At 71.6% G+C, this 56259-nt stretch carries 57 protein-coding genes and 2 pseudogenes (1 of these 59 only partly in view); 26 read left to right on the top strand and 33 right to left on the bottom strand.

The features are described 5' to 3' along the window. The 8 genes from V6U86_RS19200 to V6U86_RS19165 form a co-directional block, all read right to left on the bottom strand. Nucleotides 1–1302, bottom strand: partial view of an ABC transporter permease gene (locus tag V6U86_RS19200; RefSeq protein WP_334505185.1) — the beginning only. 1884 nt of this gene lie to the left of the window's left edge; 1302 of the gene's 3186 nt are visible here — the first part of the coding sequence; its start codon is at nucleotides 1300–1302; the stop codon falls past the left edge of the window. Nucleotides 1303–1418: 116 nt separating this feature from the next. Then, nucleotides 1419–1583 carry a hypothetical protein gene (locus tag V6U86_RS19195; protein WP_334505184.1) on the bottom strand — a complete coding sequence of 55 codons (165 nt, stop codon included), beginning with the start codon at nucleotides 1581–1583 and terminating at the stop codon, nucleotides 1419–1421. Beyond that, nucleotides 1580–1795, bottom strand: coding sequence for a helix-turn-helix domain-containing protein (locus V6U86_RS19190; protein ID WP_124773113.1), 216 nt, complete (start codon nucleotides 1793–1795; stop codon nucleotides 1580–1582). Before V6U86_RS19190 ends, V6U86_RS19195 begins: the two co-directional genes overlap by 4 nt. Beyond that, nucleotides 1795–2274: a DUF2975 domain-containing protein gene (locus V6U86_RS19185; protein ID WP_334505182.1), complete on the bottom strand. Its 480-nt coding sequence runs from the start codon at nucleotides 2272–2274 to the stop codon at nucleotides 1795–1797. The genes V6U86_RS19190 and V6U86_RS19185 overlap by 1 nt, the downstream gene beginning before the upstream one ends. Nucleotides 2275–2305: 31 nt before the next feature. Continuing rightward, nucleotides 2306–2950, bottom strand: a complete 645-nt coding sequence (locus tag V6U86_RS19180; RefSeq protein WP_334505181.1) for a YdeI/OmpD-associated family protein — start codon at nucleotides 2948–2950, stop codon at nucleotides 2306–2308. Continuing rightward, on the bottom strand, nucleotides 2947–3576 hold the full coding sequence (locus V6U86_RS19175) for a hypothetical protein (protein WP_334505180.1): 630 nt from the start codon (nucleotides 3574–3576) through the stop codon (nucleotides 2947–2949). The genes V6U86_RS19180 and V6U86_RS19175 overlap by 4 nt, the downstream gene beginning before the upstream one ends. Nucleotides 3577–3821: 245 nt before the next feature. Then, nucleotides 3822–5072, bottom strand: a complete 1251-nt coding sequence (locus V6U86_RS19170) for an HNH endonuclease signature motif containing protein (protein ID WP_334505179.1) — start codon at nucleotides 5070–5072, stop codon at nucleotides 3822–3824. Between the two features lie 112 nt (nucleotides 5073–5184). Further along, nucleotides 5185–5373: a hypothetical protein gene (locus V6U86_RS19165; RefSeq protein ID WP_124773118.1), complete on the bottom strand. Its 189-nt coding sequence runs from the start codon at nucleotides 5371–5373 to the stop codon at nucleotides 5185–5187. 88 nt (nucleotides 5374–5461) lie between these two features. Between V6U86_RS19165 and V6U86_RS19160 the strand changes: the two are divergent. After that, nucleotides 5462–5769, top strand: a pseudogene (locus V6U86_RS19160) (hypothetical protein). A gap of 14 nt (nucleotides 5770–5783) precedes the next feature. Here V6U86_RS19160 and ligD read toward each other — a convergent pair. Beyond that, the gene (gene ligD / locus V6U86_RS19155) at nucleotides 5784–6815 is read right to left on the bottom strand and encodes a non-homologous end-joining DNA ligase (RefSeq protein WP_334505178.1); all 1032 of its coding nucleotides are present in this window, start codon (nucleotides 6813–6815) and stop codon (nucleotides 5784–5786) included. Between the two features lie 47 nt (nucleotides 6816–6862). On the opposite strand from ligD, the gene msrB reads away from it, so the two are divergent. After that, nucleotides 6863–7267, top strand: a complete 405-nt coding sequence (msrB, locus tag V6U86_RS19150) for a peptide-methionine (R)-S-oxide reductase MsrB (protein ID WP_088990835.1) — start codon at nucleotides 6863–6865, stop codon at nucleotides 7265–7267. Between the two features lie 6 nt (nucleotides 7268–7273). Here msrB and V6U86_RS19145 read toward each other — a convergent pair whose 3' ends face one another. Then, nucleotides 7274–7885, bottom strand: coding sequence for a DUF305 domain-containing protein (locus V6U86_RS19145; protein WP_442934970.1), 612 nt, complete (start codon nucleotides 7883–7885; stop codon nucleotides 7274–7276). Between the two features lie 63 nt (nucleotides 7886–7948). Next, a complete protein-coding gene (locus V6U86_RS19140; protein WP_334505177.1) occupies nucleotides 7949–8692 on the bottom strand; it encodes a lytic polysaccharide monooxygenase in 744 nt (247 codons plus the stop codon). A 278-nt stretch (nucleotides 8693–8970) separates the two neighbouring features. Here V6U86_RS19140 and V6U86_RS19135 point away from each other — a divergent pair, with 278 nt between their 5' ends. The 4 genes from V6U86_RS19135 (at nucleotide 8971) to V6U86_RS19120 (ending at nucleotide 11518) form a co-directional block, all read left to right on the top strand. Then, entirely contained in the window at nucleotides 8971–9231 is a 261-nt protein-coding gene (locus tag V6U86_RS19135; protein WP_030336232.1) for a hypothetical protein, read from the top strand. A gap of 32 nt (nucleotides 9232–9263) precedes the next feature. Beyond that, complete coding sequence (locus V6U86_RS19130; RefSeq protein WP_334505174.1) at nucleotides 9264–9719, top strand: GNAT family N-acetyltransferase; 456 nt, start codon at nucleotides 9264–9266, stop codon at nucleotides 9717–9719. Nucleotides 9720–9837: 118 nt separating this feature from the next. Next, entirely contained in the window at nucleotides 9838–10938 is a 1101-nt protein-coding gene (locus V6U86_RS19125) for a lytic polysaccharide monooxygenase auxiliary activity family 9 protein (RefSeq protein WP_334505173.1), read from the top strand. Nucleotides 10939–11029: 91 nt separating this feature from the next. Continuing rightward, nucleotides 11030–11518, top strand: coding sequence for a GNAT family N-acetyltransferase (locus V6U86_RS19120; protein WP_334505171.1), 489 nt, complete (start codon nucleotides 11030–11032; stop codon nucleotides 11516–11518). A 141-nt stretch (nucleotides 11519–11659) separates the two neighbouring features. On the opposite strand, the gene hemQ is transcribed toward V6U86_RS19120, so the two are convergent. The 3 genes from hemQ to hemE are packed head-to-tail and all read right to left on the bottom strand — an operon-like array spanning nucleotide 11660 to nucleotide 14872. Then, complete coding sequence (hemQ, locus tag V6U86_RS19115) at nucleotides 11660–12361, bottom strand: hydrogen peroxide-dependent heme synthase (protein WP_334505169.1); 702 nt, start codon at nucleotides 12359–12361, stop codon at nucleotides 11660–11662. Then, nucleotides 12358–13770, bottom strand: a complete 1413-nt coding sequence (gene hemG / locus V6U86_RS19110) for a protoporphyrinogen oxidase (RefSeq protein ID WP_334505167.1) — start codon at nucleotides 13768–13770, stop codon at nucleotides 12358–12360. Before hemG ends, hemQ begins: the two co-directional genes overlap by 4 nt. A 4-nt stretch (nucleotides 13771–13774) precedes the next feature. Further along, nucleotides 13775–14872 (bottom strand): uroporphyrinogen decarboxylase, encoded by a 1098-nt coding sequence (gene hemE / locus V6U86_RS19105; protein WP_334505166.1) that lies wholly within the window; start codon nucleotides 14870–14872, stop codon nucleotides 13775–13777. A 150-nt stretch (nucleotides 14873–15022) separates the two neighbouring features. Here hemE and V6U86_RS19100 point away from each other — a divergent pair, with 150 nt between their 5' ends. The 8 genes from V6U86_RS19100 to V6U86_RS19065 all read left to right on the top strand — a co-directional run bounded on the left by V6U86_RS19100 (nucleotide 15023) and on the right by V6U86_RS19065 (nucleotide 23069). Next, entirely contained in the window at nucleotides 15023–15595 is a 573-nt protein-coding gene (locus V6U86_RS19100) for a DUF3000 domain-containing protein (RefSeq protein WP_334505165.1), read from the top strand. A 95-nt stretch (nucleotides 15596–15690) separates the two neighbouring features. After that, entirely contained in the window at nucleotides 15691–17013 is a 1323-nt protein-coding gene (locus V6U86_RS19095) for a ribonuclease D (RefSeq protein WP_334505164.1), read from the top strand. Nucleotides 17014–17205: 192 nt separating this feature from the next. After that, entirely contained in the window at nucleotides 17206–18402 is a 1197-nt protein-coding gene (locus V6U86_RS19090) for a thiolase family protein (protein WP_184182935.1), read from the top strand. Next, entirely contained in the window at nucleotides 18399–20468 is a 2070-nt protein-coding gene (locus V6U86_RS19085) for a 3-hydroxyacyl-CoA dehydrogenase NAD-binding domain-containing protein (protein ID WP_334505163.1), read from the top strand. The genes V6U86_RS19090 and V6U86_RS19085 overlap by 4 nt, the downstream gene beginning before the upstream one ends. Before the next feature lie 166 nt (nucleotides 20469–20634). After that, nucleotides 20635–21627 carry a hypothetical protein gene (locus tag V6U86_RS19080; RefSeq protein ID WP_334505162.1) on the top strand — a complete coding sequence of 331 codons (993 nt, stop codon included), beginning with the start codon at nucleotides 20635–20637 and terminating at the stop codon, nucleotides 21625–21627. Between the two features lie 4 nt (nucleotides 21628–21631). Continuing rightward, nucleotides 21632–21970, top strand: a complete 339-nt coding sequence (locus V6U86_RS19075) for an ArsR/SmtB family transcription factor (RefSeq protein ID WP_334505160.1) — start codon at nucleotides 21632–21634, stop codon at nucleotides 21968–21970. Then, nucleotides 21967–22443: an SRPBCC domain-containing protein gene (locus V6U86_RS19070; RefSeq protein WP_334505158.1), complete on the top strand. Its 477-nt coding sequence runs from the start codon at nucleotides 21967–21969 to the stop codon at nucleotides 22441–22443. Before V6U86_RS19075 ends, V6U86_RS19070 begins: the two co-directional genes overlap by 4 nt. Continuing rightward, the gene (locus tag V6U86_RS19065) at nucleotides 22440–23069 is read left to right on the top strand and encodes a dihydrofolate reductase family protein (protein ID WP_334505157.1); all 630 of its coding nucleotides are present in this window, start codon (nucleotides 22440–22442) and stop codon (nucleotides 23067–23069) included. Before V6U86_RS19070 ends, V6U86_RS19065 begins: the two co-directional genes overlap by 4 nt. Before the next feature lie 62 nt (nucleotides 23070–23131). Here the strand turns inward: V6U86_RS19065 and V6U86_RS19060 are convergent. Both V6U86_RS19060 and V6U86_RS19055 read right to left on the bottom strand, forming a co-directional pair. Further along, nucleotides 23132–23314, bottom strand: a pseudogene (locus V6U86_RS19060) (VOC family protein); the annotation flags it as partial. Nucleotides 23315–23540: 226 nt separating this feature from the next. Then, the gene (locus V6U86_RS19055; RefSeq protein ID WP_334505155.1) at nucleotides 23541–24017 is read right to left on the bottom strand and encodes a hypothetical protein; all 477 of its coding nucleotides are present in this window, start codon (nucleotides 24015–24017) and stop codon (nucleotides 23541–23543) included. Between the two features lie 103 nt (nucleotides 24018–24120). On the opposite strand from V6U86_RS19055, the gene V6U86_RS19050 reads away from it, so the two are divergent. Then, nucleotides 24121–24741, top strand: a complete 621-nt coding sequence (locus V6U86_RS19050; protein WP_334505154.1) for a TetR/AcrR family transcriptional regulator — start codon at nucleotides 24121–24123, stop codon at nucleotides 24739–24741. Nucleotides 24742–24888: 147 nt separating this feature from the next. On the opposite strand, the gene V6U86_RS19045 is transcribed toward V6U86_RS19050, so the two are convergent. The 3 genes from V6U86_RS19045 to V6U86_RS19035 all read right to left on the bottom strand — a co-directional run bounded on the left by V6U86_RS19045 (nucleotide 24889) and on the right by V6U86_RS19035 (nucleotide 27367). Next, nucleotides 24889–25299, bottom strand: a complete 411-nt coding sequence (locus V6U86_RS19045) for a VOC family protein (RefSeq protein ID WP_334505152.1) — start codon at nucleotides 25297–25299, stop codon at nucleotides 24889–24891. Between the two features lie 239 nt (nucleotides 25300–25538). Continuing rightward, nucleotides 25539–26702 carry a sensor histidine kinase gene (locus V6U86_RS19040; protein WP_334505151.1) on the bottom strand — a complete coding sequence of 388 codons (1164 nt, stop codon included), beginning with the start codon at nucleotides 26700–26702 and terminating at the stop codon, nucleotides 25539–25541. Beyond that, entirely contained in the window at nucleotides 26699–27367 is a 669-nt protein-coding gene (locus tag V6U86_RS19035) for a response regulator transcription factor (protein WP_334505150.1), read from the bottom strand. Before V6U86_RS19035 ends, V6U86_RS19040 begins: the two co-directional genes overlap by 4 nt. Before the next feature lie 142 nt (nucleotides 27368–27509). Between V6U86_RS19035 and V6U86_RS19030 the strand changes: the two genes are divergently transcribed. Further along, a complete protein-coding gene (locus tag V6U86_RS19030; RefSeq protein ID WP_334505149.1) occupies nucleotides 27510–28661 on the top strand; it encodes a peptidase C39 family protein in 1152 nt (383 codons plus the stop codon). Here the strand turns inward: V6U86_RS19030 and V6U86_RS19025 are convergent, their stop codons facing one another. Together V6U86_RS19025 and V6U86_RS19020 are read right to left on the bottom strand one after the other, a co-directional pair. Further along, entirely contained in the window at nucleotides 28662–29942 is a 1281-nt protein-coding gene (locus V6U86_RS19025) for an outer membrane protein assembly factor BamB family protein (protein ID WP_334505148.1), read from the bottom strand. After that, complete coding sequence (locus tag V6U86_RS19020; RefSeq protein ID WP_334505147.1) at nucleotides 29939–31219, bottom strand: outer membrane protein assembly factor BamB family protein; 1281 nt, start codon at nucleotides 31217–31219, stop codon at nucleotides 29939–29941. Before V6U86_RS19020 ends, V6U86_RS19025 begins: the two co-directional genes overlap by 4 nt. A gap of 127 nt (nucleotides 31220–31346) precedes the next feature. Between V6U86_RS19020 and V6U86_RS19015 the strand changes: the two genes are divergently transcribed. Beyond that, nucleotides 31347–33233, top strand: coding sequence for a hypothetical protein (locus tag V6U86_RS19015; RefSeq protein WP_334505319.1), 1887 nt, complete (start codon nucleotides 31347–31349; stop codon nucleotides 33231–33233). Here V6U86_RS19015 and V6U86_RS19010 read toward each other — a convergent pair. Both V6U86_RS19010 and V6U86_RS19005 read right to left on the bottom strand, forming a co-directional pair. Continuing rightward, nucleotides 33230–35020: a hypothetical protein gene (locus V6U86_RS19010; RefSeq protein ID WP_334505146.1), complete on the bottom strand. Its 1791-nt coding sequence runs from the start codon at nucleotides 35018–35020 to the stop codon at nucleotides 33230–33232. The genes V6U86_RS19015 and V6U86_RS19010 overlap by 4 nt on opposite strands. Next, nucleotides 35020–36792 (bottom strand): hypothetical protein, encoded by a 1773-nt coding sequence (locus V6U86_RS19005; RefSeq protein WP_334505318.1) that lies wholly within the window; start codon nucleotides 36790–36792, stop codon nucleotides 35020–35022. The genes V6U86_RS19010 and V6U86_RS19005 overlap by 1 nt, the downstream gene beginning before the upstream one ends. 449 nt (nucleotides 36793–37241) lie before the next feature. Here V6U86_RS19005 and V6U86_RS19000 point away from each other — a divergent pair, with 449 nt between their 5' ends. Then, complete coding sequence (locus V6U86_RS19000) at nucleotides 37242–38435, top strand: hypothetical protein (protein WP_442934969.1); 1194 nt, start codon at nucleotides 37242–37244, stop codon at nucleotides 38433–38435. 225 nt (nucleotides 38436–38660) lie between these two features. Here the strand turns inward: V6U86_RS19000 and dxs are convergent, their stop codons facing one another. Beyond that, on the bottom strand, nucleotides 38661–40607 hold the full coding sequence (gene dxs, locus V6U86_RS18995; protein ID WP_334505145.1) for a 1-deoxy-D-xylulose-5-phosphate synthase: 1947 nt from the start codon (nucleotides 40605–40607) through the stop codon (nucleotides 38661–38663). Nucleotides 40608–40833: 226 nt separating this feature from the next. Here dxs and V6U86_RS18990 point away from each other — a divergent pair, with 226 nt between their 5' ends. Beyond that, nucleotides 40834–41304 (top strand): MarR family winged helix-turn-helix transcriptional regulator, encoded by a 471-nt coding sequence (locus V6U86_RS18990; protein ID WP_334505144.1) that lies wholly within the window; start codon nucleotides 40834–40836, stop codon nucleotides 41302–41304. A 239-nt stretch (nucleotides 41305–41543) separates the two neighbouring features. Then, on the top strand, nucleotides 41544–42293 hold the full coding sequence (locus tag V6U86_RS18985; RefSeq protein ID WP_334505143.1) for an SDR family NAD(P)-dependent oxidoreductase: 750 nt from the start codon (nucleotides 41544–41546) through the stop codon (nucleotides 42291–42293). Between the two features lie 41 nt (nucleotides 42294–42334). Here V6U86_RS18985 and V6U86_RS18980 read toward each other — a convergent pair whose 3' ends face one another. Both V6U86_RS18980 and V6U86_RS18975 read right to left on the bottom strand, forming a co-directional pair. Further along, on the bottom strand, nucleotides 42335–43549 hold the full coding sequence (locus V6U86_RS18980) for a class I SAM-dependent RNA methyltransferase (RefSeq protein ID WP_334505316.1): 1215 nt from the start codon (nucleotides 43547–43549) through the stop codon (nucleotides 42335–42337). A gap of 67 nt (nucleotides 43550–43616) precedes the next feature. Further along, a complete protein-coding gene (locus tag V6U86_RS18975) occupies nucleotides 43617–45704 on the bottom strand; it encodes an APC family permease (protein ID WP_334505142.1) in 2088 nt (695 codons plus the stop codon). Nucleotides 45705–45867: 163 nt separating this feature from the next. Here V6U86_RS18975 and V6U86_RS18970 point away from each other — a divergent pair, with 163 nt between their 5' ends. Further along, a complete protein-coding gene (locus tag V6U86_RS18970; RefSeq protein WP_334505141.1) occupies nucleotides 45868–46533 on the top strand; it encodes a potassium channel family protein in 666 nt (221 codons plus the stop codon). A 3-nt stretch (nucleotides 46534–46536) separates the two neighbouring features. After that, nucleotides 46537–47226 carry a potassium channel family protein gene (locus tag V6U86_RS18965; protein WP_334505140.1) on the top strand — a complete coding sequence of 230 codons (690 nt, stop codon included), beginning with the start codon at nucleotides 46537–46539 and terminating at the stop codon, nucleotides 47224–47226. Between the two features lie 43 nt (nucleotides 47227–47269). Here the strand turns inward: V6U86_RS18965 and V6U86_RS18960 are convergent, their stop codons facing one another. The 4 genes from V6U86_RS18960 to dut form a co-directional block, all read right to left on the bottom strand. After that, complete coding sequence (locus V6U86_RS18960) at nucleotides 47270–47953, bottom strand: DUF3159 domain-containing protein (RefSeq protein ID WP_334505139.1); 684 nt, start codon at nucleotides 47951–47953, stop codon at nucleotides 47270–47272. Between the two features lie 25 nt (nucleotides 47954–47978). Then, entirely contained in the window at nucleotides 47979–48359 is a 381-nt protein-coding gene (locus V6U86_RS18955; protein WP_124771947.1) for an OB-fold nucleic acid binding domain-containing protein, read from the bottom strand. Nucleotides 48360–48473: 114 nt separating this feature from the next. Next, nucleotides 48474–49133 (bottom strand): DUF3710 domain-containing protein, encoded by a 660-nt coding sequence (locus tag V6U86_RS18950; protein WP_334505137.1) that lies wholly within the window; start codon nucleotides 49131–49133, stop codon nucleotides 48474–48476. A 25-nt stretch (nucleotides 49134–49158) separates the two neighbouring features. Next, nucleotides 49159–49695, bottom strand: coding sequence for a dUTP diphosphatase (gene dut, locus V6U86_RS18945; RefSeq protein WP_334505136.1), 537 nt, complete (start codon nucleotides 49693–49695; stop codon nucleotides 49159–49161). 84 nt (nucleotides 49696–49779) lie between these two features. On the opposite strand from dut, the gene V6U86_RS18940 reads away from it, so the two are divergent. Further along, the gene (locus V6U86_RS18940) at nucleotides 49780–50313 is read left to right on the top strand and encodes a DUF3093 domain-containing protein (RefSeq protein WP_442934968.1); all 534 of its coding nucleotides are present in this window, start codon (nucleotides 49780–49782) and stop codon (nucleotides 50311–50313) included. An 82-nt stretch (nucleotides 50314–50395) separates the two neighbouring features. Here V6U86_RS18940 and V6U86_RS18935 read toward each other — a convergent pair whose 3' ends face one another. After that, on the bottom strand, nucleotides 50396–51220 hold the full coding sequence (locus V6U86_RS18935) for a hypothetical protein (protein WP_334505133.1): 825 nt from the start codon (nucleotides 51218–51220) through the stop codon (nucleotides 50396–50398). Between the two features lie 115 nt (nucleotides 51221–51335). Then, nucleotides 51336–51632, bottom strand: coding sequence for a DUF4193 domain-containing protein (locus V6U86_RS18930; protein WP_007075406.1), 297 nt, complete (start codon nucleotides 51630–51632; stop codon nucleotides 51336–51338). A 433-nt stretch (nucleotides 51633–52065) separates the two neighbouring features. Between V6U86_RS18930 and V6U86_RS18925 the strand changes: the two genes are divergently transcribed. Further along, nucleotides 52066–52581 (top strand): LytR C-terminal domain-containing protein, encoded by a 516-nt coding sequence (locus V6U86_RS18925; protein ID WP_334505315.1) that lies wholly within the window; start codon nucleotides 52066–52068, stop codon nucleotides 52579–52581. Between the two features lie 64 nt (nucleotides 52582–52645). On the opposite strand, the gene V6U86_RS18920 is transcribed toward V6U86_RS18925, so the two are convergent. Beyond that, nucleotides 52646–53464: an inositol monophosphatase family protein gene (locus tag V6U86_RS18920; protein ID WP_334505132.1), complete on the bottom strand. Its 819-nt coding sequence runs from the start codon at nucleotides 53462–53464 to the stop codon at nucleotides 52646–52648. Nucleotides 53465–54128: 664 nt separating this feature from the next. Here V6U86_RS18920 and V6U86_RS18915 point away from each other — a divergent pair. Beyond that, nucleotides 54129–55730, top strand: coding sequence for an RNA polymerase sigma factor (locus V6U86_RS18915; protein ID WP_334505131.1), 1602 nt, complete (start codon nucleotides 54129–54131; stop codon nucleotides 55728–55730). Nucleotides 55731–55975: 245 nt separating this feature from the next. Next, nucleotides 55976–56209 carry a DUF7455 domain-containing protein gene (locus V6U86_RS18910; protein ID WP_030337431.1) on the top strand — a complete coding sequence of 78 codons (234 nt, stop codon included), beginning with the start codon at nucleotides 55976–55978 and terminating at the stop codon, nucleotides 56207–56209. Nucleotides 56210–56259: the final 50 nt, after the last annotated feature.

The raw sequence follows: 56259 nt of genomic DNA, 5'->3' as shown, positions 1-56259 counted from the left end.
GGCGCGTTGGACGCTCGCCGACCGGTTCGGTCGGGATCGGGCCGCCATGTCGGCGACGTACGTGCCGGCGCCGCGCAGCGTCGGAAGGACCATGGCGACGAGGCAGCCGGCCGCGGTGGCCGCTGCCGCCGCCCAGATCAGGGTGGTGTTGCCGCCGGCGGTGGAGAGGTCACTCGACCCGCCGGGTCGGACGTACCGCAGAGCCTCGCCGGCGATCAGCGGACCGAGCACGGCGGCCGGGGCGACCACCAGGGTCGCCTCCCGGGCGGCCAGGCCGGCGAGCTGCCGACGGGCGGCGCCGCGGGCGCGCAGGAGCGCGGTCTGTGGGCGGCGGTCCTCATGCAGCAGCGCGGCGACCAGCACCAACGCGTACCCGCCGAGCACCAGGATGAGCAGCAGCGGGGTGGCCAGCGACGAGCGACCCACCAGGTCGGCGCGGGCGATCCGGTCCAGCAGCTGCGGCATCTTCGTCACCGCCTGCGCGGAGCTGCCCAGTTGGGCGGCTTCGGGCACGGCCAGGGACGCCTCGGCGAGGGCTTTCCGAACGGCGGGCAGGTCGGCGGTGTCGACGCTACCGAGGTCGGGTTGGGCCAGCCAGGACGCCGACACCGAGCCCGGGAAGGTGGCCGCGAAGTCCGCCGGGTCGAGCGTGAACGGCCCGTAGGAGGTGCCGGAGCCGGCACTGCCCGCACCCACGCCGGGGGCCAGCAGCCAGTACGCGTCCGTCGGGTCGCGGGGCCGCCAGGTGCCGACGAGCACCAACTCTCCCCGTCGTTCGGTGGCCCGGTCACGCACCGGAACGCGCTCGCCGACGGTCAGGCCCAGGGCGCCGGCGACCCGCTCGGGCAGGCTCACCTGGACCGGGTTCGCCCCGGGGTGGGGCCAGGCTCCGCTGGTCAGCTCCGCGTGGCCGGCGAGGTCGTCGAGGGTGGCGAGGTTCGCGAAGACCGGTTCGTCTTCCGTGTGCGGGATCTGCCCGAGGTCGCCGGTCAGCTCCCGCCCGGTGCCGTAACGGGCGGCGGTGACACTGACCGGCACGCCACCGAGCCCGGTGGCGAACTCGGCTCGGACCGCCTTGTCCCGGGTTGCGAACTCGGCCGCGTCCCGCCCTCCCGAGCCGCTGACCAGAAGGCCGCGCTCCTCGGCGGGTGAGGCGGCGACCAGAGCCCGCTGCCCGGCGTCCACCGCCCGGCGGTTGTAGTCGGACAGCCCAGTGACCAACGCGACGGCGACGAGGGCAGCCATCACCGCCGCCATCAGCAACCCGCGCGCCTCGCGGGCCCGCCTCCACACCAGCTTCATCCGACGCCTCCCCTGGCCCTGGCGGGCCGACGACCATCAAGACAGGCCAGCCACCGGGAAAGGTTCGCGCCCGTTACATGATCGTTATTGCGAGAAAGTCGGCCGAAGCCGGGCGGCTAGGTGCCGCGTCGAAGGTTGCGGAGGCCGAACACCACCGCGCCGATCACCAGCAGGACGCCGATGAGCTGCAAACCTGGCGAGTCGTCGGCCTCGCCGAGCACGACGCCGGCGATGCCGAGCGCGACCCCGAGGATGGTGAGAACGATCAGGACGTACCTCATGGGGTTTCCTCCTCGATCCACTCCAGCAGGTCGCCGGGCTGACAGTCGAGCACCCGGCACATCGCTTCGAGGGTGCTGAAGCGGACCGCCTTGGCGCGGCCGTTCTTCAACACCGCCACGTTGGCTGGGGTGAGCCCGACCCGCTCGGCGAACTCACCGACGCTCATCTTGCGTTTGGCCAACTCCACGTCGATGCGGACGACGATGGGCATCAGATCACCGCTTCCATGTCGGTCCGCAGCGTGGTGGCCTGCCGCAACAGCGCCCGCATCACCACCATGAGGAGCCCCAGCACCGTGACGCCCACGGTCAGGAGGAACAGCAGGAGGGGCGCTCCCGGGTCGTCGGCGTTGAAGCCGACCCAGAGGAAGACGCCCACCAGCACCACCCAGGCGGCGGCGATGGCCCAGACGATGGCGTCCACCCACTTGAGGGACGCCTCGGTGAAGATGCGGTCGCTCTTGACCAGGCTGAGCAACTGCCACGTCGCGACGATCACCACCTGGACGCAGAGCACCCAGAACACCGTCACGGCGGTCGCCGGCCAGCGCAGGTGGGCGTCCTCCGGCGATTGCTGGGCCATGTACGCGAACTGGCCGGGCAGCGAGAGGGTCTGGAACACGACCAGCACCCCGAACAGCACCACGAGAAAGACTCTGAGAGCGGCAACCGCTCGATGCTCTGTAACCATGCATCGAGTTTCGCTCGTTACCTATCGAAAGTCAATCGGTTCCCCCGCTGCCGCTCGTGTGCGTGACGGCGTCGTCCGCCGGCAACGGCCTGGCCTTCTGCGGGTAGAAAGTCTCGTGCCGGGCCAGCATGGCGACGAAGTCGACGATCTTGCGCGCACGGGTCTCCGCCCGCTTGACCGCGTTGAGGCGATGGATGAGCGAGAACCGGTTGCTCTTGGTGAGCACGTCGAACATGGCCTGCGCGGCGGGTTCGGCGGCGATGGCGGCGAGCAGGTCGGCGGGCACCTCGGCCTCCGACGGCGGGGCGTAGGCCGCGGCCCACCGCCCGTCCGTCTTCGCCGCCTCCACCGCGGCCCGACCCGGTGGCAGCATCCGCCCCTGCTCCTCCAGCCGGGCCACGTTCGCCACGTTGCGTTGTGACCACGAGCTGCGGGACCGGCGCGGGGTGAACCGGATCCACGAGGACTCCTCGTCCCGTTTGCGGGCCTGCCCGTCGATCCAGCCAAAACACAGGGCCTCATCGACCGCCTGCTGCCAGGTCAACGTCGTGACCGTGCCGCCCTTTCTGGTCAGGGCGAGCCAGACACCGGGCGACGAGGCGTGATTGGCCGACAGCCACGCGCGCAGGGCGTCGGCGTCCGCGACGACCAACTCGTTCAGTTCGGCGCTCGTCATGCGGGCAAGCTATCCCCCGGGTCCGACAGCCGGTGACCGCCGTGAGACTTGACCAACGCGTCTGCAACGACGTCGGCGTCGGCGTCGGCCACGTCCGCTGGGTACTCCGGCAGCAGGTCGTCCCAGACGACCATCCACGACCCGAACAACTGGGCCTGCCCCTCGGGCCGCGCGAAGAACCAGATGTGCAGGTGGGCCCCGCCATCTCCGAAGCGGTAGACGTGGGCCCGCGAGATGTGCGGCAGCGCCTGCACGTGGCGAGCGATCCGAGTGCTCAACAGCCCAAGTTCGGCAGCCAGCTCGTCCGGCAGGTCGGCCAGGTCGTAGTGCTCGCGCGGCAACAGCATGAGCACCAACGGCACACCCACACCCTTGATCCGGATCAGCCGCCACCGCTCGTTGAACCAGATCCCTTCGTCCCGCTTGCGGCAGGCGTCGCAGTCCGACGGGTCCTCGCCGTGCCGCGCCGGCTCCGGCAGCACCGGCGGCCGCAGCGGCGCCACCCGAAGCCCGTCCGGCTCGAACGGACTGATCTCCCAGCCGGTCATGCGCGCCAGGGGAAGGCGGCGATCGCCGTCGGCGGCGGCGAGCGCGTTGTCGTAGAACTCGTCCGGTCGCAATGCCATGCGGCAGAGACTAGTACGACAAGATCCACATTGGTACGCACTGGGCACGACGGCAGGTCGTCGCCGAGCGGCAGACCGCCGAAGGTCCGCCCCAAACTCCCAGCCGCTTTGCCGCCTCGTGGATGCCGATCGGTCGGGTCCGTCAGTTGCAGGCGATCGGCCCGCGTTCGTCGGTCGTAACCGAGCGACCCACGTCCGTCGGTGGTAGCCGAGCGGCCTACGTCCGTCGGTGACAGCCGATCGGCCTACGTCCGTCGGTGGTAGTGGTTGCGGCGCGGGAGCTGGTCGGGGTCGAGCGAGGCCGGCGGCACGAACTCCGGATGGCCGTCGTCGCCGAGCCGGACCACCCACTCGGTGTGGTGGATGTGGCGGTGGTGGTGGCCGCAGAGCAGCACGGCGTTGTCGAGGCTGGTCGGGCCCCCGTCGGCCCAGTGCCGGATGTGGTGGGCGGCGCACCAGCGCGGCGGCCGGTCGCAGCCCGGGAAGGCGCAGCCGCCGTCGCGCAGCACCAGCGCCCGACGCAGTGAGCCGGCGACGAGTCGGCGTTGTCGGCCCACGTCGAGCACCTGCCCGGCGCCGCCGAGCACCGCGGGCAGGATGGCCGCGTCGCAGGCGAGGCGGCGCACGGTGTCGGGGGTGAGCCGCAGGCCGACGTCGAGGGTGCCGGAACCCAACTGCCGCGCCAGCCCGTCGTAGTCGACGGTGACGACGAGCTGGGCGGGGTCGCCGCCGGTCTCGGGTAGCTCGCTGGTGCGCAGCGCCAGCCGACACACGTCCGCGAGGGCATCGTGGCGGCGCTGCCCTGCACAGCGGGTGTCGTCCGGCCCGGAGGGCGTGCTCAGCGGGTCGACGACGGCACGCAACAGTGCCGCCGTCTCCGCGTCGAGGGTGCCGCTGAGCCGTAGCCGCCCGCCAACCTGCTCGGAGATGGTGACGTGCCGGTCGCGGGTGGCCCGGGCGGCCTCGGCGGCCAGGGCCGCCGCAGCGGCGGCGTCGGCGAGATCGGGGGCGACGTGGTCGAGGATGCGGGTGCCGAGCTTGCGCAGCAGTGCGGGGTCGAACTGCCCGGCCCAATCGACCAACACACCGACCGCCTTGTCGGCCACCTCGACGCCCGCCGAGGCCGACACCGTGGCGGCTGTGTCGGCGATGACGCGGGCCTGCTCCAGGCCGACCGCCCCGCTCGCCAGGGCTTCGCGCACGGCGGACGGGGCCACGTCGAGCGAGGCGGCGAGCCCGACCAGCCGGCGGGCGGCGGAAACATCGAGTCGCAGGCGGTGGCGCAACCACACCGCCGTCGAGGAGGCACCCTGCGCGAGCGCGGTGCCCCGACCATCCAACTCGCGGATCGCGGCCAACTGCACGGCCGCCAGCCGCTGCTGCAACCGGTGCGTGGCATCGAGGACCGCGATCAGATCGTGCTCGGAGAGGGCCCAGACCGGGGCGTCGGCGCAGGTCGCCACCGCACTGTCCGCCTGCGCCAACTCATCGATCACAGGCAAATTCTAGAACAGATGTACGACAGGAATCTGCCGCCGCGTGGCGGTCCCCGCCGAATCAGTCGCCACCCAGCACCTCCAGCGGAGAGCGATCCGCTGGAAGACTTCGTCAGCCCTCGGCCAACTCCGGCCGGTGCTCCCGAATCCAGGCCACCACGTCCGACCTCCGCCAGACCTTGCCCATCGCCAGCACGGCGACCGGCTCCGGGAAGTTCCGTTGATTGGCGATCACGGACGCGCGCTGCCGGGACACGTTCCCCAGCATCTCCCGAATCTCCGACACGCCGACGAGGTCCACACATTGACGATGACAGCGGCGCAGTCGCCGGACTGCGACAACTACGGAGAGCGTTGACACAGACAACGGGTCGGGCCATGATTGACGGATGACTACACCGAAGGCCTCCCCCAGCGGCGACCATCAGCCGCTGAGCGGCCTGCATCCGGTGCATCAGCACCTGCCGCGCCGGCCGCTCTGGCTCTGCCGGGTGTACGCCGCCACCTGGCCGTGCGGATTCGCACGGATGTTGCTGCGGGTGGAGTACGGGACCGACCGGGTGGCGCTATCGATCTACCTGGCGAGTCAACTGTTCGACGCGACTGCCGACCTGCTCAAACTGAACCCCGACCCGCCGCCCGACCGGCCGAACTGTTCGACAGGTTCCTGGCGTGGACCGCTCGGCCGCAGCTATGACCCCGGCAGGTCGGTCAGGGACTGTCCGGGGTGCGCCTGGCGCGGCTGGGCTGCACGCGCTTGGGCTCGCCGGGCATCTTCGGGTGGTCCGGCGGGTACGGCAGGTCGCCCTGACCGGCGGCGGCGTCGCGCTCGGCCCATTCCAGCAGCGGGGTGATGTCCCACGGTGTGTCGTCGATGCCGGCGTGCGGATCACCGCGTTCGGCGAGCCGGGCCGGGACGGTGCGCAGGTCGAAGTCGTCCGGGTCGACGTCGGGTAGCTCGTCCCAGGTGACCGGGGTCGAGACGGTGGCCCGCGCGTTGGCCCGCAGCGAGTACGCGCAGGCGATCGTGCGGTCGCGGGCCATCTGGTTGAAGTCGACGAAGACCCGGGTGCCGCGCTCCTCCTTCCACCAGGCGGTGGTCACCAGGTCGGGGTGGCGACGTTCCACCTCCCGGGCGAGCGCGATGGTGGCCCGGCGCACCTCGGTGAACGTCCAGCGGGGCTGGATGCGCAAATAGACGTGCACGCCGCGACCGCCGGAGGTCTTCGGCCAACCGGTGACACCCAGCTCGTCGAGGAGCGCACGGACCTCGCCGGCGGCCCGCGCCGCGTCGGCGAAGTCGGTGCCGGGCTGCGGGTCGAGGTCGAGGCGCAGCTCGTCGGGTCGGTCGGCGTCGGCGGCCCGCACCGGCCACGGGTGGAAGACGATGGTGCCCATCTGCGCCGCCCAGGCCACGTGCGCCAGGTCGACCGGGCACAGCTCCGCCGCGCTCCGACCACTCGGGAAGGTGATCTCCGCAGTCGTGACCCAGGGCGGCACCCCCCGGGTGGGCACCCGCTTCTGGAAGAACGCCTCGCCCCCGATGCCCTCGGGGAAGCGTTGCAGTGTGGTGGGCCGCTCCCGCAGGGCGCGCATGATGCCGTCGCCGACCGCGAGGTAGTAGTGGAAGACGTCCGCCTTGGTGAACCCCCGCTCGGGGAAGATCACCCGATCCGGACTGCTCAGCCGTACGCTGTGCCCGGCCACCTCGACCTCGGTGACCGCCGCCCTGGTGCCCGCCATCTCGCGACCATATGCCACACCCCCGACGTTCGACGTACCGTTGACGGGTGAGTCTTGACGACAACGAGCTGCCCCGCACCGAGGACGAGTGGCGGGTCCGACTGACCCCCGAGGAGTTCCACGTCCTGCGAGAGGCCGGCACCGAACGCCCCTGGACCGGCGAGTACGTGGACACGAAGACCCAGGGTGTCTACCACTGTCGGGCCTGCGGTCTGGAGCTGTTCTCCAGCGACACCAAGTTCGACTCGCACTGCGGCTGGCCGAGCTTCGACGACGCCATCCCGGGCCGGGTCAAGGAGATCGAGGACCGCAGCCTCGGCATGGCGCGTACGGAGATCCGGTGCGCCCGCTGCGACAGTCACCTCGGGCACGTCTTCCACGGCGAGGGCTTCACCCCGAAGGACACCCGGCACTGCGTCAACTCCATCTCGGTCCGCCTCGAACCTCGCTGACGGCGCTCAGGGCGTACCCCTGAGCAGCTCGACCTCGGCGGTGCGGGACTGCTCGATGCGTTGGGCCAGGTCGCGGACCCGGTCGTTGCGGCCGACGCCGACGTGGGATCGGGCCAGGTCGGCGGCCGATCGCTGATGGTCGGCGAGCACCTCGCGCAACACGCGGTCGACGTCCGGGGCCGGCGCGGTCCGCAGCCGGTCGAGCGCGGCGTCGTCGCCGTGCCCGTCGTGGTGGTGTGCGGCCGCGCTGGCGCCCGGCCCGGTTGTGGGCAACCAGCTCCGCATCGCGGCCAGCTCGTCGGCCTCGGTCGCCTCGACGGCGGCGGCCAGGGTGCGCAGCGCCTCGTCGCGCACCCGGCCCCGGGCCAACCGGACGATCTGCAGGGTGCGTTCGCTGTGCCCGACCATCGTGTTCAGGAAAACCACGTCGATCCCGCTCATCTCACCCAGGTCGGCCGCGGGTTGGGAGACCGTCGACCCGGCGCCGGGTTCGGCGACCGTCGACCCGGCCGGGGGCGCGGGCGCCGGTTGCGGCCCGGCCGGGTCGGGTGACGCGGCGCAGCCGCCGGCGAGCAGCAGGACCGCGAGCACTGACACCAGCGGGGTACGACGGGGCATGCCTGTTGCTCCCTTCACGCGAGGGTGGCGACACGGGTGCGGCCCGTGGCCGCACCCGTGCGGTCAGACCTGAAGCCAGAGCGCCGGTACGTTCGGCGGCTCCCAGCCCGGGATCGCGGTGTGCGCCTGCCGGCAGCGGTACGTCGCTCCGCCGTAGGTGACCTGGTCGCCGACCTGGTACGACCGGCCCGCCGCCCAGGTGCCGCCCGCGGGTGGGTTGGTCGGGGTGGGTGTCGGGGTGGGCCGTGGCGTGGGCGTCGGGGTCGGCGTCGGGGTGGGGGTCGGGTTCGACCCGCCGCCGCCGATCTGCACGTCGATGCAGGAGTAGAAGGCGTTCGCCGTGTCGGAGATGTTCCACACCGCGAGGATCTTCTGGCGGCCGGTGAAGCCCCCGAGATTGATGTTGTGCGACACCGTGGCGCCCGGCTGCTGGCCGTTGCCGTTGACCACGCCGACCCGGGTGTTGCCGATCCAGTACTCCCAGTTGCTGGTGGCGTGCCGGGCGGTGTTGACCCAGGTGAAGGTCAGCGAGCTGCCCACCGAGGTGGCGGGCCAGCCCCGACTGTCGTCGTTGAGGACGGCGAACTGGGCGATTCCGGCGTTGCAGCTGCGCAGGCCCTTGGGCCCTTCGACGCTCTGCGGCTCGTACTTGATCTGGCCGCAGTCGGGCACCCGGCCCTGCGCGCAGAGCGCCTGCCGGCTCGGTGGGGCGGAGACGTAGCCGTGCGCCTGCGCGGGGGCGGCGACGGTGAGGGTGGCGGCGACAGCGCCCGCCGCCACCAGCGGGACGGTGATTCTTCGACGCATCGGGCAGCTCCTTCTCCAGGTGCGGTGAGGTGCCCTCAACGTAATTTAAACATTGTTAACAGTAAAGACTCTCATCAATAAATCCATCGATGATGACAGTTTTCTTCTCAGACCCGCAGCAGGCCGCCTCCGGTGTCGCCGCGCAGTCCCTCGGACGCGGAGGGGCAACACGCCGACACCGACACGCCGCCGGCCGGGGTGCGGCATCGACGTTCCGCCCCACGCCGACGCAGCCCGGAGGATTCTGTAGGCACTTGTCCACTTAACGGAGGTTTTCGGTGGCAACCTGCGAGGTCTGCGGCAACGACTACTGGATGGCGTTCGAGGTGCACACAGTCAGCGGCGACGTGCACACCTTCGACTCGTTCGAATGCGCGATCCACCGGATGGCGCCGATCTGCGAGCACTGCCAAGTCAAGATCGTCGGGCACGGCGTCGAAGTCAACGGCCGCTTCTTCTGCTGCGCGCACTGCGCCCGCGCCGTCGAGGGCGCGGTGGGCGCTGAGGTCCGCGACGCCGTCGGCGCCCGCCCGGCCTGACCACGCCCAGACAACCGACCTACCATCGGCGGATGCCCCAGCAGACCACCGAGATCCGGACGGCCTCGTTCGCCGACCTGAACACCCGCACCTTCCACGACCTGCTCAAACTGCGCATCGACGTGTTCGTGGTGGAGCAGAACTGCCCGTACCCGGAACTCGACGGGCGCGACGTCGAACCGGGCACCCGGCACCTCTGGCTCACCGACGGCGGAGCCCCGCTGGCGTACCTGCGGATTCTGGCCGACCCGGACGGCACCGCCCGGATCGGTCGGGTGGTGGTGGCCCCGACGGCGCGCGGCGGCGGACACGCCGGCCGGCTGATGGGCGCGGCGCTGGAGGTGGTGGGCAACCGGCAGTGCGTGCTGGACGCCCAGTCGCACCTGGTCGCGTTCTACGCCCGGCACGGCTTCGCGGTGAGCGGTCCCGAGTACGTCGAGGACGGCATCCCGCACACGCCAATGCGGCGCGAACCCATTGACGGGTGACGATCAAACTGGCATCGTGCCGGGTAGAGCCATCGCGGGAGCCAGCGATCAGGCACGGGAGTGGGCAACTCCCGGCGATCCGGGTGTCGACGTCCGACCTCATCCCCCCGGGGGCTCCATGTCCACTCTCACTCGATCACGACGCGTGCTCTGGCTGTTCGCCATCGTGGCGACCACCACGCTCCTGTTGACGACCGCACTGACCACCGTGCTGACCAAGCCCGCCTCGGCGCACGGTTCGGTCGTCGACCCGGCCTCGCGTAACTACAGCTGCTGGCAACGCTGGGGCGGCGACTTCCAGAACCCCCGGATGGCCACCGAGGACCCGATGTGCTGGCAGGCCTGGCAGGCCGACCCGGCCGCCATGTGGAACTGGAACGGCCTGTTCCGCGAGGGCGTGGGGGGCAACCACCAGGCCGCCGTCCCGGACGGCCAGCTGTGCAGCGGCGGACGCACCCAGAGCCCCCGTTACAACTCGCTGGACACCGTCGGCGCCTGGAAGACCACAGCGGTGTCGAACAACTTCCGGCTGCGCTTCTTCGACCAGGCCAGTCACGGCGCGGACTACATCCGGGTGTACGTGACCAAGCAGGGCTTCAACTCCGCCACCCAACCGCTGGGCTGGGGCAACCTGGAGCTGGCCGGCCAGATCGGCAACACCCCGGCCTCACAGTGGGACCAGGACACCGGCGGTGTCTCGATCCAGATCCCGGTGAGCGCGCCCGGACGCACCGGACGGCACATCGTCTACACCGTGTGGCAGGCCAGCCACTTTGACCAGTCGTACTACCTGTGCAGCGACGTCGACTTCGGGGGCGGGTCGACCACCCCGCCGCCCACCACTCCCCCGCCGACGACCCCGCCGCCCACCACGCCGCCGCCCACCACGCCCCCGCCGACCACCCCGCCGCCGGCCGGCGCCTGCACGGCGACGTACCAGGTGACCGGTCAGTGGTCCGGTGGCTTCCAGGCCGACGTGAAGGTGACCGCCGGCGGTTCAGCCATCCAGGGCTGGTCGGTGAGCTGGAACTACGGCAACGGCCAGCAGGTCACCTCGTCGTGGAACACGACGGTCAGCACCAACGGCACGCAGGTCACCGCACGTAACGTCGCCCACAACGGCAGCCTTGCCGCCGGAGCGAGCACCACGTTCGGGTTCCTCGGCTCGTGGAACGGCAGCAACCCGGTTCCGCTGGTCTCCTGTACGACGACCAGCTGACCCCCGGCCGGCGCCGCACCCGGGCGGGGGTGCGGTGCCGGACGGCGGGAACCAGGTGGTGCCCGGCCGTCCGACCGGGCACCATCTCCCCATGATCGAGATTCGGGTGCTCACCGCCGACGACTGGCCGATCTGGCGTGAGCTGCGGCTGGCCGCGCTGGCCGAGGCGCCCGAGGCGTTCGGCTCCCGGCTCGCCGACTGGCAGGGCGGCGGCGACCGCGAGCAACGCTGGCGCGACCGGCTGGGCATCCCCGGCTCGCACAACCTGGTGGCCGTGCTGGACGGGCGGCCGGTCGGGATGTCCAGCGGCGTGCCCACGGCGGACCCGCTGACCATGGAGCTGATTTCGATGTGGGTGCACCCCGAGGCACGCGGCCGGAAGGTCGGCCACCTTCTCGTAAACACCGTGGCGCGCTGGGCCTACGAGAGCGGCGCCGACTGGTTACGGCTCACCGTCATGCCACACAACGCGCCGGCGAAGGCGCTCTACCACCAAACCGGCTTCGCCCAGACCGACGAACTGGGCGACCTCCTGCCCGACGGCGTACACCGCGAACAGGTCATGCTCCGCCCCCTCTGACCCACCCCACACCCCTCACGCGATCTTGCACTTGCTGTCCCGACAAAAGGAACATAAGCCTCAAACGAGCGACAGGAAGTGCAAGATCGCGGGGGCGGGGCGGGGTGGGGCGGGGCGGGGTGGGGCGGGGCAGGGCGGGGGTCAGACGAGGCAGTTGACGATCTCGGCGACCGAGCGGCGGCGGCCGGTGTAGAAAGGGACCTCTTCGCGGACGTGCCGGCGGGCGCCGGAGGCGCGCAGGTCCCGCATCAGGTCGACGATCCGGTGCAGTTCGTCGGCCTCGAAGGCCAGCATCCACTCGTAGTCACCGAGCGCGAACGAGGCGACCGTGTTGGCCCGCACGTCCGGGAAGCCGCGGGCCAGCTTCCCGTGCTCGGCGAGCATCTCGCGCCGCTCGGCGTCGGGCAGCAGGTACCACTCGTAGGACCGGACGAACGGGTAGACGCAGATGTAGGAGCGGGCCTCCTCGCCGGCGAGGAACGCCGGGATGTGGCTCTTGTTGAACTCCGCCGGCCGGTGCAGCGCCATCTGCGACCACACCGGGGTCAACGCCCGCCCCAGCGTGGTGCGGCGGAACCGCAGGTACGCGTCCTGGAGCGCGTCGCTGGACGCGGAGTGCCACCAGATCATCACGTCCGCGTCGGCGCGCAGCCCCGAGACGTCGTACACGCCCCGGACCACGACGTCCTTGCCGGCCAGCTCGTCGAAGAGGGACACCACCTCGCCGGTGACGTTGTCCCGCAGCGAAGGCAGCGGGGAGCTGGCCCGGAACACCGACCACATGGTGTAGCGGATGCTGTCGTTCAGCTCCCGCAACCGGGCCGCGTTGGTCTGCTCGGTCATCTCGCCGATCCTCCCAGTGCAGTGATGATCTCTTCGGCCGCCGTCTCGCCGGAGCGGACGCAGACCGGGATGCCGACGCCGTCGTAACCGGCACCGGCGAGGACCAGGGTAGGGTGCGCGGCCCGCAACGCCGTCCGCGCGGCGGCGAGCCGGTCGGCGTGCCCCGGCGCGTACTGCGGCAGAGCCCCGCCCCACCGCTGCACGTGCCCGTCGACCGGGGCGGGCAGTGGGGTGCCGAGCACCGCCGAGAGCTCTCGGTGCACGGTGGCCGCCAGGTCCGCGTCGGGGCGCTGCAGGTGCGCCTCCTCGCCGTACCGGCCCACCGAGGCGCGCACCAGGGCCAACCCGTCCGGGCGGCGCAGGTGCCCCCACTTGGTGGTGAAGAAGGTGGCTGCCTTGATGAGCAGGCCCTCGGTGCTGGGCACCAGGAAGCCCGACAGCTCGGGCAGTTGCGGCTGCGGCACCGCCAGGGTGATCAACGCGACGCTCGCGTAGTCCAACTCCCCGACGCTCGCCGCGGCCGCCGGGGCCGGGCCCGCGAGCAGCCGGGCCGCCGGTCGCGCCGGCACCGCCAGCACCACGGCGTCCACGTCCACCAGCTCAGGATCACGCGTGGGGCCGACAGTGAGCCGCCAACCGGTGTCGGTCGCTGTCAGTTCACGGACGGCGGCGTCCCGCCGGATCGTCGCTTCGCTGGCCGTCACCGCCGCCTCGATGAGGGTGCCGAGCCCACCGACCAGAGTGCCGAAGACCGGGGCGCCGGGCGCGCGCGGCGCGGCGGCCTGGGCGGCGCGGACCGCGCCGACCAGGGTGTGTTCCACCCGGGCCGTGCGGGCCAGCGCCGGCATCGTCGTTACCAGGGAGAGATCGTCGGCGCGGCCCGCGTACACGCCGCCGAGCATCGGGTCGACCAGCCGCTCGACCACCTCGTCGCCGAAGCGGGACCGGACCAGCGCACCCACTGACACGTCCGCGTCGGGCCCGATCAGCGGCCGGCCACCGTCGGTGTCGGCGTCCACGGCCGGGCGGGCGACCGTGGCCACCCGATCCAGATCCCCGGGTACGCCCACCAGGGTGCCGCCCGGGATGGGGCGCAGCCCTCCGTCGATCACCAGCGCGGCCTGCCCCACCGTGGGGTGCACGATCCGATCGGCCAGCCCGAGCCGGCGGGCCAACGCCACCGCCGCGCTCTCGGCGCCGGTCGGGTCGCGCATCAGGAACGATTCAGCGCCGAACTCCACCGGCTGACCAGCCAGCTCCCCGGTGCGCAGCTTGCCGCCCAGCGCGCCGGACTGCTCGTACACCGTGATCTCGGTGCCGGCCGGTGCGCGGTCGCGCAAGCGGACCGCGGCGGCCAGCCCGGCGATCCCGCCGCCGACCACCGCCACCCGCCAGGGCTGCCGCGTCACCTTTTCAGCCCTGGTCGGCCCGGCGGCTGGACAGCTCGTGCACCAGCGCGACGACCCTGGTCAGCACGTCCGGGTCGGTCTCCGGCAGCACCCCATGGCCGAGGTTGAACACGTGCCCGGGGGCCGCCCGGCCCTGCTTGAGAATTCGGCGCACCTCGGCCTCGACGACCGGCCACGGCGCGAGCAGCACGCACGGGTCCAGGTTGCCCTGCACCGCCTTGTCCGCGCCGATCCGGCCGGTTGCCACGTCCAGAGGCGTACGCCAGTCGACGCCGACCACGTCCGCCCCGGCCTCACCCATCGCGCCGAGCAGCTCGGCGGTGCCCACCCCGAAGTGGATCCGGGGCACCCCGGCGTCGGCCAGGCCGCTCAGCACGGCGGTCGAGTGCGGCAACACGAAACGGCGGTAGTCGGCCTCGGAGAGCGCGCCGGCCCACGAGTCGAACAGCTGCACGGCGGACACCCCGGCCTCGATCTGCACCCGCAGGAACGCCAGCGTCACCTCGGCCAGCCGGGCGCAGAGCGCGTGCCACAGCTCGGGATCGCCGTACATCAGGGCCTTGGTCTTCGCGTGGGTGCGCGACGGCCCACCCTCGACCAGGTAGCTGGCCAGCGTGAACGGCGCGCCGGCGAAACCGATCAGCGGGGTGTCGCCCAGCTCGACCACCAACTGCCGGACGGCCTCGTCCACGTACGAGACGTCGTCCCGGCTGATCCGGCGGATCCGCTCCACGTCGGCGGCGGTGCGGATCGGCTCGGCGACGACCGGGCCGGTGCCCGGCACGATGTCCAGGTCGACCCCGGCCGCAGCGACGGGCACCACGATGTCGCTGAACAGGATGGCGGCGTCCACTCCGTGCCGGCGTACCGGCTGGAGGGTGATCTCGGTGACCAACTCCGGGCGGCGGCAGGATTCCAGCATCGGCACGCTCGCCCGGATCTCCCGGTACTCCGGCAGGGAGCGGCCGGCCTGGCGCATGAACCAGACCGGGGTGTGCGGGACGGGCCGACGTCGACAGGCCCGAATGAAGGGCGAGTCGGCCGGTCCGCCGGGGCGGGGATCTCCGTCTCGGGCGACAGTGCCCGTGGTGTCCGTGGTCATCGCCGCAATCGTGCCACGCCCGCCACCCCCAACCAGGTGGGGGTGAGAGGAAGGGCACCGTTCCTTACCCCCGAGTCGACGCAGGGGCCCCCTCGCTGAGCGTCGGCGCGCCGTCGAAGCGGGGGGCGGGCGTCGGCATAGGCTGCCAGCATGGCCCCCCCGATCGCGCTCCCGGAGACGTTCGCCCGCGCGGTCGCCGGGCTGCGGTCGGCCGCCCCCCGGCCGGAGATCACCCTGGAGGAGGTCGGCGCCCCCCAGCGGCTGGCACCGTACTCGTTCGCGCTCTCCGCGACCGTGCTGCGCGACGACGACGAGGTGGCGACCGGCCGGCTGATCCTGCTGCACAACCCGGTCGGGCACGAGGCGTGGCAGGGCACCCTGCGGCTGGTCACCTACGTGACCGCCGAGCTGGAGGTCGACCTGGCCGCCGATCCGCTGCTGCCCGGGGTCGGCTGGACGTGGCTGACCGACGCGTTGGACGCCCAGGACGCCCACCACCGGGCGATCGGCGGGACGGTGACGCAGACCATGTCGACCCGGTTCGGCGATCTCGCCGGGCCGCCGACCATCGGCGACATCGAGATCCGCGCGTCCTGGACGCCGATCGACGACGACCTGACCCCACATCTGCTCGGCTGGTGCGCGCTGCTCTCCTCCACCGCCGGCCTCCCGCCACCCGGCGTCACCGCCCTCGCCGACCGTCGCCCCGCCGGCGCAGCCTGATGTTCGGCGCTCGGGAGGAAACTTTGCGGACACCTGATCGACACACGCCGGACCGGCTGCACACGCCGGATCTCCGCGCGCACTAGGGTTGGCAGGTGACCGACGAACCACCCCTGCGCCGTCGGCCCACCGAGGAACTTCCGGGCAACGCACCCCAGCACCCGCCGTCGGCCCAGCCGCAGCCGGCGGGCGAGGGAGCCGACCCGGCCGACGGTGGGCCTGTTCCGCTGATCGCCCCGCGTGACGGCACCCCCGACCCGGTGGCCGCTCCGGCCGAGCTCGCCGAGGTCGTGGCCCGCTTCGCGGCGGGCACCGGCCCGGTCGCCCTGGACGCCGAGCGGGCTTCCGGCTACCGCTACAGCCAACGCGCGTACCTGGTGCAACTGCGCCGGGCCGGTGCGGGCACGGCGTTGATCGACCCGCTGCCGCTGCCCGACCTCAGCGCGCTGGACGCGGTGATCGGCGAGGCCGAGTGGGTCCTCCACGCGGCCAGCCAGGATCTGCCCTGCCTGGCCGAGGTGGGGCTGCGCCCGCGCCGACTGTTCGACACCGAGCTGGCGGCCCGGTTGGCCGGCTTCGAGCGCGTCGGGCTGGCCGCGCTCACCGAGCAGCTACTCGGGTTCACCCTGGAGAAGCACCACTCGGCGGCCGACTGGTCGAGCCGACCGCTGCCCGAGTCCTGGTTGACGTATGCCGCCCTCGACGTGGAGCTGCTCACCGACCTGCGGGACGCGCTCGACGCCGAGTTGACCCGGCAGGGCAAGTCGGCCTGGGCCGCGGAGGAGTTCGCCGCGCTGGTCCGCACCGGGGCACGCCCGCCGCGGGTCCGCGCGGAGCCGTGGCGGCGCACCTCGGGCATCCACCGGCTGCGGGGGGCGCGGGCCCAGGCCCGGGTCCGCTCGATGTGGTACGCCCGGGACCAGATCGCTTCCCGGCGGGACGCCGCTCCCGGTCGGGTGTTGCCCGACTCGGCGATCATCGCCGCGGCCGAGCTGGACCCGAAGGACGAGAAGACGCTGCTGACCCTGCCCGGTTTCGGTGGCCGGTCGGTCCGTCGGCTGGCCCGCACCTGGCTCGCCGCGCTCGACGACGCCCGGCAGCTGCCGGACGATTCCCTGCCGGTCTCGCCGGCCGTGGAGGGCCCGCCCCCGCCGCACCGGTGGGCCGAACGGGACCCGGTGGCGGCCGGTCGACTGGCCCGCTCCCGGGAGGTCGTGATCCGCATCGCGGGTGAGCACAACCTTCCGCCGGAAAACCTGATCACTCCGGATTCGATCCGCCGGCTGGCCTGGACCCCGCCGGAGGAGATCACCGAGGAGTCGGTCGCGGAGACCCTGCGCGGCCTCAACGCCCGCGAGTGGCAGATCGGCCTCCTCACCCCCGACCTGACCGAAGCCCTAACCCCACCAACCCCCTAACCACACCCACCCACCCCACACCCACCCCCGGTTGATCATGAAGTTATTGCCAGCGCGACCGGCGTGTCCCGGCAATAACTTCATGATCGACGGAGTGAGGGTGTGGGGTGGGCCACAGTCAGGGGTGGGGGACGGGGTTGGTTACTGACGAGTAGCATTCGGGGGAACGTGCCCCTCGGCTAGGAGGCTCAAGTGCCCCGTGAAGTTCGCGACGTCGTCTTCGTCGACGGCGTCCGTACCCCGTTCGGCAAGGCGGGTGGCATGTACGCCAACACCCGCGCCGACGACCTGGTGATCCGCTGCATCCGGGAACTGCTGCGTCGCAACCCGCAGCTGCCCCCGGAGCGGGTCGAGGAGGTCGCCATCGCGGCCACCACCCAGATCGGCGACCAGGGCCTCACCATCGGCCGCACCGCCGCCCTGCTGGCCGGGCTGCCCAAGACCGTCCCCGGCTTCGCCATCGACCGGATGTGCGCGGGGGCGATGACCGCGGTCACCACCGTGGCCAGCGGCATCGCCATGGGCGCGTACGACATCGCCATCGCCGGTGGTGTCGAGCACATGGGCCACCACCCGATGGGTGAGGGCGTCGACCCCAACCCGCGCATCATCGCGGAGAAGCTTGTCGACCCGTCCGCCCTGGTGATGGGCGCCACCGCGGAGAACCTGCACGACCTCGTCCCGCACATCACCAAGGCACGCACCGACGCGTTCGCGCTCGCCTCGCAGCAGAAGACCGCCAAGGCGTACGCAAACGGCAAGCTCCAGGACGACCTGGTGCCGATGTCGATCCGCGACGCGGAGGGCGGCTGGGGCCTGGCCACTGTGGACGAAGCCCCGCGGGACACCTCGCTGGAGAAGCTCGCCACCCTGAAGACCCCGTTCCGCCCGCACGGCAAGGTCACCGCGGGCAACGCGGCCGGCCTGAACGACGGCGCCACCGCAAGTCTGCTGGCCGACGAGGCCACCGCCCGCGAGCTGGGCCTGCCGGTCGCCATGCGACTGGTGTCGTTCGGGTTCGTCGGCGTCGAGCCGGAGGTGATGGGCGTCGGCCCGATCCCGTCCACCGAGAAGGCGCTGCGCCTCGCCGGGCTCAGCATCGACGACATCGGCCTTTTCGAGCTGAACGAGGCGTTCGCCGTGCAGGTGCTCGCCTTCCTCGACCACTTCGGCATCGCCGACGACGACGCACGGGTCAACCCGTGGGGCGGCGCGATCGCCATCGGTCACCCCCTCGCGTCCTCCGGGGTGCGGCTGATGACCCAGCTGGCCCGCCAGTTCGCCGAGCACCCCGAGGTCCGCTACGGCCTGACCGCCATGTGTATCGGCATCGGCATGGGCGGCACGGTCATCTGGGAGAACCCGCACTGGACGGAGGGCAACAAGTGAGCGCGCTCGCCGCACCGAACGAGGTCGTCACCCGGGCGCTGCTGCGCCAGGTGAACGTGCCGGGGCTGGACCGGCCCGCCGCCCTGATCACGCTGGACAACGGCCTCGACCACACCAAGCCGAACACCTTCGGCCCGGGTGGGCTGGCCAGCCTGGACGAGGCGATCACCGCCGCGCTCGCCGCCGACCCGGCGTTCATCGCGGTCACCGGCAAGCCGTACATCTTCTGCGTGGGTGCGGACATCGTCGGCCTGCCGCAGCTCGCTGACCGTGCGCAGGCGCTGGAGATCGGCCGGCTCGGCCACCGGGTCTTCGCCCGTCTCAAGGACAGCACCGTCCCCACCTTCGCGTTCGTCAACGGCGCGGCGATGGGCGGCGGCCTGGAGCTGGCGCTGCACTGCCACTACCGGACACTCTCCGGCGGTGCGGCCGCTCTGGCCCTGCCCGAGGTCTCCCTCGGCCTGGTGCCGGGTTGGGGCGGCACCCAGCTGCTGCCGAACCTGATCGGCATCCCCGCCGCCACCCAGGTGATCATCCAGAACCCGCTCATGCAGAACAAGATGCTCAAGCCGAAGCAGGCGGCCGAGCTGGGCATCGCGGACATCCTGCTGGAGCCGGCCGACTTCCTGGAGCGGTCCCTGGAGTGGGCCGCCGCGGTGGTCCGGGGTCAGGTCACGGTGACCCGACCCGCTGTCGACAAGGACATGTGGGCGGGCGTGCTCTACTTCGCCCGGGAGACTCTCAACCAGCGGCTGCATGGCGCGGTTCCGGCCGCGTACAAGGCGCTCGACCTGCTGGAGACGGCGAAGGACGCCGACTTCGCCGCCGGCACCGCCGCCGAGGACGAGGCCCTCGCGGACCTGGTCTTCTCCGAGGAGCTGCGCAGCGGCCTGTACGCGTTCGACCTGGTGCAGCGGCGGGCCAAGCGCCCGGCCGGCGCACCGGACAAGGGCCTGGCCCGGACGATCACCAAGGTCGGCATCATCGGTGCGGGCCTGATGGCCAGTCAGTTGGCGCTGCTGTTCGCCCGCCGCCTCCAGGTGCCGGTGGTGATGACCGACCTCGACCAGTCGCGGGTGGACAAGGGCGTCGGCTACGTGCACACCCAGATCGAGAAGGCCGTCACCAAGGGCCGGATGGACAAGGGCACCGCCGCCAAGCTGTACGGCCTGGTCAGCGGCACTGTCGACAAGAGCGCCTTCGCCGACGCGGACTTCGTCATCGAGGCGGTCTTCGAGGACCTGGGCGTCAAGAAGCAGGTCTGGGCCGAGCTGGAGAAGATCGTCTCTCCGGAGGCGGTGCTCGCCACCAACACCAGTTCGCTGTCGATCACCGAGATGGCCGCCGAGTTGGAGCACCCGGAGCGGGTGGTCGGCTTCCACTTCTTCAACCCGGTTGCGGTGCTGCCGCTGCTGGAGATCGTCCGGGGCGAGCGCACCGACGACGTCACCCTGGCCACCGCGTTCGCCGTCGGCAAGCAGCTCAAGAAGTCGAGCGTGCTGGTCAAGGACGCCCCGGCGTTCGTGGTGAACCGGCTGCTCACCCGCTTCCTGGGCACCGTCTTCGCCGCCGTGGACGCCGGCACCCCGCTGGACGTGGCGAACAGCGCACTGGACCCGCTGGGCCTGCCGATGCGTCCGCTCGCCCTACTCCAGTTGGTCGGGCCGGCCGTCGCGCACCACGTGGGCGGCACCCTGCACGCCGCGTACCCGGACCGGTTCGGGGTCAGCGAGAACCTCAAGCGGATCGCCGACTCGGGGAAGCCGATCGTGGTCGACGACCAGATCAACGAGGAGGTCGCCGCGCTGCTCGTGGTGGGTGACCAGCCGTTGACGGCCGAGCAGGTACGCCAGAACGCGCTCGACGCGCTCGCGCAGGAGATCCGGCTGATGCTGGACGAGGGTGTGGTCGCCGAGGCGCAGGACATCGACCTGTGCATGATCCTGGGCGCCGGCTGGCCGTTCCACCTGGGCGGCGTCACGCCGTACCTGGACCGGACCGGCACCTCCGAGCGGGTCACCGGCCAGCGGTTCCTGCCGCCCGGTGCGGCGAGCCTGCCGGCCTGATCGCAGCACCACCGTCGCGGTGGTCGGATCGTCCCTCATGGACGGTCCGGCCACCGCGACCGTTTGTGATCAGGTGACCGGCGGGTGCGGGTCTCCGCAGGGACAACGGCGGTCGCGGGGCCGGGTTAGGATCACACGTTTTGCACCCCCATCTTGGAGCTGATCGATGTCCCAGCCGCCGGCGAATCCCTACGGCCCGCCGCACGATTTCCCTGACCCGTCGCAGCAGCCGGGCCAGCAGCCTGGCGGCTGGCCGCCGCCGCAGGGACAGCCGCAGCAGCCCGGTGGCTTTCCGGCACCGCAGCCGGGCCACCCGGCACCGCAGCCTGGATACCCAGCACCGCAGTCCGGCTACCCGGCACCGCAGCCGGGCTATCCGGCACCGCAGCCTGGATACCCGGCACCGCAGCCGGGTTTTCCGCCCGCTCAGCCGGGTCAGCCGGGTCAGCCGTACGGTGACCCGAACCTGGCCGGCGGCCCGCCCCCGGCGAAGAAGTCGAACGCCGGCAAGATCATTCTGATCGTCCTGGCCGTGGTGCTGGTGCTCTGCCTCGGCGGCGCGGCGGTCATCTGGTTCGTCGCCAAGGGGCCGGTGAACGACGCGCTCGACGCCAGCAAGACCCGGGTGGTCGCGCCAGCCACCCTCGCCGGCCGGCCGAAGCTCACCAACCCGGAGCTCCAGAGGGCCGCCGACCAGGCGGCCGGCGAGATGAAGACGGTCGCGGGAAACTCGACCAGCACAGTCGCCGCCTTCTACGGCGATCCGCTGAAGCAGGACCTCATCATGATCACGGGCGTGTCCGGGCTGCTGGCCGACCCGAAGAACAAGCTCGACGCCTATGTGGACAGCCTGTCCAAGCAGCTGACGGTGGAGAAGATGACGGCCGTCGACGCCGGCCCGCTCGGCGGTGACGCGCGCTGTGGCGACGGAAAGGCCGAGACCGTGCCGCTGGGCATCTGCGTCTGGGCCGACCGGGGCAGCCTGGGCATGGTGGTGCTGTACTTCAAGTCCGCCGACCAGGCGAAGGCCGAGTTCACCACGATCCGGGGCCCTAGTGCTTCTCCTGAAGCGCGCCGATCGGCCGCCGTCCGGGCAGCCACTCCCTGGGGCCGCGAATACTTTGCCCTTGCGCTAAGTGTTGTCTCTTGCAACACTTAGCCGCATGGCACAGTATTCGGCGCAGCTCGACGGCGTGTTCGTCGCTCTCGCCGACCCGACCCGACGCTGGGTCATCCGACGCCTCGGCCACGGTCCGACGAGCGTCGGCGACCTCGCCCGCGAAGTTCCGATGACCCTTCCCTCGTTCATGAAGCACGTGCGGACGCTCGAGTCGAACGGCCTGATTCACACGACCAAGTCCGGCCGGGTGCGCACCTGCGTGCTCAACCGTGAGCGCCTCGCCGTCGTCGACGACTGGCTCGCGGAGCAGCGCCGGGTCTGGGATGAGCGCACGGATCGCCTGGAACGCCTCGTCACCGATGAGCAGGAGAACCAGCAATGAACCCCGACCTGGACCTGATCATGGCGCGGGTCATCCGCGCCCCTCTCGCCGCCGTGTGGAGCGCCTGGACCGACCCGTCCCGCTTCGAGAAGTGGTGGGTACCGGCGCCGGCCCTGTGCCGCGTCGATCGCTTGGACGTCCGGCCCGGTGGCGCACTCGTGACCCGCCTGAGCGAGGACGGGGTGGAGTTCGTCCCGCACCTCGATGCGTGCTTCCTCGTCGTCGACGATCTCGAACGGATCGTGTTCACCAACGTGATCGACAGCGCCTGGCGGCCCGCGAACCCGACCCCGGTCCCGATGACCGCGGAGATCACCATGAAAGATCATCCGGACGGCACGGACTACCGGATCATCGTCCGCCACGCTGATCCCACCGCTCGTGACCTTCACGAGAAGATCGGCTTCGCGGACGGCTGGGGCTCGGTCACCGAACAACTCGCCGGGGTCGCCGAAGGCGAGGGTGCGCCGTGAAGATCGTCCTTACCGAGTTCGTCACTCTCGACGGCGTCAGCCAGGGGCCCGGCTCGCCGACCGAGGACACGAGCGACGACTTCACCCGGGGCGGCTGGCTCGTGCCCTACCTGGACGAGGTCTTCGTCCGCCGGACCTCCGACTGGTTGGGTCTCGCCGACGGCCTGCTGCTCGGACGGCGGACCTACCAGGCGTTCGCTCGCGACTGGCCGCAGATCACCGACCCGAACGATCCGTTCACCGAACGGATGAACTCACTACCGAAGTACGTGGTGACGAACACCCTGACGGAGGGTAGCTGGCGCCCGACGACGCTGCTCCACGGCGACCCGATCCACACCGTCGGGGAGCTCAAGGCGCGTCCAGGACGGGAACTCCAGATCCACGGCAGCGCACGACTGGGCAAGGCGCTGTTGTCGGCCGGCCTCGTCGACACACTCCGACTCGTCGTCGCCCCCACAGTGGCCGGTTCCGGGCGTCGGCTGCTCGACCACCCAAGCGCGTCCGTCGGCCTCCGACTGGTTCATCACGAGGCGACGGCGAAGGGTCTGCTCCTACTCGAGTACGAGCATGTCGGCGCCGCCCCGGTAGCGGAATACCAGGGCGCGACAGCCTTCGTCCAGTGACCGCGCCGCGACACGCCCCGGCCACCCTCGGGTGGCCGGGGCCCTGTGTCGTACGCCGACGGTCAGGCCGGTTCGGCAACCTCCGAGGTGGCGAGGGCATCCGCCGCGGCTCGCGCCGCCGCTGCCGCCGCCCGCTCGGCAGCGCTGCGCAGCACGCAGAACTCGTTGCCCTCCGGGTCGGCGAGCACCACCCAACCGGTGCCGTCCGGTCGGGTCTGGTCGTCGACCAGCGTCGCGCCAAGCTGACCGATGTCCCAGCAGCCGGCCCACCCCTTCGGCCCGCCGCCGAAGAAGTAGAACAACCGGGGCAGCGTGGGCGTGGTGGTCATGCACTTCAAGTCCGCGGCGCAGGCGAAGGCCGAGTTCGTCGCCATCCGCAGCGAGATCGAGCAGCGCTCCTGAACGACGCACGACCAGACATAGTCGGGGGAGCCGGCCTGCGGGAGAGTCCTCCACGCGGGCCGGGCTCCTTCATGCCCGCGGGTAGTACTGGTCGAAGGCCTTGGACTGGAGCTGCCAGCCAAATGATCGGCTGATCTTTCCGTCGGCGATCTCGTATACGTAGAGCCGTGGCACAACCAGCTCCGGCAGCCCTGGGCGAGCGTGCCGCTCGTTGACCACGAGCGCGACGACGGCATCGCCGGCGAGGAGGATGGTGGGCGGCGCGGCGAAGGTGATGTTGCCGCCGCTGAGCTCCTGGAGGCGTCGCATGACCTTCAGCGACTCCTCCGGGCTGTTCGTCTCGCCGGAGAGCTCCGAGTTGCCGGCGGTGTAGCTCGGCTTGTTCTCGGCGTAGAAGGCGGCCATTCGCGCCAGCCCCTCCGCACCGCCGTCACCGTAGGCCGCGTAGTAGTCCGTCAGGAGCTGATAGTTGGCGGCGGCGGCCGTCGTGTCAGGGCTTCCGGTCGCACCGCCTGTTGCTGCCGGAGCTGCCTGTAGAGCAGTCATCTTGACTCCCAAGATAGAATCCATCGTGAAACTGGGGACTCTCCCCACATCAGTATGTGGGGAGAGTCCCCACATATGCAAGTGGCACCGGAAGGCCGACGAGATGACAGCGAAGCGGGCGCGTCGCGCTGATGCCCAGCGCAACCGAGAAGCGATCCTGGCGGCCGCGCGTTCCGTCTTCGAACGCGAGGGCATCCGCGCCCCCACGGATGCGATCGCCACCGTCGCAGGGGTCGGTAATGCCACGCTGTACCGCAACTTCCCCACGCGCGACGACCTTCTCGCGTCCGTCATGGTCAGCAGCGTGCAGGAGGTTCTGGAACAATCGATCGAGGTTGAACGCCGCCTGCCCCCCGCGGAAGCACTTCGCGAGTGGCTATACCAACTGGCGTGGCGGCTTCGTCTCTGGAACGACCTGCCCAGCTCGATCGCAGCCGCCATCCACGACCACGCGTCGCCTATGCAGATCGTCTGCGGACCGCTGATCAGCCGCACTGAGCAACTCCTGGCGCGAGCGCGCGAGGACGGCGTGATGACACATAGCGTCACAGCACAGCAACTGTTCGAGCTGATCACGACCGTGTCCTGGGGCATCGACCGCTTTGGAGACGATCCCGAGGGTGCCCGCGCTCGGGTCGATCTTGCTGCCGGCGGCATCTTCACCGGAAGGTCGGACGTCGAGCCAACTTCGAGGAGCGGGTCGATCGAGGCGAGAGACATGTAGCTTCTCGGCGGCCGGACCGGGCATTCGAGGTGGACATACAAGATCCGCGCACCTTCGCCGAAACTGTCGCCTCACACGAGCCGGAGGCGACATCATCTGCGTAACTGCGCGGATCTTGACTATTCGAGGCGGCCGGACCGCCGGCGCCTAGACCGTCTGGGCGTCAGCCGGTGTGGCAGATGTCGCCGCCCGCTCGGCAGCGCTGCGCAGCACGCAGAACTCGTTGCCCTCCGGGTCGGCGAGCACCACCCAACCGGTGCCGTCCGGTCGGGTCTGGTCGTCGACGAGCATTGCGCCGATGCCGAGCAGTCGCTCGACCTCCTCGGCCCGGGTGCGGTCGGCGGGCTGCAGGTCGAGGTGCAGCCGGTTCTTCACCGTCTTGCCCTCGGGCACCGCGAGGAACAGCACCTCCGGGCCACCCGGCGGCAGGAGCATCGCCTCCGGGTCGCCGGGGAAGTCGTCGGGCTGCCGGGGGCAGTCGAAGACCTGCGCCCAGAAACCGGCGAGGGCGTACGTGTCGGAACAGTCGATGCTGATGTTGTGGATCGTCGAACTCACAGTGGTCCTCCACGGTGGTGACGTGGCGCGACCCGCGTACGCGGCGCACCACGCAGGAACTGGTTCCCCTTCGAGTGGGCGATCAGCGCCCGACCCGTGCGGGGGCGCTCCGCCTCCGGGACGTCAGCCGACGCTGACCCGGGGCGCGGAGCCAACATTGGTGGACATCGACGCACCCCCTTCCCTCTCAAGCTGACGACGCGATCTTGCCATCGGCCGAGCGGAACCCGCAACCCCGATCAGCCGGCGGCCGGCACCGCCGGGGCGTCCGCCGACGGCAGGGTGACCGTCACCTCCAGGCCACCGCCGGCCTGCGCGACCACCCGTACGGTGCCGCCGTGCGCGTCGCAGACAGCCCGGACGATGGACAACCCGAGGCCGGAGCCACGGGCGCCGGTGCGTTCCCGGCCACCACGCCGGAACGGCTCGAACAACCCCGGAACGTCGGCCTGGTCCACCTCGAAGCCGGTGTTGCCCACGACCAACCAGGACCGGTCGCCGTCGGTGCCGGTACGCACCCAGAGCCGGCCGTGCAGGTGGTTGTAGCGGACCGCGTTCTCGATCAGGTTTCCCGCCAACCGGTCCAGCAGCCCGGGGTCGCCGACGACCGGGGCGGACTCCAGCGACGTCTGCACCCGCAGGCCGATCCGTTCCACCTCACGGCGCATCGCCGACAGCGCGTTGGCGGTGCCGGCGGCGAGGTCGCACTCGGTCCGCCGGCCCAGCCGCCGCCCGGCCTGCGCCTCGCTGCGAGCCAGCACCAGCAGCGCGTCCACCAGTCCGTTCGCCCGCTCGGAGGCGTCGCGGACCACCGTCGCCATCCGCCGGTACTCGGCGGCGTCCGCCTCGTCGTCGCTGAGTGTCACGTCGATCTCGGTCCGCATCACGGCGAGCGGGGTACGAAGCTCGTGCGAGGCGTTCGCCACGAAACGCTTCTGCGCCTCGAACGCGGACGCGATCCGGTCCAGCATGTCGTCGAACGTCTTGGCCAGCTCGGCCACCTCGTCGTCGGCGCCCGAGTAGCCGATCCGCTGGTCCAGGGTCGCCTCGCCGAGGCGCTGCGCGGTCGCCGTGACCTGGTGCAGCGGGCGCAGCGCCCGACCCGCCACCGCGTACGCCCCGGCCACCCCGACCACGCTGATCGCCAACAACGCCACCAGCCCCTTGGCCAGCAGCTCCCCGGAGGCGGTGTCGACCAACTGCCGCTGCCACTGGCCGGCGTCCAGCTCCCGGCCGTCGGAGAGCAGCACTGTCGTGCCGGGCACCAACTCGTCGGTGGGGCGCAACGCGTCGCGGACCAGCAGCCAGGCCAGCAGCACCAGGATCGCTCCGGCCCCGATGAGCAGAACGCCGTTGAGCAGTGTCAACCGCAATCGCAGGGTGGGCCGCAACCGCCGACTCACGCGTTTACCTCGGCGGTGCGGTAGCCCGCCCCGACCACCGTCTCGATCAGCGGCGGGTCACCGAGCTTCTTGCGCAGGGTCATCACGGTGACCCGGACGATCGTGGTGAACGGGTCGGTGTTGGCGTCCCAGACCCGCTCCAGCAGCTCCTCACTGGAGACCACCGCGCCGCGCGCCTTCAGCAGCTCGCTGAGCACCCCGAACTCCTTGTTGGTGAGGTCCACCGGCACTCCGGCGCGGGTGGCCACCCGGCGGGCCGGGTCGAGCACCAGGTCGGCCAGTTCGAGCACCGGCGGCGCCGCCGGGGTGGCCCGCCGGCCCAGCGCCAGCACCCGGGCGACCAACTCGTCGAAGGCGAACGGCTTGGGCAGGTAGTCGTCCGCGCCGAGCTGCAACCCCTCCACCCGGTCCGCCACCGTGCCACTGGCGGTGAGCATCAGCACCCGGGTCAACGCGCCCGACGCCGCCAGGTCGGCGCAGATCTGGTCGCCGTGCACGCCGGGCAGGTCACGGTCGAGCACCACCACGTCGTACCGGGTGACGAACGCCGCCTCGTGGCCGGCGTCGCCGTCGTACGCCACGTCGACCGCCATCCCCCGCTTACGCAACCCGCGTGCGATCGCGTCGGCGAGGTTGCGCTCGTCCTCGACCACCAGTACCCGCATCCCGGCCTCCTCGCTGCTGACCACCGACAACCTAGTGCCGGCCGGCAACCATCGTCCCTCGCCGCCCGCGCCGGCCGGCGTTGCGGGCCACCGCCGCGTACGCGATGCTGGCCGGCGGCACCGAGCGACGGACGGACCTGGCATGACCACTACGGCACCACCCACCCGGCGGGACATCGCCTACCGGGGTTTCCGCCTCCCGGCCGACACGGCCAGCGGCAGCGGCGACGACCTGCGCGCCAGCGGTCGAGGCCTCACCCTCGACGGCGTCGCCCAGCGGGGCACCTGGACGTCGCCGCCGGTAGGGGTCGGCTTCGCCGTCACCGAGGTGGTGCCGTCCTGGACGGCGGACACGCCGGACGGCTGCTGGATCGAGGTCGACCTGCGCGGCTGGCACGACGACGCGCCCAGCACCGACTGGTACCGGCTGGCCCGCTGGGCGTCCGACGACCGGGCCGTACGACGCACCTCACTGCCCGGGCAGCGCGACAGCGCCGCCCGGGTCGACACCGACACCCTGATCGTGACCGGGGCGACGGTCACCGGTTGGCAGGCGCGGGTGACGTTGTGTCGGCCCGCCGGCAGCCCGACCGGCCCGGTGCTGCACAGCATCGGCGCGGTCGCCACCGGGCCGAACCCGACCGACCAGGGGTACGAGCGGGAACCCGCCTCGACCGCCGCCCGTGGCATCGTGCTGGACGTGCCCCGCTACTCGCAGCGGCTGCACGCCGGCCAGTACCCGCAGTGGGGTGGTGGCGGTGACTCCTGGTGCAGCCCCACCTGCACCTCGATGGTGCTCGCCTACTGGGGCGCCGAGCCGACGCCGGACCACTACGCCTGGGTGCAGCCGTCCGGCCCGCGCCCGGTGGTGGTGCACGCCGCCCGACACTGCTACGACCACGCGTACGCCGGTGCCGGCAACTGGCCGTTCAACACCGCGTACGCCGGCCTGCACGGGGTCGACGCGTTCGTCACCCGCCTGCGGTCGCTGAGCGAGGCGGAGGCGTTCATCGCCGCCGGCATCCCCCTGATCGTCTCCGCCGCGTTCCGGGCCGACGAGGTGCCGGGGCTCGGGTACGACACCGCGGGGCACCTGATGGTGCTGCTCGGCTTCACCGCCGACGGCGACCCGGTGCTCAACGACCCGTACGCCCCGGACGACGACGCGGTCCGTCGTACCGTGCCTCGTCAGGGTTTCGAGGCGGTCTGGCAACGCGGCAGCGGCGGGGTGGCGTACGTGCTGCGACCCGCGTCGATGCCGCTGCCCCCGCCGCCCGTCCAGGCCAACTGGTGATCAGTCCGCCAGTTTCCAGAACCGGTACGAGCTGGGCGCGGCAGCACTGCACACCAGGTAACCGGTGATCACCTGACAGTCCCCGGTGGGATCGGGCAGCACGTCCACGATGCGCACCTCGCCGGCGCCGATGTCCAACTCGCCGACGAGCACCCCACCATCGGGATGCCGACGTATGCCGACCAGGCGGCCACCGGTACTGAGTTGGTACAGCTCCCACCGGCCCAGGTCGGCCAACTGCCGGCCGGTCAGCGGATCGAGCACGATGTACTGCTCCAACGGACCGACACCGCTGACGTTGGCCATCAGCCGGCCGTCGGTGGGCCAGGCCCACCCCCACCGGCTGCTGCGCCAACGCACCTCGCCGGTCGCGGGGTCGAGCGCCTGCAGTTCGTTGTTGCCGGTGCGCAAACACAGGACGGGGCCACAGTCCAGCACGAAGTCGACATTGACCCTGGTGCGGGTCCAGCGTTCGTCGAGCCGGTCCAGTCCGTACGCGGTGACCGTGCCCGAGCCTCTGTCGATGGCCAGCATCAGGTCGTCGATCAGGTCCACTCCGATCGGACCGCCGTCGGGCGGGCGCAGGTCGGCGCGGGCCAGCACCGCGCCGGTGATCGCGTCGCGTACCTCGACCGGCCCGTCCAACTGGTTGAGCACCACCCGGTCCACCCCGTTTTCGTTGCCCCGCACGTTGATCTCGGCGCTGAGGCCCGACAGCTGCCAGCGCACGGTGCCGCAGCACGGATCGATCGCGCGCACACTGGACGGTTCGGTGTCGCCGCCACTACGCAGCAGCAGGTTGCCGTCGGTCAACTCGATGACGGTGCCCGGCTGCTGCCACCGGTACGCCCCGGTCGCGCGGTCCAGTGCGATGGTGCGGGTCTCCCGACCCTCCCGGCCGATCTCGTACCCGGTGACCAGCAGCATCCCGGACAGCGACGTCATTCCCCAGTACCTGGCCTCCGCCGACAGCGGCACCTGCCAGACCGGCTCGACACCGGGCAACCGATACGCGGCCAGCCGCCCCTGCCGCCTCGGGTTTGTCGGCTCCATCACCAGCAGGAGATCACCATCGATCAGGAGGTCGGACCCGGACCTGGCCGCCAGCGTCACCGGCGCCCGCCGGGGCGGCGGCACCGCACTGGCGGCGAGCGTGACCAGCGCGAGCAGCACGACCAACGCGCAGCGCAGCGGGCGACCGTGAGCACGGGGTGGGCGGGGCGGCGGGTCCGGGTCCGGACCGTGCCGCAGCTCGCCGAGGTCGATCACCGAGTCGCTCACCGCGTCAACCTCCACAGCGCGGTCGTGCCGTCGAGACGCTGGCAGAGCAGGATCGGCAGGGACGCCTGGCAGCTGCCGGCGATGCCCGGCAGCACGTCGACGATCCACGTCCGACCCGCCTCCAGATCGAGTTCCGCGACGACCATCCGACCGCCGTCGGTCCGTCGCACACCGACCAGCGGATCGTCCGGTCGGCGCACCGGCAGCAGGCTCCACGTACCCAGCTCGATTCGTACCTGTCCGGTCGCCGCGTCCCGCATCGTGTACCCCCAGCCGGGCCTGACCATCAGCAACCGGCCCTGCCGGACGTCGGCCAGGTTGTCCTGGCCGAGTTCCGACCAGCGCACCTCGCCGGTGGCCGGGTCGAGCACCTGGACGCCGCCGGTCTGCGGGACCGCGCAGAGCAGACCACCGCAGCCGAGCACGTGCGACACCAGCGTCACCTCGGCCGTCCACAGTGGCGACAGGTCGGCCAGCCCGAAGCTCACCAGCCGGGTGCTGCCGGGCGGGACGAGCAGCAGCAGATCGTCGACGACGTGCACCCGCTGGTACGCCGACCGGTCACCGGGCAGCGTGTCGACGCTGCGCAGCAGGTCGCCGGTGCCCGCGTCGTGCACCTGCACCTCGCCGGTCGGCTGCAGGAGCACGAACCGGTCGACCCGGCCCTCGGAATCGCGGTGGAAGGTGGGGTGGGCGGGCCTCGGGAGCGGCACCGACCAGAGCAGCCGGCCGGTGTCGGGCTCCACCCGGCTCATCACGCCCGTCCCGTCCTCGCGGACGTCGGTCAACAGCAGGCCGCCGCCGGCGGTCGGTTGCAGAGCCCCCCGATGCCGCCACCGTTGCTGGCCCGTCGCGCCGTCAAAGGCGGTGGTCTGGAACACCTGGTTCGGTTCGGTGGCCGCCGTGGCCAACACCAACCCCCATTCGACCCGGACGTCGAGGTAGTCGCCGATGCGGGCCAGCGGTGCGTGCCACCGCCGCCGCACACCAGCGCCGTGCGGTGACGGTTGGGCGTACGCGGTCAGGTACCGGTCGCCGTCGGGTGTCGGCGGATCGACCACGAAGACGTGGTCCGCGGCCAGGTAGGCCGTGGCCATCCGGGACGCCGTCACCACGCTCACCGTTCGCTGCGCCGGCGGCGTGGCGCCGGCCAGCAGCACCAGGCTGAGCAACGACACCACGGCGCTGCCTAGCGGGCGACCGGCGGCGCGCGGGCCGCGAACCGGTGACGGCGACGCGGGCTCGCCCCGAACCTCGCCCAGCTCGATGATCGACAACGACCGTCCTTCCGTGACCAGGTAGGGCTGGCCGACCGGTCAGCGTCCGGCAAACCGACCGTCAGCGCACCGGGCCGGCAAAAGCGACGGAACCCCGCCTGTACGATGGCGCGTCGTGGCTGTGCCGGTGGTAGACCCTTCGCTGAATTCCCTGACCGACGCCGATCCGGCAGAGGTCGAGCCGACCCGGCGGCCTCGACGCCGTCCGGGCCGAACAGACCTGTTGGCTCTTGGAGCCTATGTGCTGCTCGGCATCTTCGTCTGCCTCAACTACTGGGGTGACGTCAACGGCCGGGTCTCCTCGCACCTGCCCACCGACCACAGCTGGTTCGAGTGGCTGTTCGCGCACGGTGAGTACTCCGTGCGGCACCTGGAGAACCCGCTGTTCACGGCCCGTCAGAACGCCCCGGACGGGGTGAACATGATGGCCAACACCTCGCTGCTCGGGGTGACAGTGCCGCTGGCACCGCTGACCATGCTGCTCGGCCCCCAGGTGATGTACGCGCTCTATCTGGGTGCGGCGCTGGCGGCCACCGCCGGCACCGGCTACTGGATGCTCTCCCGCCACCTGGTGCGCTCCCGGGCGGCGGCGTTCGTCGGCGGCGCGTTCCTCGGCTTCGCGCCGGGAATCATCCACCACGCCAACGGCCAACCCAACTTCGTGTCCAACTTCCTGCTCCCGCTGATCGTGGTGCGGGTGCTGACCCTGGCCGAGCCGGGCCGGTGGCGACGCAACGGGCTGGTGCTCGGTGCGCTGGTGGCGTACCAGATCTTCATCAACGAGGAGATGTTGCTGCTCACCGCGCTGGCCTGCCTGGTCGTCGTGCTGGCGTACGCCGTGCAGCGGCCGCGGGCCACCCGGGCCGCCGCCGGCACGTTCCTGGCCGGGCTCGGCGTCGCCGGCGGGCTGGCCCTGGTACTCACCGCGTACCCGATCTGGTTCCAGTTCAACGGCCCGCAGTCCTACCGTGGCCTGCAGGGCGGCGTGTTCCACAACTGGGGCGAGGACCTGGTCGCCTTCGTCACCTTCGCCCGGGACACCTGGGCCGGTGACCCGGCCGTGGAGAAGACGATCGGCCTGACCGAGCAGAACACCTGGTTCGGCTGGCCGCTGGTGCTGCTCTCGCTGGTGGCTCTGGCGCTGCTCGTGCGCCGGTCGTTGGCCGCGCGGATCGTCGCGGTGCTCATCGTGGTGTTCAGCGTGGCCGCGATCGGGCCGTGGGTGCGCTTCAACGGTGTGGAGACCACTGTGCGTGGCCCGTGGTCGTACGTGTCGGATGACCTGCCGCTGGTCGAGATGATGATGCCGACCCGGTTGACGCTGGTGGTCGCCGCCGCGGTGGGCGTACTGCTCGCGTTGACCTGGGACGCCGCGTACCGCCAGGGACGCCCGGTGGCCGACCGGCCCCGGGTGCCGGCCCAGCGCACGGGCGAAGCGGCCCCGGCGACGCCCGCCGACGAGCCGGCCGCGCCGGTCGCGACGCGCCGTCGGTGGCTGCGCCCGGTGGGGTACGCGGCGGTCGCCCTCGCCGTGCTGCCGCTCTTCCCCCGGCCGCTGCCCGCCCAGCAGATCGACCCGCCGCCGCACTTCATCACCGCGGGCGGCTGGCGGCCGTACGTGCCGGCGGGTCGAACCCTGGTGCCGGTGCCGATCCCGAGCAACGTGCACGGTCTGCCGACGCTGCGATGGAGTGCGCTGACCAGGCAGGAGTTCCCCATCCCCGGCGGCTACTTCATCGGCCCGAACGAGCTGGGTGAGGGAGTCTTCGGTGCGCCGAACCGACCGACCAGCACCCTGATCTACTCCACGATGGACAAGGACGCGGTCCCGGAGCTGACCGACGAGAACCGCCGCCAGGCCGTTGAGGATCTGCGGTTCTGGCGGGCGTCGGTGGTGGTCCTCGGGGCGCACCCGCGCGAGGCGGTGCTGCGCGAGCTGGTCACCGCCCTGATCGGGCCGCCGCAGCGGGTCGACGACGTCTGGGTCTGGGACGTCCGGCAACTGGTGGGTTAGCCGCGGTCCCGCACGTCCCACACCCACCCGCCATCGACCGGTCGACCCGGGCCGAGCAGGTCGTCGATGGTCCGGCGGACCGGGTCGCCGTGCTCCAGCTGGCCGAGTACGACAACCGCCGCCCGCCAGTGCCGCAGGTCCGCCATGGCCTGTCGACGGTCGGCGTCGGTGAGCAGCGGCACCGCGCCGGTCTCGACCACCCGGCGTAGCAGCACCGACGTGGGCCGGTCCGGCGCGCCCCAGCGGGCCGCCGGGTCGTCCGGGCCGCTGGGGCCGATGAAGTAGCCACCCGGCGCGGGGAACGCCAGACCGGTACGGGCGGACCAGAGCATCACCGGGCTGCGTCCGGCACCGGTGACCGGTGGCACCGCGACCACCGTGCGGCCGGGCGGCACCAGCGGACGCCAGTCGCCGTCGGCGACGAACGCCGGCACCGGCGCGACCGGCACCACCCGGATCGGCGTCGGCACCAGCGGCAGCAGCGCGGCGGCCACCGCGCCGGCCCACAGCAGCCGTACCGGCAGCCCCGGCGCGCTCGCCCGGCTCGCGGCCCGGACCCGGTCCAGGGAGAGGGCCACCAGCACACCCAGCACCGGTACGCAGACCAGCGCGAACCGGGCCGGCACCGCCAGGTCGAGCAGCGGCAACTTCGCGACCAGCCGGTACGGCCCCGGAATGCCAGTGGCGTTGCCGTTCAGCCGCAACTGCGTCCCGAGCGAGAGCAGGGCGAAGACCACGCCGCAGCCGGCCAACGCCCGGACCAGTGCTCGTCGCCACAGCCAGATCACGATCACCACGGCGAGCACCAGCAGACCCGGGCCGAAGAACGAGTTCTCCTCGGTCGGGTTCGGCGAGAGCAGCCCCGGCAGCCAGTCGTCGCCCAGCACGGTCTGTCGGGCCGACGCCGTGAACGAGGCGACGTCCAACTGGAAGCCCTGCGTGGCGAACGCCATCCCGGAGTAGCGCTGCGGGCCGTGGAACTGGAACCACAGCGGGTACGCCAGCGGCACCGCCGCCACACCGGCCGCCACCGCGAGCCGACCGAAGAGGACCGGCGCGAGCCGGCGCGCGGCAACCCGGTCGGCGAGCGCGTAGGCCAGCGCGAAGACCCCGGCCGCGAGCACCAGGAAGACCAGCACCTCCTCGCCGATGAAGACCTGCCAGACGAGCAGCAACCCGAGGCCGACGCCGGGCCGCCACACGTCGCGCCGTGCGCCGCCCGAGGCGGGCCGGAACACCAGGGCGAGGATCGCGGGCACCAGGAACTGCGCGGCGATGTGCAGATGTGCGCCCGCCTGGGCCATCATCCCCGGCGCGAAGCCACAGACGAGCCCACCCACGGCGGCTGCGGCCCGGGTGCTGACCAGCCGGCGGCGCAGCAGCACGTACCAGGCGACGGCCGTCCCGGCGAGGCAACAGACGACCGCCACGCAGAACGCCACCTGCGAGCCGAAGAGCAGGGTGACCGGGGTGAGTGGGACGCCCAGGCCGAGCACCGAGGTGTTCGCCATCAGGTTGACCCCGTCGGGCGCGTTCATCCCCGTGCTGAAGAGTGGGTTCTCCCCCTCGGCCACCGCTCGGGCCGCATGGGCCAGCATCCACTCGAAGAGGATCTGGTCACCCGCCTGGTGGAACAACCGCCACGGGCGACCCCACTGCCCGCTGGTCACCACCACGGCGAGGCCCAGATAGCCGGCCACCACCAGCGCGTCCCGCAGCCAGGCCGGACGGGACGTGCCGACCGTCGCCGGCGACGAGGTGTTCGGGGACGTCGTCCCGGCGGTCATCAGACCGAGCGGTCGCTGAGCGCCCGGACGTCCCAGACCCAGACATCCAACTCCTGGCGGCCCGGGCCGACCAACTCCTCGACCGTACGTCGCAGCGGCTCGGCGTTGTGCTGGCGCAGCGGCAGCACCAGGATCGCCGCCCGCCAGTGCCGCAACTCGTCGGTGAAGCGCCGACGCTGCCGGTCGTCGAGCTTGGGCGTACGCCCGGTGGTCGCCACCTCCTCCAGCATCTGGCCCACCCCGCTGGGACGACCGCCGAAGCGGCCCGGGTCACCGGTGTTGCCGTTGCGGGGCGCGAGGAAGTAACCGCCGGGGATCTTGAAGTCGAGGTTGGTGGCCGCCGCCCAGCGCATGCCGTGCGTGTTGCCCATGCTGGGCACCGGAATCGGCACCAGCGTCTGGTCCGGCCCGACGTACGCCCGCCAACGGTCCGCTGTGATGAAGTCCGGCACCGGCGGCCGGGAGACCATCCGCAGCGGCATCGGTGCGATCGGCAGCAGCGCGAAGGCCAGGCCCGCGGCGGTGAGCACACGGACGGTACGCCGGTCGGCCGGACGCAGCGCCCAGGCCCGCTCGACGGCGAGCGCGAGCAGCAGACCGATCACCACACTGGTGATCAGCCCGAACCGGGTCGGCACCACCGCGTCGAGCAGCGGCAGGTGGACCAACCACTGCCAGGGCCCGGTGATCAGCTCCCGGTCCCACCAGGAGACCCGCTCACCGAGGGAGAGCAGGGCGAAGACCACGCCGGTCACCGCGAGCGCCCGAACGATCAGCTCCCGGCGTAGCCAGACCACGATGCCGATGGCGAGCATCGACAGGCTCCAGCCGAAGAAGGCGTTCTCCTCGGAATAGTTCGGCGCCAGGTTGATGTTGGCTCGCTGATTGCCGCCGAGGGTGGGCGAGCCGGGGGCGAAGAAGGCGGCGATGTCGTTGCCGTAGTCCTGCACCGCGTCGCTGAGCCCGTGGTAGGCCATCGGCCCGGCGAACTGCACGTAGAGGGGGTACGCCAGCGCCGCCCCGGCCAGCAGCGCGCAGGTCAGCACGCCAACGCCCAGGGGACGCCACGCCGCCCGCCACCGGGCCGGCTCCTGGGCGAGCACCGCCAGCAGGAAGACGCCGCAGGCCATAGCCGTGAAGAGCAGGATCTCCTCGTTGATGAACGCCTGGGCGGTGACCAGCAGGGCGAGCAGGGCCCCGTCCCGAACCGGCTTGCCGGAGCGGGTGAGCGCCAGCACCCGCCACACGATGAACGGCAGCAGGAACTGGCTGATGATGTTCGGATGCCAACTGGCGTGCGAGAGCATCGCGGGCGAGAACCCGCAGAACCAGCCGCCGACGGCCGCCGCGAGCGGGGTACGCACCAGGTGGCGGGAGAGCATGAGGTACCAGGCCGTGGCGGTGCCGGCGAGGCCCAGCGTGACCAGCACCACGAAGGAGACCGCCGGTCCGAAGAGCAGCGTCACCGGGACCATCGGGATGCCCAGCGCCAACACGGCCGTGTTGGCCATCAGGTTGACGCCGTCCGGGTAGTTGAACTGTTCGGTGTAGAACGGGTACTCGCCGTGCACCACCACTCGTACCGCGTGGGCGAGGAAGAACTGCACCTGGGCGGGGTCACCGGTGTAGAGCGAGGCCACCCGGCCGGACGGGTCCAGCCAGATCCGGCTGGTCACCCAGAGCGCGGCGAGCAGAAACAGCCCGCCCACCGCCAGGTGCTGCCGTCGCCGGGTCCACCGCACCCGCGTCGGCGCCGCGCTCTCCGCCGGCACCGCGGTCTCGGCCGGCGCTGTGGGCTGGGCCGGCGTTTCGGGCTCGGCCGGCGCTGCGGGCTGGGCCGGCGTTTCGGGCTCGGCCGGCGCTGCGGTCTCTGTCGATGTGTCGAGCTCTGTCGGCGATGCGGTCTCTGCCGGTCCTGCGGTCTCGGCCGGTGCCGTGGTGGGGGCGGTCAGCGCGGGCGGGCCGGCGAGGCGATCGACCGGTGTGCGGTAATTCACCAGGTCGGCGGAGTCGGCTGCCGCCTCCTTGTGCGGCGCGGGCAGGGCGCGGGACTCGGCAGGCGTCACAGTCGGCGGAGTCTACCGGAGCAACCAAAACGCCCTAAAGCCCCGGTCGCGTCCATTGTGGCGGATCGGGTGACGGCCACCTGAGGCACCGCACCGGACATCTCGTACTATGGCGCTTTCCCACAGCGACGGCGAGGCGATCGGGGGCGGGCCAGGTGACTCGAGGCCGTCGGTACGGCAGGGCGCTTCCCGTCCTGCTGAGCGCGCTGCTGGCCAGCACGGCCTGCGGTCCGGTAGCCGAGCGGAAGCCACAGGATCTGCGGGTCGGGTACGACAGCCTCGACGGCGCGCTGACGGTGTGGCCGCCCCGCGGCGACCTCTCCGGGGACGCCGCGACGACCGCAGCGGTCACCACGGCCGTACGGGGCTGGCGGTCGCCGGCCGACGACCGTGCGCACCTGCCCTCGTCCGGCATCCTCTTCTCAGGTCGCGTCGACGGCGCCCCGGTGGCGCTGGTGGCCGCCGACGTGCCCGGCGAAAGCGCCTCCTGGCTGCTGCAACTGACTCGCGACGGTGACCGGTACGAAGTCACCCGCGCCACCGAATACACCGACCCGGGTTACCTCGTCTACTCCGACGTGTTGCCGGTGCAGACGGCCGGCGGCCGGCGCTACCTGGTCTCGGCCCGGGTGCAGACCCTCCTCGGGCCACAGGATCGGACGCTGACCATCTCGGACGGCCTCAGCGCACCGGTCGACGTGCCGTCCTGCACGGCCGTCGCCGTGACCGCGACCCTGCGAACCACGGAGTCGCTGCCCCGTGGACGGGCCGCCGACCGGCTGCTCGACCTGGGCACCGGCACCGTCGACCCGCGCTACCCGCTGGTTCGCGACGAGTCCGGCACGGGCCGGCGGGCACTCACCGGCCTGGACACCTGCGTGCTGGCCGGCGACCGGGGCCCGTTCGGCAGCATCCCGCGCCGGATCGGGGATCGGGACGCCCCGCGCTCGGTGCCGACATCCTGGCCGATGGCGAAGCTCACGGTGCGCTCGCTCGGCGAGGTCGCCCTCGGCGGGGGCGAGGCTGCCGAGTTGCAGCAGCTCAGCTGGGACACCGATGCCGGCGCGATGACGGCGGTGGTCTACCGACCGGCCGACGGGAGCGCACCCGTCGTCTCACCCGCCGACCGGGCCACCCCGTTGCAGACGTACCAACTGCCGGTGCCCGGTCAGCCGCTGGTGGTGCTGAGCTGGCGACCCACCCGGGACGGCTCCCTGTCCGTCCCGCCGGGCACTCCAATGCTGGTCGAGCGCCCCGGCCTGGCGGTCATTCCCACCCCGTCCCGCTCCCAGACCTACAGCCTCGCCAACAGCGACAAGACCCACTACCGCTCAATCTCCCCCCGCTAACCCCGCCCCGCCCCGCCCCACCCCGCCCCCCACCCCCACACCCCACACCCTCGCCCCCGCGATCTTGCACTTTCTGCGGCGACAAATCGGGGCTCAAGGGGCATTACGTCGACCGAAAGTGCAAGATCGGCGAGCAGGACGAGGGTGCGGGGGGTGCGGGGGGTGCGGGGGGGTGCGCGCGACGGCGGGCGCCCCCGGTGAGGGGCGCCCGCCGTCGTGTGCGGGTCAGTTCTGTGCGGCCGCGTCGCTGGGGGTGAGGCGGTCCGGGGTGGCGTCCAGGCTGGAGATCCAACCGGTGACGTTGCGGGCCACATCCTGGGCGGTCAGGCCCAAGTCGGCGAGGATCTGCGCGCGGGTGCCGTGCGGGTGCCAGTCGGCCGGCACACCCAGGTCCTTGAGCGGCACCCGGACGTCGGCGTCCCGCATCGCCTGGGCGAGCGCGTCGCCCACCCCGCCGACCCGGACGCCGTCCTCGACGCTGACCACGAGCCGGTGGCGGGCGGCCAGGTCGACCAGTTCCGCCGGGACCGGACGCACCCAGCGCGGGTCGACGACGGTGACCCCGTAGCCCTGCTCGGCGACCCGGGCGGCCACCTCCATGCCCAGCTGGCCGAAGGAGCCGACCGCGACGAGCAGCACGTCGGTACGGGCGGACTCGGCCAGCACGTCGACCGTGCCGACCCGGCGCAGCGCCGGCAGGTCCGCGGCGACCGCGCCGGTCGGGAACCGCACCACGGTCGGGCCGTTGTCGACGGCCACCGCTTCGCGCAGCTCCTCGCGCAGGGTGGCGGCGTCGCGGGGAGCCGCGATCCGAAGGCCCGGCACCACCCCGAAGACCGACATGTCCCAGATGCCGTAGTGGCTCGGCCCGTCCGGGCCGGTGATGCCCGCCCGGTCCAGCACGAAGGTCACCGGCAGCTTGTGCATCGCCACGTCCAGCAGGACCTGGTCGAAGGCACGGTTGAGGAAGGTGGCGTAGACCGCGACCACCGGGTGCAGACCGCCGAGCGCCAACCCGGCCGCCGAGGTGGCGGCGTGCTGCTCGGCGATGCCCACGTCGTACACCCGCTCGGGGTACTTGCGGGCCAGCTTGGCGATGCCGGTCGGCTCGGCCATCGCGGCGGTGATGCCCACCACGTCCGGGCGCTCGTCGGCGATGGCCAGCAGCTCGTCGGCGAAGACGTGCGTCCACTTCACCGCCGGGGCGGCCAGCAGCGCACCGGTCTCCACGTCGAACGCGCCGCCGGGGCCGTGCAGGCAGTCCGCCTCGTCCTCCTCGGCGGGACGGTAGCCGTAGCCCTTGCGGGTGACCGCGTGCACGATGACCGGACCGCCGAAGTTCTTGGCCGCGCGCAGCGCCGCCTCGACCGCCGTCACGTCGTGCCCGTCCACCGGGCCCACGTACTTGATGCCGAGGTCCTCGAACATGGCCTGCGGGGCGACCGCGTCCTTGATGCCCTTCTTGACGGCGTGCAGCACCTCGTACATGGGCTTGCCGACCAGCGGGGTGGAGCCCAGGGCGTCCTTGACGGTGTCGAGGACCTTCTCGTAGCCCGGGTTGAGCCGCAGCGAGGAAAGGTGGTCGGCCAGGCCGCCGATGGTCGGCGAGTAGGACCGGCCGTTGTCGTTGACCACGATGACCAGGGAGTTGCCGGCGGTGGCGATGTTGTTCAGCGCCTCCCAGCACATGCCGCCGGTCAGCGCACCGTCACCGACCACGGCCACCACGCTGCGCGCCTCACCGCGCAGGGCGTACGCCTTGGCGAGGCCATCGGCGTAGGACAGCGCTGTGGAAGCGTGCGAGTTCTCGATGAGGTCGTGCTCGCTCTCCGCCTGGCTCGGGTAGCCGGAGAGGCCACCGCGCTGGCGGAGCTTGTCGAAGCCGGCCTGACGCCCGGTAATGATCTTGTGTACGTACGCCTGGTGGCCGGTGTCGAACAGGAGCCGGTCCCGGGGGGAGTCGAAGACGCGATGCATGGCGAGCGTCAGCTCGACCACACCGAGGTTGGGCCCGACGTGCCCGCCGGTACGGGAGACCTTGGCGATCAGGAAGTCCCGGATCTCGGCGGCGAGGACGTCCAACTCCTCGCCGGTCATCCGCTTGACGTCCTGCGGACCGCGAACCGTCCCCAGCAGCCGGCCGTGGTTGGCCGTGTCCTCTTCAACACTCATGACCGGAGAGTCTATCGGCCGCCCGGCACTCCGCAGCTCGGCCCGAGCCCTGCGCACCCATGCCCGCCGGCTGAGCGCCGGGTCAGAGCCGGATCCGCAGCCGGCGCGGCCTGCCGGTCGGGGCACCGCCGTACGCCGGGCCGGCAGGTGTCCAGGAGCCCAGGACCGCGCCCCGGGTGGCGCGCCGGAGGGAGGGCAGAAAACCGTCCTGCCGTAGCGTTGAGGGGTGACTGAGCCTGAACGGCTGAACGATCGTGAGCAGCGCGCCTGGTTCGGCTTCCTGACCATGCAGGAGGACGTCCGGCGGCACCTGAACCGCCAGTTGCTCCGCGACGCGGGGATCTCCCTCGCGGATTTCGCCGTTTTGAGCAGTCTGCGGCTCCACCCGGAAGGACCGATGCGGGTCTTCGAGCTGCGGGAGGTCCTACGGTGGGAGAAGACGCGCCTCACCCACCAGGTATCCCGCATGATCCGCCGGGGCCTGCTGGAGCGCCGCAGCTCCGACGATGATGCTCGGGGGACCTACATCGCGCTCACCGGGGAAGGGCGCACGGTGATCGACCGGGCGACTCCCTTGCACCTGCGGTACGTGCGGGAGGTTTTCCTCGACGTGCTGAGCCCTCGGCAGCTCGACACCTTGGCCGTGATGTCCGAGGCGGTGCTGGACAACCTCAAGGATGACCCCTTCGAGGAATGAGGGCCGACCCTCACTGCGGTGACTCGTCACCCCAGCGCCTGCCCTGATTATTGATGTATCACGACCCAGCCGCGCCTTTGATCTCAAGCAGAGCCGGGCTTTCAGTCGAAGCAACCACCTAACCGGGGTGATGTGTCACCTGCCACTAAAGGGTGACGAGTCACCCTCCGCTGGCTACCGTTGGCCCCACGGCCGCTGGCCGCATCGAGCGGTCCGGTTCTCAGCGAAAGGAACTCATCATGGGACGAGTAACAGGAAAGACGGCAGTGGTCACCGGCGGCGCGATGGGAATGGGCGCGGCCACCGTACGGCGGCTCGTCGGCGAGGGCGCCAACGTGGTCATCGCCGACGTGAACGTCGCGGAGGCCGAGGCCCTCGCCGCCGAACTCGGGCCGACGGCAGTGGTCGAGAAGCTCGACGTCCGCTCCCCGCAGCAGTGGACCGACCTCGTCCAACGGACGGAGGAGCGGTTCGGCAGCATCGACATCCTCGTCAACAACGCAGGCATCGTCGATCCCGCTCCCCTGGAGCAGTGGGACGTGGCGCAGCTACAGCGCGTGCTGGACGTGAATCTCATCGGCGTCTTCAACGGCATCCAGGCCGTGACCCCGGCGATGAAGCGGGCTGGCGGCGGCTCGATCGTCAACCTCGGCTCCGTGGCCGCCTTTATCGGAATCATCCTGATGTCCGGGTACGTCGCTTCCAAGTGGGCCGTACGCGGTCTCACGAAGAGCGCCGCCCTGGAATTGGGCACGTACGGGATCCGAGTGAACGCGGTTCACCCGGGTCAGATCAACACCCCGATGACGAGGGGAGCCACCTTCGAGACGAGCAGTGTCGCGCTGGGGCGTGTCGGGGAACCCGACGACGTCGCCCGTACGGTGCTCTTCCTCGCCAGCGACGACGCGCAGTTCATCACCGGCAGCGACGTGGTCGCCGATGGCGGGCAGATCGCCGGCCAGGCCGACTACCAGGGCGTGCCCTGGTAGGCAGCGGAGTCGACCCACCCCGAGCGTCGGGGGGTGATGGCCTACGGCCCGGGGACCAGCAGCCCGACCAGCTCGACGTGCTGGGTCATCGGGAACAGGTCGAATCCGCGCAGCGCCGCCAGCCGCCAGCCCAGCCCGGCGAAGGTACGCACGTCCCGGGCGAACGCGGCCGGGTCGCAGGCCACGTACGCGACCGCCCGCGGGCCGGCGGCGACCAACGCGCGGACCACCGGGGCGCCGGCCCCGGAGCGCGGCGGGTCGAGCACCACCACGTCGACCGGGCCGGTGATCCGCCGACGGGCGAGCGCGGTCTCCACCCGGGCCGACACGACCTCGACGCGGGGCAGGTCGGCCAGGTTCTCCCGGGCGGCGGCGACGCCCTGCGGGGCCGCCTCCACCACGGTCACGCGGCCGGTCGGGCCGACCTGCGTGGCCAACCCGGCGGCGAACAGCCCGGCGCCGCCGTAGAGGTCCCAGGCGACCTCGCCCGGTCGCGGGTCGAGCAGCTCCAACACGGCCGTGGACAACGTGTCGGCCGCCGCCGGGTGCACCTGCCAGAAGGCCGACGCGGGCAGCGTCCAGTTCCGTCCGGCGGCGACCTCGCGGACCTCGGTCGGACCACTGACCGGGGTGGGCACCCCGTCGCGCAGCTCCGTGACGGTCACGTCCCCGCCGGTGCTGGCGACGGTCTCCACCGCCTCGGCGGCCGGCCAGCGCGCGCCGGTGGGGGTGAGCACCGGCAGTTCCTGGATGGCCGGGTGGGCGATCCGGCACCTATCGATCGGCACCACCTCGTGCGAGCGGTGCTTGAGCAGGCCGGCCCGGTCCGCGCCGTCGACCGCGTAACGGACCCGGGAGCGCCAGCCGAGCAGCCCGCCTGGCAGCGCCTCGACCCGGACGCCGAGCCGGTCCAACTCGGCGTCGGTCAGCCCGCCGAGGCGGACCAACTGCTCGCGCACCACTGCGGCCTTCCAGGCCAGCTGCGCCTCGGGGGCGACGTGTTGCAGGTCGCAGCCGCCGCAGGCGCCCGGCTTCGCGTACGGGCAGGGCGGCTCGACCCGGTCCGGCGAGGGCTCCAGCACGGTCACCGCGTCGGCCCGGACGAACCCCTTGTGCACCTCGGTGACCTCGGCGATGACCCGCTCACCCGGCAGCGCGTGCCGGACGAAGACCACCTGCCCGTCCACCCGGGCCACACAGTGCCCGCCCGGGGCGACCGCGTCGACTGTCAACTCGACCCGATCCGCCTCGGCCAGACCCCGCTCGGTGGCCGAGGATCCCGACGCAGACGGCGTCCGAGGTGTCGCGGTCCGACTGCCCGGCTCAGTCACTGGTGTTCTCCCTTGTCGCACTACCTTCACGCTGCTCGCCCTCGCCGGACGCCGCGGAGACCACCGGCGGCGCGGAGACCGGTGGCGGGGCGGCGCTGCGCGGCCCGCGCGCCGGGGTCCGGGACAGCGTGGCGTCCAGCCGGTCCAGGTTCTTGCTCGCTGTCGACGCGAGCTGCCACGGCACGCTGACCACCATCACCCCCGGTTCGAAGAGCAGCCGGCCCTTGAGGCGCAGGGCGCTCTGATTGTGCAGCAGGTTCTCCCACCACCGGCCGACCACGTACTCCGGAATGAACACGGTGACCACGTCCCGGGGCGACTTGCGACGGGTGGAGGCGACGAAGTCCAGGATCGGCCGGGTGATCTCCCGGTACGGCGAGTCGATCACGGTGAGCGGGATTGCCATCTCCCGGCGCTCCCATTCGGCCTGCAGGTCCCGGGTGTCCTGCTCGTCCACGTTGACGGTCACCGCGGTGAGCGTGTCCGGTCGGGTGGCGCGGGCGTACGCGATGGCCCGCAGCGTCGGCTGGTGCAGCTTGCTGACCAGCACGATCGCGTGGTTACGGGCGGGCAGCACAGCCCGGCCCTCGTCCGGCGGGGTCAGCTCGGCGGCGACCCGGTCGTAGTGCCGGCGGATGGCCAGCATCAGCACGTAGATCACCGCCATCGCGACGATCGCGATCCAGGCCCCGAGCAGGAATTTCGTGATCAGGACGATCACCAGCACGGTGCCGGTCAGGCCGGCGCCGAAGGTGTTGATGGCCCGGGACCGGTGCATCCGGCGGCGCGCCTCCGGGTCCCGCTCGGTCCGCAACCGCCGGTTCCAGTGCCGGATCATGCCGGCCTGGGAGACGGTGAACGAGACGAAGACCCCGACGATGTAGAGCTGGATGAGCCGGGTCACCTCGGCCTGGAAGCCGACGATCAACACGATCGCGAAGAGGGCGAGGAAGACGATGCCGTTGGAGAACGCGAGCCGGTCGCCCCGGGTGTGGAACTGCCTGGGCAGGTAGCGGTCCTGGGCGAGGATCGAGCCGAGCACCGGAAAACCGTTGAACGCGGTGTTCGCGGCCAGGAACAGGATCAGGGCGGTCACCCCGGCAACCACGAATAGCAGGATCGACCCGGAGCCGAAGACCGTCTCGCCGAGCTGGGTGGTGACGGTCTTCTGCACGTACCCCTCGGGGCCGGAGACGATCTGCAGGGCCGGGTCCTCGACGAACTGAAGGTGGGTCAGCCGGGCCAGCCAGATGATCCCGACCAGCATGCTCACCGAGATGCCGCCGAGCAGCAGCAGGGTCGTGGCGGCGTTGCGGCTCTTCGGCGCCTTGAACGCCGGTACGCCGTTGGAGATCGCCTCGACTCCGGTGAGCGCGGCGGCGCCCGAGCTGAACGTCCGCAGCAGCAGGAAGATGAGCGCGAAACCGGTCACGCTGTGCTCGGCCTGGATGATCAGGTCGGCGCTCGGCGCGCGGAGCTCGTCACCCAGCACGAAGACCCGGAACAACCCGGTGAGCAGCATCCCGCCCATCACGATGACGAAGCCGTAGGTGGGGATGGCGAACGCGGTGCCCGACTCGCGCAGACCGCGCAGGTTGACCGCGCTCAGCAGGACCACCGCGCTCACCGCGATCAGGACCTTGTGGGTGGCCACGAACGGCACCACAGAGCCCAGGTTGGCCACCCCGGAGGAGACCGACACCGCCACCGTGAGCACGTAGTCGACAAGCAACGCGCTGGCCACCCCGACGCCGAACTTCGGGCCCAGGTTGACCGTGGCCACCTCGTAGTCGCCGCCACCGGACGGATAGGCGTGCACGTTCTGCCGATAGCTGGCCACCACGGTGAGCATGACCACGACCACGGCCAGGGCGATCCACGGCGAGAAGACGTACGCGGAGGCACCGGCGATGGAGAGGGTCAGCAGGATCTCGTCGGGCGCGTACGCGACGCTGGACAGCGCGTCCGAGGCGAACACGGGCAGCGCGATGCGCTTCGGCAGGAGGGTGTGCTGCAGCCGGTCGGACCGGAACGGCCGACCGAGAAGAAGCCGCTTCAGCAGCGAGGTGGGACTGGCCACGAACGCCAAGGGTACGACCACCACGGCGGGGGCGCGGGGGTGGGCGATCACCGCTGCTGGAGACGGCGGGGTACGGTCGGTCCCCGCTCGTGACCGGGACGTGGCAGGCTCGCACTCGGAAGACCACGGCATCGGGAGTGGTGCGCACCTTGGGAGGGACAGCGTGCACGTCGTGATCATGGGATGTGGTCGGGTCGGCTCGACCCTCGCCCACAGCCTGGAGTCCCGAGGGCACTCGGTGTCGGTGATCGACCAGGACGCCGACGCCTTCCGCCGCCTCGGCCCCGACTTCGCCGGGATCACGGTGACCGGGGCCGGTTTCGACGGCGAGGTGCTGCGACAGGCCGGCATCGAACGCGCGGACGCCTTCGCGGCGGTGTCGAGCGGCGACAACTCCAACATCATCTCGGCCCGGCTGGCCCGCGAGACGTTCGGCGTGTCCCGGGTCGCCGCCCGCATCTACGACCAGCGCCGGGCGCAGGTCTACGAGCGGCTGGGCATCCCCACCGTGGCGACCGTGCGGTGGACGGCGGACCGGATGCTGCGACACCTGGTGCCGGAGGGCAACGTGGAGATCTTCCGCGACCCCACGAGCACCGTGTCGATCGTCGAGGTCCCCGTCCACAAGGACTGGATCGGTCGACCCGTGCGGGCGCTGGAGGACGCGTCCGGGGCGCGGGTGGCCTACCTGATCCGTTTCGGCATCGGCACGCTACCCACCGGCTCCACCGTCCTGCAGGAGGGTGACCAGGTGTTCATGCTGGTCAGCGACGACATCGTGGCGGCGGTCACGTCGGTGGCGGCGACGGCGCCGGAAGGAGGGCACTGAGCCATGCGAGTCGCCATCGCGGGCGCGGGCAACGTGGGCCGCTCGATCGCCCAGGAGTTGATCGAGAACGGCCACCAGGTGATGCTGATCGAGCGCCAGCCCAAGATGCTGCGCCCGGACCGGGTTCCGGCCGCCGAGTGGGTGCTGGCCGACGCGTGCGAGCTGACCAGCCTGGAGGAGGCCGACGTCGCCGGGTGCGACGTCGTGGTCGCGGCGACCGGCGACGACAAGACCAACCTGGTGCTGTCGCTGCTGGCCAAGACCGAGTTCGCGGTGCCGCGCGTGGTCGCCCGGGTCAACCGGGCCGAGAACGAGTGGCTCTTCACCGAGCAGTGGGGCGTGGACGTCGCGGTGAGCAAGCCGCGGGTGATGGCCGCGCTCGTCGAGGAAGCGGTAACCGTCGGCGACCTGGTCCGGCTGATGACCTTCCGACAGGGCGAGGCGAACCTGGTCGAGATCACTCTGCCGCCGACCGCCCCTTACGTCGGTCAACCGATCCACGCCGTGCCGCTGCCCCGTGACTCCGCGCTGGTGGCGATCCTGCGCGGCAAGCGGGTCCTGGTGCCGAGCCCGGACGACCCGATCGAGGCCGGCGACGAGCTGATCTTCGTCTGCACCGCCGAGGTGGAGGACGAGGTCCGCGCGGTGATCCTCGGGCCGGACAGCGTCGAACGGACCCGCAGCTCACGCTGACAATAGGTGGGGCGCCTGAGCGTCCGGGGTGACTCGGCCTCGCTCAGGCGCTGGGCAGCGGGGCCGGCGACGACTCCCGGGTGACCCGGCGCACCGTCCAGACCGTGATCAGCAACAGCAGCGCGTACGGCGGGTAGCCCAGCGCCAGCCGGGCCACGCCCAGCGCGGTGTCCTGGTGGGCCAGGTAGAGCCCGGCCTGCACGCCCACCTTGGCCAGCCACACCACGCCCCAGAGCACGGTCAGCTGGGTAAAGGTGCGTACCAGCTTCGGGTCGGTCCGCCACTCCGAGCGGCCCTTGGCAACCAACACCGACCAGATCCAGCCCACCAGCGGCTGCCGGATCGCGGCCGAGATCAGCAGCGCGACGCCGTAACCGATGCCGTAGAGGATGCCGGGGAGGTAGAAGTCACGCTCGTCGCCCGTGCGCCACGCGATCGCCGCGCCGACACCGACGCCGAAGAGCCCGTTGACGGCGTGCCGGATCGGCCGGCGTTGGGCCAGCCGCACCCCGGCGATCAGCACCGCGACGGAGACCGAGGCGATCACCGCCGGCCGCAGCTCGCCGATGATGTTGGCGAGGACGAAGACCACGACCGGGATGCTGGACTCGACCAGCCCGCGCCAGCCGCCGAGCTGGTCAGCCATCTGCTCGGCGATCGTCGGCAGTTGCTCCTCGTCCTGAGGGCCCGTCTCGGGCTGTGCCGCGCGGTCCTGTCCCGTCGTCATCGCCGGCCTTCCGTCCGCAGTGCCGTCACTTGGGCGAGTCCAGCTCGTAGTAGGGGTTGTAGATGACCTTGCGGTCGTCGCGCACCGCCACCCTGCCACGGGCGGTCAGGTGCCGGCCCGGCTCGATCCCGGCGATGTGCCGTCGACCCAGCCAGACGAGCGTGACCACGTCACTGCCGTCGTACAGGTCGGCCTCAAGGGTGGGCAGATTGGTGCGCGGTGTGTAGACCACGGTGCGCAGCCGACCGGCGACCGAGACCAGTTGGCCCCGGGAGCACTGCTGGGCGGGGACCCCGCCGCACTCGGCGCTCTCCCGGCGCAGCTCCTGCGCGTCGATCTCGGCCTCGCTGGCGGTGAACCTCTGCAGGATGCGCCGCAACGACACCCGGCTCTCGTCGGTCGTCATGACCTCCGCGTCACCCTCTCCACGCTCGCCGTCCCCGGCCTGCCCCGGCGGCGCCGGAACCGTGCCGCCAGCGTACGCCGACGGGGCTGGTTCCGGCGGGCCGGTGCGCGCGGGTCAGACCTGACGCGTGGCGGCGGCGTCGCCCGCCTCGGCCTCGGCCTGCTCGGCGACCTCCCGGGGCAACCGCAGCGGCAGCGGCTCGCGGACCGGCTTCGCCTCCTGCCCACGGTCGACCACCAGGCCGTCCAGGCACTCGCCGAGCGGCCCGGCCAGGGCCGGGTCGGTGGCCACCGGGCCCTGGAAGACGCCACGGACCATCCAGCGCGGCCCGTCAATTCCGACGAACCGCAGGTTCGTCGGGCCGTCCGGGGTAGGCACCTGGGCGTGCAGCTCCGGGCCGTACTCGCCGGCGACCTCCTGCGCGCTCGCGCCGTCGCGGAGCAGCGACTGGCGGATCTCCTCGCGCACCTCGTCCCAGATCCCCTCGGACCGGGGTGCGGCGAAGACGCCCAACTGGAGCGCGTTGTCGCCGTGCACCAGCACCACCTGCTGGATCACACCCTGCGGGTCGGCCTGCACCCGCACCTCGACGTCGGCGATCGCCGGGATGTGCAAACTGCCCAGGTCGAGTCGCTGCACGTCGTCGTAGCTCTCGGAGATGTCGTACGGGCCGCGCTCCAGCGTCGGCGCCGCGTCGCCCTGGTCCGGGACCTGGGTGGCCTGCTCGTCACGGGTCCGCCGCCCGGCGTCGGCCCGCTTTCGGGAGAAGATCACTGCGCCTGCCCTCCGCTGTTCACACTCACCCTGCCACCTCTTTCGTCTGCCCGCGGCCCGGCTCGTTCGGCCGCCGCTCGACCCGGTCCTGGCCCGTCGGCGACGGCACCAGCCCGGCGTGCCCACCGGTGGACCCGTGTCCACCGGTCCCGCGCCGGGACGCGGGCAGCTCGACCACCGGCTCGAACCGCGCCCGCGCGACCTGCTGGACCACGAGCTGCGCGATCCGGTCGCCGCGGGAGATCTTCGCCGGCACATCCCGATCATGATTGATCAGGTTGACCAAGATCTCACCCCGGTAGCCGGCGTCGACCGTACCGGGCGCGTTGAGCACCGTCACGCCGAGCCTGGCAGCCAGACCGGAGCGGGGATGGACCAGGCCCACATACCCCTCCGGCAGCGCGATGGCCACGCCGGTGGGCACCAGGGCACGGCCGCCGGGCGGCAACTCCACGTCCGCGGCCGCCACCAGGTCGGCCCCGGCGTCGCCGGGATGGGCGTACGTGGGCAGCGGCAGCTCCGGGTCGAGCAGCTGTACGGGCACGGGTACGACGTCGGTCACAGGTCCCCTCTTCCGTCCGGTTCGCGGGGTGACCCTGCCATCCTGCCGGTTCGTCGAGCCGCCGTGCGCCGTACCCTCGCAGGAGTGAGCATGTCGCCCTCCCCGTCCGCCGATCAGCCGCCCGGCGCCGCCCGCCCGGCGTACACCGAGCGGCTGGATCTGCCCTGGTGGTTGTGGCTGGCCGGGCTGGTGGCCGCCTCGTTGCTGGCCGTCGAGATCTGGATGGGCGCCTCCGGCGTCCGTGCCTGGCTGCCGTTCGCCGTGCTGGTGCCGCTCGCCGCGGCCGGGCTGTGGTGGCTCGGCCGGATCCGGGTCGGGGTGACCGACGCCGAGTTGCGGGTGGACGACGCCCGCCTGCCGGTACGTTTCGTGGCCGACGTGGTGCCGCTGGACGTGGCCGGCCGACGTGAGGTGCTCGGCGTCGGCGCGGACCCGTTCGCCTTCGTGGTGCAGCGACCGTGGATCGGCGGCGCCGTGCAGGTGATCCTCGACGATCCCGCGGACCCGACCCCGTTCTGGGTGGTGAGCACCCGCCACCCGGTCGAGCTGGCCGAGGCGGTGCTGGCCGCACGGGATGCCCTGGCTGCCTCCCACCGGACAGCGGCAGAGCCCGGCTGATCCGACTGGCAGAAGGCCCGCTCAGGTGCCGGTCCGAGGGCGAAGGCCCGCTCAGGTGCCGGTCCGAGGCCGAAGGCCCACCTCAGGTGCCGGTCGGCGGGCCGGGGAGGGCCGCCGGTGGCGCGGGCCGGGCGATGCCCCGCCGACGCAGGTCGACCTGGAGCTGCTCGGCCATCTGCTGGGTGGCCCGTCGGTTGAGGAAGCTGGCCACCGCCGCACCGGTCAGGAACGGCCCGAGCGTGGTGAGGTTGCGACCGAAACGCCGCAGCAGCATGTCTCGAAGTTCCTTGCGGGCGGCGGTGCCGAGCACCGCTCCCACTCCCACGCCGGGCACCATCGGGTTGACGCCGCGCTGGGTGGCCCAGGAGTGCACCAGGGCGACCGCCCGCTGGCTGCCTCCGGTCGGTAGCGACACACCGTGGATCTCGTGCAGCTCACCGACCAGTTTCAGCTCCACCGCCACCACGGCCACGGTCTCGGCTGCGAGCAGCACCGGCGCGGAGAGCAGGGTCGGGGCGACCGTCCACTCGACGGCGGCGACGCCCCCGCCGGCCGCGCCGATCGCGGCGGTCGTCCTCGACGCGTTACGGATGAGCCTGTCGGCCAGTGCGGCGTCGTCCAGACCGGGGAAGTGCCGGCGCAGCGCGTCCAGGTCTCGTATCGGCACGTGCGGTGCGACCTCGGCGACGGTGTCGACCATCCACCGCACGGCGGCGCGGGGTTTGAACAGGTCGGAGATGCCCCGTGCACGGGCCTGCCCGACCATCCGGGTCAGCAGTTGGCGGCGCCGGGCCGGCTCGATGTCATCCGCGGTCAACGCCGCGACGGTGGCACCGAGGTCGTCCGTGCCACGGGTGGCACCGAGCTCCTCCGTGCCGCCATCGTCCGTGCCGCCTCGATCGCTCATCGGACCTCCCGGTGCTGTGGCTACCCGCTTCGAGTCAAGCAGGTACCCACCGCTGCCGCATGCCTACACCGGCAGCGGCGGCCCCGTTCAGGAGGCCGCCGCCGTGTTGTGATCGTCAGACGCACTCGCGGCAGATCAGCTCGCCATTGCGCTCGACCGCCAGCTGGCTACGGTGGTGGACCAGGAAGCAGCGGGCGCACCGGAACTCGTCCTGCTGCATCGGAAGCACCTTGACCGTGAGCTCCTCGTCGGCCAGATCGGCACCGGGCAGCTCGAAGCTCTCGGCCACCTCGGCCTCGTCGACATCCACCGCGCCCGACTGTGAGTCGACGCGCCGTGCCTTGAGCTCTTCCAGGCTGTCCTCGCCGAGGTCGACCTCGTCGCGACGCGGGGCGTCGTAGTCGGTGGCCATCGGTTTCACTCTCCCATATCGATGTTGTCGCTTCCGGTTGTAACGCCGGACGACGCTGTTTCGGTTCCGCTGGCCGGCCACCACTTGTGTCGGGCACCCGACCCGAGGACCGAACGGGTCGAGCTCGCTGGGGCGACTCCCCTGCGAGCGCGGAACCTTACCCCCCCTTGGGCGAGGCATGTATACCGCCCTTGCGGCTGAGATGTACGCCCCCGCACGCGAAGTTGTTCCCAATGTGATTCAGGCGACACGAAGATAGGGGTAGTAGTACCCGGTTCGCGGTCGGCGCGCCGGCATGTCGGGCTGTTTCCACGCGACGGCCGGACAACCGTTAACCTCAGCGGCGTATTCGACGGCCGGCGGCCTGAGCGATCGTTCCTGGCCGCCACCACCCACCTGAGGTCCGGGGAGTCCCCTGATGAGTTTTGCGCGCGTGCGAGCACTCGTCATCGTCGGCCTGTTGGCGGTCATCGCCCTGGTCGTCGTCGTCGTCGCCGTGGTCCGCGACACCCAGAGCAACGCGGGCATTGCGGCGGGTTGCCCCGAGGGCTGGCCACTGGCGGATCTGACCCTGCGCGAGCGCAAGGACGTCAAGATCAACGTGTTCAATGCCACGGATCAGCCCGGCCTCGCCCACACCGTCGCCGACGAGTTCAGCAATCGACAGTTCCAGGTCAAGAAGACCGGGAACGAGAAGAAGGTCGACAGCGTCGCGGTGCTGCGGTTCGGCCCGAAGGGCGTCGGTTCCGCGCACCTGCTCCAGGCGTACTTCCTCAACAACGCCGTGCCGGGCTACGACCCGGCGCGCACCGACGACATCGTGGACGTGGTGCTGGGCAACCGCTTCCAGCAGCTCGCCACCACGACCGAGGTCAACCAGTCACTCGGCGACTCGGGTCCGCCGGAGGCGCCCAAGGGCTCCTGCCCGTCCCCACCCGCCAAGAAGTGACCGCGTAACCGGCCAGCGACAGCGCCGCACCACCGACCGACCGAGCACCGACCCGGTCGGCCGGTCAGGGTCCGCCGGCGGCGTCCAGCGCGGCCAGCCGATCGTGCAGCGGCGCGAAGAGCGCGGGCGGGGCCGCGACCACCAGGTCCGGCCCCGGCGGTCGACCGGCCAGGCCGGCGACCCGAACCCCCGCCTCGGCGGCCACCAGACCGCCCGCCGCCAGGTCCCAGGCCGCAAGGCCCTTCTCGAAGTACGCGTCGAGCCGCCCCTCGGCGACCAGGCAGAGGTCCAGCGCGGCGGCGCCGAGCCGGCGGATGTCCCGTACGTGTGCGATCAGCCCGGCCACCACCTGCGCCTGGTGCGCCCGGCGGGCGGCGTCGTAGCCGAAGCCGGTGCCGACCAGCGCCTGCCCCAGGTCGACCTCGCCGGAACAGCGCAGCCGGACACCGTCGCGCCAGGCCCCGCCGCCAGCCGTGGCGGTCCACTGCTCGCCGGTGCTCACGTTGCGCACGACGCCGGCAACCACCACCCCGTCCACCTCGGCGGCCAGCGAGACCGCGGAGTGCGGCAGCCCGTACAGGTAGTTCACCGTGCCGTCGATCGGGTCGACGATCCAGCGCACTCCGCTGCGCCCCGCGGTGGCAGCCCCCTCGCCGTACTCCTCGCCGAGCACCGAGTCGTCCGGGCGCAGCGCGGCCAGCGCGTCGAGGATCTGCCGCTCGACCGCCCGGTCCGCGGCGGTGACCACGTCGGTGACGGTGCTCTTGGTGGCGGCGACGACCACCCCCTCGGCGCGCATCCGGTACGCGGTGTCCGCCGCGTCCCGTGCCACCTCCAGTGCGACGGCCAGCAGCTCCGATGGCGTCGTAGCCGAGTTGGTCATGATTCGCCTCTTTCCGCATGCCGGGTGCAGGTGGGTGGGTGGAGCCAGCGACCCGACTTCCGAAGATCATCGTTCCCGACGGCACGCGACGACGCCAGACCAGGATCTTTTGGTACGCGGCATCCGCTGTGAGGGGGCGCCCGATACCGCTCGCGGCTTGAGCGGCCAACCTAAGCGAATATGCCCCTTTAGATTGGTAATGTCGCTTAAGTGCTTACCGCCCCGTCCGTGCTCAGCTCGCAAGCGTTGCCCAACCGCGACCTGGTGGGGACGCCGGCAGCCGGTCCTCCAGCGGCCCCGGTGCTCCGCACAACCGCCCTGGCAGTCGCCCCACCGACCTGGTGCCGGCTGCTCAGATGGCAGTTCGGACACGATCTGCGCGCCGCCAGGGCCGACGACGGGCACCCTTCGCCGGCCGCGCGGCTATCATTACCGCGAAGCCCATATCTCCGCCGCACTGACGGTCCCCACCGGCGGTACGCGATGCGGAGCAGGATGATCGCCGCAGACGGCGTTACAATTCACCCCTGCCCACGCGGCACGGACCGCCGACCACCGGCCGGACCGTGACACGAGGGTCCCTCAACCACATCGCCCGGCACGGTAACCCTCGCTGCGCCGGACGAACACGCCGTGCCCGCTCTTCGCCTCCGGAAGGTCATTCGTGACAGAACCCCGCCAGCCCGGCGCCGACGTTCGCTCGCTCACCGACACCCTGATCGCCCACGCGCAGAGCGCCGGTGGCCAGCTCACGTCGGCCCAGCTCGCGCGCACCGTCGAGTCCGCCGAGGTGACTCCGGCCCAGGCCAAGAAGATCCTGCGGGCGCTCTCCGAGGCGGGAGTGACCGTCGTGGTGGACGGCTCGGCGAGCACCCGCCGCCGCGTCGCCGCGGCCCGCTCGACCACGCCAGCGTCCCGGGCCACCACCGCCAAGACCACCAAGAAGGCCGCCGCGCCGGCCCCGAAGCAGGCGCCCGCCGCCGACGACGCCCCGTCGACGCCGGGCCCGCGCAAGGTGGCCGCCCGCAAGGCGACCGGCACCGCCGCCGAGGCGACGCCAGCGAAGGCGACCCGGTCGACCCGAGCCACCAAGGCGACGGTGGCCGCGGCTGCCGGAGCCAAGCCGACCAAGACTGCCGGCAAGGCCAAGGGCGAGGGCGCCGAGGGCGAGATCGACCCGGAGGAGCTGGCCGCCGCGATCGAGGACGTGGTGGTCGAGGAGCCGGCCGAGCTGGCCCAGGCCGCCGAGACCGACGCCGCCGCCTCGGCGACCGACAACGACTTCGAGTGGGACGACGAGGAGTCCGAGGCCCTCAAGCAGGCGCGACGTGACGCCGAGCTGACCGCCTCCGCCGACTCCGTGCGGGCGTACCTGAAGCAGATCGGCAAGGTCCCGCTGCTCAACGCCGAGCAGGAGGTGGAGCTCGCCAAGCGGATCGAGGCCGGGCTCTACGCCGCCGAGCGACTGCGGGCCGCCGACGAGGGCGAGGAGAAGCTCGTCCGCGAGATGGTCCGTGACCTGGGCTGGATCTCCCGGGACGGCGAGCGGGCCAAGAACCACCTCCTGGAGGCGAACCTCCGACTGGTGGTGTCGCTGGCCAAGCGCTACACCGGCCGCGGCATGGCCTTCCTCGACCTGATCCAGGAGGGCAACCTCGGCCTGATCCGGGCCGTGGAGAAGTTCGACTACACCAAGGGCTACAAGTTCTCCACGTACGCCACCTGGTGGATCCGGCAGGCCATCACCCGCGCCATGGCCGACCAGGCCCGCACCATCCGCATCCCGGTGCACATGGTCGAGGTCATCAACAAGCTCGGCCGCATACAGCGTGAGCTGCTCCAGGATCTGGGCCGCGAGCCCACTCCGGAGGAGCTGGCCAAGGAGATGGACATCACACCCGAGAAGGTGCTGGAGATCCAGCAGTACGCTCGGGAGCCGATCTCACTGGACCAGACCATCGGCGACGAGGGCGACAGCCAGCTCGGCGACTTCATCGAGGATTCCGAGGCCGTGGTCGCGGTCGACGCGGTTTCGTTCTCGCTCCTGCAGGACCAGCTCCAGCAGGTGCTGCAGACGCTCTCCGAGCGTGAGGCGGGTGTGGTACGCCTACGCTTCGGCCTGACCGACGGCCAGCCGCGCACGCTCGACGAGATCGGCCAGGTCTACGGGGTGACCCGGGAGCGGATCCGGCAGATCGAGTCCAAGACGATGTCCAAGCTGCGTCACCCGTCCCGGTCGCAGGTCCTCCGGGATTACCTGGACTGACCGGGTTTCGTCAACCGAACGTGTCGTTTTGACCACCTGGTGTGCAACACCAGATGGTGATCGTCCGGATGCACGAATGTGATCGTTGACGTGGCACCCTGGGTGCACGGCACACTGTCCCTTCCAGGTGTGACCTCGGTCCCCCGCGGGCAAACAGGGAAGGCAGTGCCTAGTAAGGGTGTTGCACGATAGGTGAGCAACGACCGAAGAGATTGTTCATCGGTGACGACCAGAGGAGGAAGGCGATGACCCCGACCCTCACGCCGCCGCCCGAGACGGTGGCGCCCCCAGCCGCCGATGAACGGTGCGACCGCTGCAATGCTGCCGGGAAGCTCCGGATCACTCTGGCGGGTGGGAGCGAGTTGGTGTTCTGCGGGCACCACGCGAACAAGTACGCGGAGGATCTCGTGAAGATCACCGAGCGGTTCGCAACGGAGCCCGATTTCAGCTGGCGTGGCGCCGATCTGATGGCGAACTAAATCCACAAACCGACATAGCCGGCCGGAGGCACCCCGAGGGTGCCTCCGGC

This window comes from Micromonospora sp. CPCC 205558 (assembly GCF_036902955.1).
GTDB lineage: Bacteria > Actinomycetota > Actinomycetes > Mycobacteriales > Micromonosporaceae > Micromonospora.
This window is presented reverse-complemented; position numbering and strand designations above follow the sequence as displayed.

Bases quoted from the DNA above. Each gene is read 5' to 3' on its own strand.
- dxs (WP_334505145.1), bottom strand. From the start codon at position 40,607: ATGAGTGTTGAAGAGGACACGGCCAACCACGGCCGGCTGCTGGGGACG.
- V6U86_RS19030 (WP_334505149.1), top strand. From the start codon at position 27,510: ATGACCACTACGGCACCACCCACCCGGCGGGACATCGCCTACCGGGGT.
- V6U86_RS19070 (WP_334505158.1), top strand. From the start codon at position 21,967: ATGAACCCCGACCTGGACCTGATCATGGCGCGGGTCATCCGCGCCCCT.
- V6U86_RS19100 (WP_334505165.1), top strand. From the start codon at position 15,023: ATGGCCCCCCCGATCGCGCTCCCGGAGACGTTCGCCCGCGCGGTCGCC.
- V6U86_RS19075 (WP_334505160.1), top strand. From the start codon at position 21,632: ATGGCACAGTATTCGGCGCAGCTCGACGGCGTGTTCGTCGCTCTCGCC.
- V6U86_RS19125 (WP_334505173.1), top strand. From the start codon at position 9,838: ATGTCCACTCTCACTCGATCACGACGCGTGCTCTGGCTGTTCGCCATC.
- V6U86_RS18960 (WP_334505139.1), bottom strand. From the start codon at position 47,953: ATGACGACGGGACAGGACCGCGCGGCACAGCCCGAGACGGGCCCTCAG.
- V6U86_RS18955 (WP_124771947.1), bottom strand. From the start codon at position 48,359: ATGACGACCGACGAGAGCCGGGTGTCGTTGCGGCGCATCCTGCAGAGG.
- V6U86_RS19035 (WP_334505150.1), bottom strand. From the start codon at position 27,367: ATGCGGGTACTGGTGGTCGAGGACGAGCGCAACCTCGCCGACGCGATC.
- V6U86_RS18985 (WP_334505143.1), top strand. From the start codon at position 41,544: ATGGGACGAGTAACAGGAAAGACGGCAGTGGTCACCGGCGGCGCGATG.
- V6U86_RS19175 (WP_334505180.1), bottom strand. From the start codon at position 3,576: ATGGCATTGCGACCGGACGAGTTCTACGACAACGCGCTCGCCGCCGCC.
- V6U86_RS19145 (WP_442934970.1), bottom strand. From the start codon at position 7,885: ATGCCCCGTCGTACCCCGCTGGTGTCAGTGCTCGCGGTCCTGCTGCTC.
- V6U86_RS18910 (WP_030337431.1), top strand. From the start codon at position 55,976: ATGACCCCGACCCTCACGCCGCCGCCCGAGACGGTGGCGCCCCCAGCC.
- V6U86_RS18935 (WP_334505133.1), bottom strand. From the start codon at position 51,220: ATGAGCGATCGAGGCGGCACGGACGATGGCGGCACGGAGGAGCTCGGT.
- V6U86_RS19050 (WP_334505154.1), top strand. From the start codon at position 24,121: ATGACAGCGAAGCGGGCGCGTCGCGCTGATGCCCAGCGCAACCGAGAA.
- V6U86_RS19120 (WP_334505171.1), top strand. From the start codon at position 11,030: ATGATCGAGATTCGGGTGCTCACCGCCGACGACTGGCCGATCTGGCGT.
- hemE (WP_334505166.1), bottom strand. From the start codon at position 14,872: ATGACCACGGACACCACGGGCACTGTCGCCCGAGACGGAGATCCCCGC.
- V6U86_RS19130 (WP_334505174.1), top strand. From the start codon at position 9,264: ATGCCCCAGCAGACCACCGAGATCCGGACGGCCTCGTTCGCCGACCTG.
- V6U86_RS19140 (WP_334505177.1), bottom strand. From the start codon at position 8,692: ATGCGTCGAAGAATCACCGTCCCGCTGGTGGCGGCGGGCGCTGTCGCC.
- V6U86_RS18965 (WP_334505140.1), top strand. From the start codon at position 46,537: ATGCGAGTCGCCATCGCGGGCGCGGGCAACGTGGGCCGCTCGATCGCC.
- V6U86_RS18930 (WP_007075406.1), bottom strand. From the start codon at position 51,632: ATGGCCACCGACTACGACGCCCCGCGTCGCGACGAGGTCGACCTCGGC.
- V6U86_RS19010 (WP_334505146.1), bottom strand. From the start codon at position 35,020: ATGACCGCCGGGACGACGTCCCCGAACACCTCGTCGCCGGCGACGGTC.
- ligD (WP_334505178.1), bottom strand. From the start codon at position 6,815: ATGGCGGGCACCAGGGCGGCGGTCACCGAGGTCGAGGTGGCCGGGCAC.
- V6U86_RS18920 (WP_334505132.1), bottom strand. From the start codon at position 53,464: ATGACCAACTCGGCTACGACGCCATCGGAGCTGCTGGCCGTCGCACTG.
- hemQ (WP_334505169.1), bottom strand. From the start codon at position 12,361: ATGACCGAGCAGACCAACGCGGCCCGGTTGCGGGAGCTGAACGACAGC.
- V6U86_RS19180 (WP_334505181.1), bottom strand. From the start codon at position 2,950: ATGACGAGCGCCGAACTGAACGAGTTGGTCGTCGCGGACGCCGACGCC.
- V6U86_RS19195 (WP_334505184.1), bottom strand. From the start codon at position 1,583: ATGAGGTACGTCCTGATCGTTCTCACCATCCTCGGGGTCGCGCTCGGC.
- V6U86_RS19190 (WP_124773113.1), bottom strand. From the start codon at position 1,795: ATGCCCATCGTCGTCCGCATCGACGTGGAGTTGGCCAAACGCAAGATG.
- V6U86_RS19080 (WP_334505162.1), top strand. From the start codon at position 20,635: ATGTCCCAGCCGCCGGCGAATCCCTACGGCCCGCCGCACGATTTCCCT.
- V6U86_RS19185 (WP_334505182.1), bottom strand. From the start codon at position 2,274: ATGGTTACAGAGCATCGAGCGGTTGCCGCTCTCAGAGTCTTTCTCGTG.
- V6U86_RS19055 (WP_334505155.1), bottom strand. From the start codon at position 24,017: ATGACTGCTCTACAGGCAGCTCCGGCAGCAACAGGCGGTGCGACCGGA.